Annotated in this window: 55 protein-coding genes and 2 pseudogenes (1 of these 57 cut by a window edge); 33 read left to right on the forward strand and 24 right to left on the reverse strand. The window is 62.8% G+C overall.

The features are described 5' to 3' along the window. Positions 1–607: IS3 family transposase (locus tag ACQ4WS_RS04720; protein ID WP_436474101.1), on the forward strand; the 607-nt coding region annotated here is incomplete at its 5' end. Between the two features lie 98 nt (positions 608–705). On the opposite strand, the gene ACQ4WS_RS04725 is transcribed toward ACQ4WS_RS04720, so the two are convergent. Both ACQ4WS_RS04725 and ACQ4WS_RS04730 read right to left on the reverse strand, forming a co-directional pair. Continuing rightward, positions 706–1,506, reverse strand: a complete 801-nt coding sequence (locus tag ACQ4WS_RS04725; protein WP_436474103.1) for a hypothetical protein — start codon at positions 1,504–1,506, stop codon at positions 706–708. Positions 1,507–1,651: 145 nt separating this feature from the next. Then, a pseudogene (locus ACQ4WS_RS04730) lies at positions 1,652–2,188 on the reverse strand (integrase core domain-containing protein); the annotation flags it as partial. 136 nt (positions 2,189–2,324) lie between these two features. Between ACQ4WS_RS04730 and ACQ4WS_RS04735 the strand changes: the two are divergent. Both ACQ4WS_RS04735 and ACQ4WS_RS04740 read left to right on the forward strand, forming a co-directional pair. Continuing rightward, positions 2,325–2,447, forward strand: coding sequence for a hypothetical protein (locus ACQ4WS_RS04735; RefSeq protein ID WP_436474104.1), 123 nt, complete (start codon positions 2,325–2,327; stop codon positions 2,445–2,447). 308 nt (positions 2,448–2,755) lie between these two features. Continuing rightward, positions 2,756–4,987, forward strand: coding sequence for an NADP-dependent isocitrate dehydrogenase (locus ACQ4WS_RS04740; protein ID WP_436474106.1), 2,232 nt, complete (start codon positions 2,756–2,758; stop codon positions 4,985–4,987). A gap of 93 nt (positions 4,988–5,080) precedes the next feature. Here the strand turns inward: ACQ4WS_RS04740 and ACQ4WS_RS04745 are convergent, their stop codons facing one another. The 6 genes from ACQ4WS_RS04745 to ACQ4WS_RS04770 all read right to left on the reverse strand — a co-directional run bounded on the left by ACQ4WS_RS04745 (position 5,081) and on the right by ACQ4WS_RS04770 (position 10,798). Then, the gene (locus ACQ4WS_RS04745; RefSeq protein ID WP_436474108.1) at positions 5,081–5,524 is read right to left on the reverse strand and encodes a DUF411 domain-containing protein; all 444 of its coding nucleotides are present in this window, start codon (positions 5,522–5,524) and stop codon (positions 5,081–5,083) included. A 53-nt stretch (positions 5,525–5,577) separates the two neighbouring features. Then, positions 5,578–5,700, reverse strand: coding sequence for a hypothetical protein (locus tag ACQ4WS_RS04750; protein WP_436474110.1), 123 nt, complete (start codon positions 5,698–5,700; stop codon positions 5,578–5,580). Between the two features lie 48 nt (positions 5,701–5,748). Then, positions 5,749–7,089, reverse strand: coding sequence for a sensor domain-containing protein (locus ACQ4WS_RS04755; RefSeq protein WP_436474112.1), 1,341 nt, complete (start codon positions 7,087–7,089; stop codon positions 5,749–5,751). 196 nt (positions 7,090–7,285) lie between these two features. Next, positions 7,286–8,404, reverse strand: a complete 1,119-nt coding sequence (locus ACQ4WS_RS04760; RefSeq protein ID WP_436474114.1) for a sulfotransferase family protein — start codon at positions 8,402–8,404, stop codon at positions 7,286–7,288. A 34-nt stretch (positions 8,405–8,438) separates the two neighbouring features. Then, positions 8,439–9,068, reverse strand: a complete 630-nt coding sequence (cysC, locus tag ACQ4WS_RS04765) for an adenylyl-sulfate kinase (RefSeq protein ID WP_436474116.1) — start codon at positions 9,066–9,068, stop codon at positions 8,439–8,441. Positions 9,069–9,091: 23 nt separating this feature from the next. After that, positions 9,092–10,798, reverse strand: coding sequence for a methyl-accepting chemotaxis protein (locus ACQ4WS_RS04770; protein WP_436474118.1), 1,707 nt, complete (start codon positions 10,796–10,798; stop codon positions 9,092–9,094). A 422-nt stretch (positions 10,799–11,220) separates the two neighbouring features. Here ACQ4WS_RS04770 and ACQ4WS_RS04775 point away from each other — a divergent pair, with 422 nt between their 5' ends. Then, positions 11,221–12,846, forward strand: coding sequence for a hypothetical protein (locus ACQ4WS_RS04775; protein WP_436474120.1), 1,626 nt, complete (start codon positions 11,221–11,223; stop codon positions 12,844–12,846). Positions 12,847–12,936: 90 nt separating this feature from the next. Here the strand turns inward: ACQ4WS_RS04775 and ACQ4WS_RS04780 are convergent, their stop codons facing one another. Next, entirely contained in the window at positions 12,937–14,301 is a 1,365-nt protein-coding gene (locus ACQ4WS_RS04780; protein WP_436474122.1) for an amino acid permease, read from the reverse strand. Between the two features lie 189 nt (positions 14,302–14,490). Here ACQ4WS_RS04780 and ACQ4WS_RS04785 point away from each other — a divergent pair, with 189 nt between their 5' ends. Further along, entirely contained in the window at positions 14,491–15,174 is a 684-nt protein-coding gene (locus ACQ4WS_RS04785) for a YoaK family protein (RefSeq protein ID WP_436474124.1), read from the forward strand. Here ACQ4WS_RS04785 and ACQ4WS_RS04790 read toward each other — a convergent pair. After that, positions 15,171–15,623, reverse strand: a complete 453-nt coding sequence (locus ACQ4WS_RS04790) for an acyl-CoA thioesterase (RefSeq protein WP_436474126.1) — start codon at positions 15,621–15,623, stop codon at positions 15,171–15,173. The genes ACQ4WS_RS04785 and ACQ4WS_RS04790 overlap by 4 nt on opposite strands. Positions 15,624–15,768: 145 nt before the next feature. Between ACQ4WS_RS04790 and ACQ4WS_RS04795 the strand changes: the two genes are divergently transcribed. From ACQ4WS_RS04795 to ACQ4WS_RS04805, 3 genes are read left to right on the forward strand one after another with little or no spacing between them, the layout of a single operon-like run. Further along, positions 15,769–16,497, forward strand: coding sequence for a GntR family transcriptional regulator (locus ACQ4WS_RS04795; RefSeq protein WP_436474127.1), 729 nt, complete (start codon positions 15,769–15,771; stop codon positions 16,495–16,497). Beyond that, positions 16,472–17,227 (forward strand): SDR family NAD(P)-dependent oxidoreductase, encoded by a 756-nt coding sequence (locus ACQ4WS_RS04800; protein WP_436474129.1) that lies wholly within the window; start codon positions 16,472–16,474, stop codon positions 17,225–17,227. The genes ACQ4WS_RS04795 and ACQ4WS_RS04800 overlap by 26 nt, the downstream gene beginning before the upstream one ends. Before the next feature lie 34 nt (positions 17,228–17,261). Next, a complete protein-coding gene (locus ACQ4WS_RS04805) occupies positions 17,262–17,954 on the forward strand; it encodes an aspartate/glutamate racemase family protein (RefSeq protein ID WP_436474131.1) in 693 nt (230 codons plus the stop codon). Here ACQ4WS_RS04805 and ACQ4WS_RS04810 read toward each other — a convergent pair. Then, positions 17,951–18,421 (reverse strand): heme-degrading domain-containing protein, encoded by a 471-nt coding sequence (locus ACQ4WS_RS04810; protein ID WP_436474133.1) that lies wholly within the window; start codon positions 18,419–18,421, stop codon positions 17,951–17,953. The two genes, ACQ4WS_RS04805 and ACQ4WS_RS04810, sit on opposite strands and share 4 nt — an antisense overlap. A 94-nt stretch (positions 18,422–18,515) precedes the next feature. Here ACQ4WS_RS04810 and alkB point away from each other — a divergent pair, with 94 nt between their 5' ends. From alkB to ACQ4WS_RS04845, 7 genes are all read left to right on the forward strand, one after another. After that, positions 18,516–19,178, forward strand: a complete 663-nt coding sequence (alkB, locus tag ACQ4WS_RS04815) for a DNA oxidative demethylase AlkB (protein WP_436474135.1) — start codon at positions 18,516–18,518, stop codon at positions 19,176–19,178. Between the two features lie 93 nt (positions 19,179–19,271). Further along, the gene (folE2, locus tag ACQ4WS_RS04820; RefSeq protein WP_436474136.1) at positions 19,272–20,201 is read left to right on the forward strand and encodes a GTP cyclohydrolase FolE2; all 930 of its coding nucleotides are present in this window, start codon (positions 19,272–19,274) and stop codon (positions 20,199–20,201) included. Positions 20,202–20,225: 24 nt separating this feature from the next. Then, positions 20,226–20,393, forward strand: coding sequence for a hypothetical protein (locus ACQ4WS_RS04825; protein WP_436474138.1), 168 nt, complete (start codon positions 20,226–20,228; stop codon positions 20,391–20,393). 101 nt (positions 20,394–20,494) lie between these two features. Next, positions 20,495–21,313: a class D beta-lactamase gene (gene blaOXA, locus ACQ4WS_RS04830; RefSeq protein ID WP_436474140.1), complete on the forward strand. Its 819-nt coding sequence runs from the start codon at positions 20,495–20,497 to the stop codon at positions 21,311–21,313. Continuing rightward, a complete protein-coding gene (locus ACQ4WS_RS04835; protein ID WP_436474142.1) occupies positions 21,313–21,705 on the forward strand; it encodes a hypothetical protein in 393 nt (130 codons plus the stop codon). The genes blaOXA and ACQ4WS_RS04835 overlap by 1 nt, the downstream gene beginning before the upstream one ends. A gap of 73 nt (positions 21,706–21,778) precedes the next feature. Then, positions 21,779–24,232: a penicillin-binding protein 1A gene (locus ACQ4WS_RS04840; protein ID WP_436474144.1), complete on the forward strand. Its 2,454-nt coding sequence runs from the start codon at positions 21,779–21,781 to the stop codon at positions 24,230–24,232. Positions 24,233–24,274: 42 nt separating this feature from the next. Beyond that, entirely contained in the window at positions 24,275–25,816 is a 1,542-nt protein-coding gene (locus tag ACQ4WS_RS04845) for a cryptochrome/photolyase family protein (protein WP_436474146.1), read from the forward strand. Positions 25,817–25,843: 27 nt separating this feature from the next. On the opposite strand, the gene ACQ4WS_RS04850 is transcribed toward ACQ4WS_RS04845, so the two are convergent. The 5 genes from ACQ4WS_RS04850 to ACQ4WS_RS04870 form a co-directional block, all read right to left on the reverse strand. Further along, positions 25,844–26,578 carry a hypothetical protein gene (locus ACQ4WS_RS04850; RefSeq protein ID WP_436474148.1) on the reverse strand — a complete coding sequence of 245 codons (735 nt, stop codon included), beginning with the start codon at positions 26,576–26,578 and terminating at the stop codon, positions 25,844–25,846. Beyond that, positions 26,575–27,141, reverse strand: coding sequence for a hypothetical protein (locus ACQ4WS_RS04855; protein ID WP_436474150.1), 567 nt, complete (start codon positions 27,139–27,141; stop codon positions 26,575–26,577). Before ACQ4WS_RS04855 ends, ACQ4WS_RS04850 begins: the two co-directional genes overlap by 4 nt. Before the next feature lie 65 nt (positions 27,142–27,206). Next, on the reverse strand, positions 27,207–27,494 hold the full coding sequence (locus ACQ4WS_RS04860) for a putative quinol monooxygenase (protein ID WP_436474152.1): 288 nt from the start codon (positions 27,492–27,494) through the stop codon (positions 27,207–27,209). Between the two features lie 70 nt (positions 27,495–27,564). Then, positions 27,565–28,026, reverse strand: a complete 462-nt coding sequence (locus ACQ4WS_RS04865; RefSeq protein ID WP_436474154.1) for a GNAT family N-acetyltransferase — start codon at positions 28,024–28,026, stop codon at positions 27,565–27,567. Positions 28,027–28,133: 107 nt separating this feature from the next. Beyond that, positions 28,134–29,171 (reverse strand): helix-turn-helix transcriptional regulator, encoded by a 1,038-nt coding sequence (locus tag ACQ4WS_RS04870; RefSeq protein ID WP_436474156.1) that lies wholly within the window; start codon positions 29,169–29,171, stop codon positions 28,134–28,136. A gap of 225 nt (positions 29,172–29,396) precedes the next feature. Between ACQ4WS_RS04870 and ACQ4WS_RS04875 the strand changes: the two genes are divergently transcribed. From ACQ4WS_RS04875 to ACQ4WS_RS04930, 12 genes and pseudogenes are all read left to right on the forward strand, one after another. Further along, on the forward strand, positions 29,397–31,406 hold the full coding sequence (locus tag ACQ4WS_RS04875; protein ID WP_436474158.1) for a glycoside hydrolase family 3 protein: 2,010 nt from the start codon (positions 29,397–29,399) through the stop codon (positions 31,404–31,406). A 128-nt stretch (positions 31,407–31,534) separates the two neighbouring features. Beyond that, on the forward strand, positions 31,535–33,343 hold the full coding sequence (locus tag ACQ4WS_RS04880; RefSeq protein WP_436474160.1) for a DUF885 domain-containing protein: 1,809 nt from the start codon (positions 31,535–31,537) through the stop codon (positions 33,341–33,343). Positions 33,344–33,598: 255 nt separating this feature from the next. After that, complete coding sequence (locus ACQ4WS_RS04885; RefSeq protein ID WP_436474162.1) at positions 33,599–34,180, forward strand: ComF family protein; 582 nt, start codon at positions 33,599–33,601, stop codon at positions 34,178–34,180. Positions 34,181–34,184: 4 nt separating this feature from the next. Further along, entirely contained in the window at positions 34,185–34,808 is a 624-nt protein-coding gene (locus ACQ4WS_RS04890; protein ID WP_436474164.1) for a hypothetical protein, read from the forward strand. Positions 34,809–35,022: 214 nt separating this feature from the next. Continuing rightward, positions 35,023–35,187: a hypothetical protein gene (locus ACQ4WS_RS04895; protein WP_436474166.1), complete on the forward strand. Its 165-nt coding sequence runs from the start codon at positions 35,023–35,025 to the stop codon at positions 35,185–35,187. A 179-nt stretch (positions 35,188–35,366) separates the two neighbouring features. Then, complete coding sequence (gene hpaR, locus ACQ4WS_RS04900; RefSeq protein ID WP_436474168.1) at positions 35,367–35,858, forward strand: homoprotocatechuate degradation operon regulator HpaR; 492 nt, start codon at positions 35,367–35,369, stop codon at positions 35,856–35,858. 356 nt (positions 35,859–36,214) lie between these two features. Further along, positions 36,215–37,381: pseudogene (locus ACQ4WS_RS04905) on the forward strand (porin). 28 nt (positions 37,382–37,409) lie between these two features. Further along, positions 37,410–37,934 carry a sugar dehydrogenase complex small subunit gene (locus tag ACQ4WS_RS04910; RefSeq protein ID WP_436474170.1) on the forward strand — a complete coding sequence of 175 codons (525 nt, stop codon included), beginning with the start codon at positions 37,410–37,412 and terminating at the stop codon, positions 37,932–37,934. A gap of 9 nt (positions 37,935–37,943) precedes the next feature. Further along, a complete protein-coding gene (locus ACQ4WS_RS04915; protein ID WP_436474172.1) occupies positions 37,944–39,551 on the forward strand; it encodes a GMC family oxidoreductase in 1,608 nt (535 codons plus the stop codon). Next, positions 39,548–40,963 carry a c-type cytochrome gene (locus ACQ4WS_RS04920; RefSeq protein WP_436474174.1) on the forward strand — a complete coding sequence of 472 codons (1,416 nt, stop codon included), beginning with the start codon at positions 39,548–39,550 and terminating at the stop codon, positions 40,961–40,963. Before ACQ4WS_RS04915 ends, ACQ4WS_RS04920 begins: the two co-directional genes overlap by 4 nt. A 114-nt stretch (positions 40,964–41,077) precedes the next feature. Next, the gene (locus ACQ4WS_RS04925; RefSeq protein WP_436474176.1) at positions 41,078–41,530 is read left to right on the forward strand and encodes an RrF2 family transcriptional regulator; all 453 of its coding nucleotides are present in this window, start codon (positions 41,078–41,080) and stop codon (positions 41,528–41,530) included. After that, positions 41,517–42,506, forward strand: coding sequence for an NAD(P)/FAD-dependent oxidoreductase (locus ACQ4WS_RS04930; RefSeq protein ID WP_436474178.1), 990 nt, complete (start codon positions 41,517–41,519; stop codon positions 42,504–42,506). Before ACQ4WS_RS04925 ends, ACQ4WS_RS04930 begins: the two co-directional genes overlap by 14 nt. Here ACQ4WS_RS04930 and ACQ4WS_RS04935 read toward each other — a convergent pair. After that, a complete protein-coding gene (locus ACQ4WS_RS04935; protein ID WP_436474180.1) occupies positions 42,434–43,201 on the reverse strand; it encodes an SDR family oxidoreductase in 768 nt (255 codons plus the stop codon). The genes ACQ4WS_RS04930 and ACQ4WS_RS04935 overlap by 73 nt on opposite strands. Before the next feature lie 123 nt (positions 43,202–43,324). On the opposite strand from ACQ4WS_RS04935, the gene ACQ4WS_RS04940 reads away from it, so the two are divergent. Together ACQ4WS_RS04940 and ACQ4WS_RS04945 are read left to right on the forward strand one after the other, a co-directional pair. Next, on the forward strand, positions 43,325–44,248 hold the full coding sequence (locus tag ACQ4WS_RS04940; RefSeq protein ID WP_436474182.1) for a LysR family transcriptional regulator: 924 nt from the start codon (positions 43,325–43,327) through the stop codon (positions 44,246–44,248). A 15-nt stretch (positions 44,249–44,263) separates the two neighbouring features. Further along, positions 44,264–45,016, forward strand: coding sequence for a DUF4303 domain-containing protein (locus ACQ4WS_RS04945; RefSeq protein ID WP_436474184.1), 753 nt, complete (start codon positions 44,264–44,266; stop codon positions 45,014–45,016). Between the two features lie 17 nt (positions 45,017–45,033). On the opposite strand, the gene ACQ4WS_RS04950 is transcribed toward ACQ4WS_RS04945, so the two are convergent. From ACQ4WS_RS04950 to ACQ4WS_RS04980, 7 genes are all read right to left on the reverse strand, one after another. Continuing rightward, complete coding sequence (locus ACQ4WS_RS04950) at positions 45,034–46,155, reverse strand: metallophosphoesterase (protein ID WP_436474186.1); 1,122 nt, start codon at positions 46,153–46,155, stop codon at positions 45,034–45,036. Positions 46,156–46,225: 70 nt separating this feature from the next. Next, positions 46,226–47,740 (reverse strand): ATP-binding response regulator, encoded by a 1,515-nt coding sequence (locus ACQ4WS_RS04955; protein WP_436474188.1) that lies wholly within the window; start codon positions 47,738–47,740, stop codon positions 46,226–46,228. Beyond that, the gene (locus ACQ4WS_RS04960) at positions 47,727–49,550 is read right to left on the reverse strand and encodes an ATP-binding protein (RefSeq protein WP_436474190.1); all 1,824 of its coding nucleotides are present in this window, start codon (positions 49,548–49,550) and stop codon (positions 47,727–47,729) included. The genes ACQ4WS_RS04955 and ACQ4WS_RS04960 overlap by 14 nt, the downstream gene beginning before the upstream one ends. After that, positions 49,547–50,644 (reverse strand): ATP-binding SpoIIE family protein phosphatase, encoded by a 1,098-nt coding sequence (locus tag ACQ4WS_RS04965; RefSeq protein WP_436474192.1) that lies wholly within the window; start codon positions 50,642–50,644, stop codon positions 49,547–49,549. The genes ACQ4WS_RS04960 and ACQ4WS_RS04965 overlap by 4 nt, the downstream gene beginning before the upstream one ends. Further along, positions 50,629–51,051 carry an ATP-binding protein gene (locus ACQ4WS_RS04970; RefSeq protein WP_436474194.1) on the reverse strand — a complete coding sequence of 141 codons (423 nt, stop codon included), beginning with the start codon at positions 51,049–51,051 and terminating at the stop codon, positions 50,629–50,631. Before ACQ4WS_RS04970 ends, ACQ4WS_RS04965 begins: the two co-directional genes overlap by 16 nt. Positions 51,052–51,061: 10 nt before the next feature. Further along, on the reverse strand, positions 51,062–51,424 hold the full coding sequence (locus ACQ4WS_RS04975) for an STAS domain-containing protein (RefSeq protein WP_436474196.1): 363 nt from the start codon (positions 51,422–51,424) through the stop codon (positions 51,062–51,064). Positions 51,425–51,431: 7 nt separating this feature from the next. Beyond that, on the reverse strand, positions 51,432–52,325 hold the full coding sequence (locus ACQ4WS_RS04980) for an STAS domain-containing protein (protein WP_436474198.1): 894 nt from the start codon (positions 52,323–52,325) through the stop codon (positions 51,432–51,434). Between the two features lie 227 nt (positions 52,326–52,552). Between ACQ4WS_RS04980 and ACQ4WS_RS04985 the strand changes: the two genes are divergently transcribed. The 4 genes from ACQ4WS_RS04985 to ACQ4WS_RS05000 form a co-directional block, all read left to right on the forward strand. Then, positions 52,553–52,966 carry a hemerythrin domain-containing protein gene (locus ACQ4WS_RS04985; RefSeq protein ID WP_436474200.1) on the forward strand — a complete coding sequence of 138 codons (414 nt, stop codon included), beginning with the start codon at positions 52,553–52,555 and terminating at the stop codon, positions 52,964–52,966. A 33-nt stretch (positions 52,967–52,999) separates the two neighbouring features. After that, the gene (hmpA, locus tag ACQ4WS_RS04990) at positions 53,000–54,181 is read left to right on the forward strand and encodes an NO-inducible flavohemoprotein (protein WP_436474202.1); all 1,182 of its coding nucleotides are present in this window, start codon (positions 53,000–53,002) and stop codon (positions 54,179–54,181) included. A gap of 129 nt (positions 54,182–54,310) precedes the next feature. Further along, entirely contained in the window at positions 54,311–54,619 is a 309-nt protein-coding gene (locus ACQ4WS_RS04995) for a DUF485 domain-containing protein (protein ID WP_436474204.1), read from the forward strand. Then, positions 54,616–55,870, forward strand: partial view of a cation acetate symporter gene (locus tag ACQ4WS_RS05000; RefSeq protein WP_436474206.1) — the 5' portion only. 431 nt of this gene lie beyond the right edge of the window; the window shows 1,255 of its 1,686 coding nt (coding positions 1–1,255); its start codon is at positions 54,616–54,618; its stop codon lies off the right edge, out of view. Before ACQ4WS_RS04995 ends, ACQ4WS_RS05000 begins: the two co-directional genes overlap by 4 nt.

A 55,870-nucleotide genomic window follows, 5' to 3' on the forward strand; every position in this document is an offset into this window, starting at 1 on the left:
CTGGAAGCGCAAGTTCGTCCATACGACGGACAGCAAGCACGACCTGCCAGTGGCCGCCAACGTGCTGAACCGACAGTTCAATCCGAGCGCGCCGAACCTGGCGTACGTCAGCGACATCACGTACATCCGTACCGGTGCCGGCTGGCTGTATCTGGCAACCGTGCTGGACCTTTACGCGCGCAAAGTGGTGGGCTGGGCCATGGCACCAAGCATGCCAGCCAAGCTGGTCTGCGATGCGTTGACGATGGCCATTCAACAGCGCCGGCCGGCAGCTGGACTGATCGTCCATTCCGACCGGGGCAGTCAATATGCCAGCGAGCTTTACCAGGACCTGCTGGCCAGCCACGGCTTCGTCTGCAGCATGAGCCGCAAAGGTAACTGCTGGGACAACGCCGTCGCTGAACGCTTCTTCTTGAACCTCAAGATGGAACGGGTCTGGCAGCGTCAATACGCTAACCACGCCGAGGCCAAAGCCGACATCACCGACTACATCGTCGGCTTCTATAACTGCAAGCGCATCAATTCAGCATTGGGCAATCTGCCGCCCTCTGTCTACGAACAGAAAATGGCAGAACGTGAACCTATCGTTGTGTCCGAAATTACTTGACCACCGCAGTCATCACTGTGCCATCCATTGCGAACGGGCCCTTATGCACAACGTAAGCGCACTGAACGAGAAAAAGCGAAATTCACGAAGCGGTAGCTTCATGATCCCCGAGCTTTCATAGCCGTCAATAGCCCCATACAGCCTGACTGTGCATCGATGAGTGCGTCAAGGCGTTTTGCTCCCGTCGAGTCTTCATCCTTAACAATGCTCTTATATTCTGTAATCGACCTGGAGTACTGCGCAGTTAAGTCGTCAATGTTTTGCTGTGACAGTGTTTTATTTGTGCCCTCTCTATTCGAGAGTTCGCCTATCACAGAATTAGAACCGCCAGCAGAGGATATGCCGATCCCCATCAATACAGTCTTTGCCGGCGCATACGCGATGACCCCGCCTATCAGTGCTACGAAAGCTCCGATTGCATTGAAATAAGCTTGTTTCTTTGTGCTGCTTGAACTTTCTGTTTTTAGCTCGATGAGCTTGCTCCAACAGTCCTTTTGCACTTCGCGGTAAAAGACGATCACTTTTGACTCAACTTCCTGTCTCTCCGCGATGTTTAGCGATACCTTGCCGGCATTTTTAATGACGGTGATAGATAGCTGGTCTCGCGCCACATCGGTTTTCACTGCTTGTGGTGATGGCTTTGAATGGCCTGCATCACTTGTTACGGTACCACTTGCCGGTGTTGCCCCTAACTGCGGTTGAACTGGCGCAGCATTCTGTGTGGCCGAAGCCTCCTGTATATCTAGTAGGGATGGTGTTCCTACAACAGCTTCAGAGGTCTCAGTTGGCCCGCTTAAGATTGTTGGCGGCGACTTTTCCACTTCTTGAGAAAATGCCGCGCCTTGAACCATCGTTGTGGCAAAGTACATGAATGTCGTAGCGGACAAGATGTTTAGCATCTGGGCCTCCAATAAGATGTAGGAATATTCTTACGATGCTAATTAATAAGATTGGTTAGTTTCTATTCAATTATCACTTTTCCCAAATAAGCAACAATTCGTGCGCGGTTGAATTTAGCTGAACGGCCAAGGTCAATGGTGTTGCTTAAATGTCAATATTTATCTGCTTATAAACACGCTTTACAAATAAATCCGGCTTCTTAGCCTGCCATTCTTTGAGCGCCTGAATGGGAGTTTGATGGTTTAAGGCGCGCTGCGGAATGTTGTGGTTGTAGAGTTTCAGATAGCTTTGCAGCGTCGATGCGAGTTCTGCCGCAGACCCGAATCGCGTCTGGCCGACGATCTCGCTGATGCGCCCGTTGAAGCGCTCAACCATGCCGTTCGTTTGTGGATGGCGTGGCGGAATCAGCCGATGCTCAATGCCAAACTGCTTGCAGAGACGATCAAAGATATGATGGCCACTGGGTTCCCTCTTGCGGCTCTGGCTGGTGAAACGATCCGTGAACTGGCTGCCGTTATCAGTGAGCAGTTTGACGATCTTGACGGGGCAGACCTGTTTCACTTTGTTCAGGAAGTCGACGCTGCTGCAGTCACTTTGGTCGGCGTAGATTGCCATGTAGACCCAGCGTGTAGCGCGGTCAATGGCGACAAACAGATAGCGCCGCTGTTGCTCGTCGGGCAGCTAAGCTCTTCGCAAACGGGAGGCGCCATCTCCGAATTCATCGAATGATTGCCATGGCCGGCCATGGCCGCTTGGTTGCTGGCGGCCTGGCTGGCGGGTTCGCGCACGGCCGCGCGGCGCTTTGCCGGGTTCAGGGGTGTTCAGCAATGTGCTGTGGGTCTGCCGGGGCTGGCAAGACGGGGCCTGGGCCTTGATCGTACTGAACGTTTGCCTGGCGCTGACGAATCTGCGCGGCATCGTCAAGAACGAGCGCCCGTGACGTCGCTCGCAGATGAATGTTATCAATATTGAATGCTTTTGCATGGCCGTATACATGCCGGGCCGCTGTCACGCGCCCATCTCAAGGCGGAAAATGGCCGTTCGGGCTGGGTAGTTCCAGATATTTGCTGTCTTATATAAGATTCGTCGCCATCGGATACACAAACAGCGGCAGGACAGTCTAAAATACGTGGTGGGCAAGCACGGCGTCACCGCCGGCACACTAGCCGTCCAAAGCAAGGCTAACCGTCCTGTGTTTGGACTGAAGAAAGTTAACCACCAGGCATCACCGCATACAAGGGAATGAACATGGCAACACAAAAATCCAAAATCATCTACACGCTGACTGACGAGGCGCCGCTGCTCGCGACGTATTCCCTGCTGCCAATTATCAAAAAATTCACCGCGCCGGCTGGCGTGGACGTGGTCGCCAGCGATATCTCGGTGGCGTCGCGTGTACTGGCTGAATTTCCCGAATTCCTGACGGACGCGCAAAAAGTCCCGAACACCCTGGCTGAACTGGGCAAATTGACCCAGAATCCGGACACCAACATCATCAAGCTGCCGAACATCAGCGCTTCCCAAGGTCAATTGATCGCTTGCGTGCGCGAATTGCAAGGCCGTGGCTACAAGTTGCCGGATTACCCGGAAGATGCGAAGACGGACGAAGAAAAGGCCTTGAAGGCCCGCTACGGCAAGTGCATCGGCAGCTCGGTCAACCCGGTCCTGCGTGAAGGCAATTCCGACCGTCGCGCACCGAAGGCTGTCAAAGAGTATGCGCGCAAGCACCCGCATTCGATGGGCGAGTGGAGCCAGTCGTCGCAAACCCACGTCTCGCACATGCATCATGGTGACTTCTACCATGGCGAAAAATCGCTGACCCTGGAAAAAGCGCGCGATGTCAAGATGGAACTGGTCACGGCCTCGGGCAAGACCATCGTGCTGAAACCGAAGGTTTCCCTGCAAGCGGGAGAAATCATCGACAGCATGTTCATGAGCAAGAAAGCGCTGCTGGAGTTCTACGAGAAGGAAATCGACGACGCCTTCAAGACGGGCGTGATGTTCTCGCTGCACGTCAAGGCCACCATGATGAAGGTCTCGCACCCGATCGTTTTCGGTCACTGCGTGCGCATTTTCTACAAGGACGCGTTCGCCAAGCACGCTGCCTTGTTCGACAAGCTGGGCGTGAATGTCAACAATGGCATGAGCAACCTGTACGACAAGATCGAAACCCTGCCAGCGTCGCAAAAAGATGAAGTGCTGAAAGACCTGCACGCCTGCCACGCGAATCGTCCGGAACTGGCCATGGTCGATTCGGCCAAGGGCATCACCAACTTCCATTCGCCGAACGACATCATCGTCGACGCGTCGATGCCCGCCATGATCCGTATCGGCGGCAAGATGTGGGGCGCCGATGGCCGTCCGAAAGACGTCAAGGCAGTCATGCCGGAATCGACTTTCGCGCGCATCTACCAGGAAATGATTGGCTTTTGCAAATGGCATGGCAACTTCGATCCGAAGACCATGGGCACCGTGCCGAACGTGGGCCTGATGGCGCAGCAGGCGGAAGAATACGGTTCGCACGACAAGACCTTTGAAGTGCCGGAAGGCGGCATCGCCAATATCACCGACCTGGAAACGGGCGAAGTGCTGCTGACGCAAACGGTGGAAGAGGGCGATATCTGGCGCATGTGCCAGGTCAAGGACGCGCCGATCCGCGACTGGGTCAAGCTGGCCGTCACGCGCGCGCGCAACTCGGGCATGCCTGCCGTGTTCTGGCTCGATTCCTACCGTCCGCACGAGAACGAAGTCATCAAGAAGGTACAGGTTTACCTGAAGGAGCACGACACCAAGGGCCTGGACATCCAGATCATGTCGCAAACGCGCGCCATGCGTTACACCCTGGAGCGCGCCTTCCGCGGCCTGGACACCATCTCGGTGACCGGCAACATCTTGCGCGATTACCTGACCGATTTGTTCCCGATCCTGGAACTGGGCACGTCCGCCAAGATGCTGTCGATCGTGCCACTGATGGCCGGTGGCGGCATGTACGAAACAGGCGCCGGCGGTTCGGCACCGAAACACGTCAAGCAACTGGTGGAAGAAAACCATTTGCGCTGGGATTCGCTGGGCGAGTTCCTGGCACTGGCCGTGTCGCTGGAAGACATGGGCATCAAAACGGGCAATGCGAAGGCTAAAATCCTCGCGAAAACCCTGGATGAAGCCACCGGCAAACTGCTGGACAACAACAAGTCGCCATCGCCACGCACCGGCGAGCTGGACAACCGTGGCAGTCATTTCTACCTGGCCATGTACTGGGCGCAAGCTCTGGCCACGCAGAAGGACGATGCGGAACTGGCAGCGCACTTCGCGCCATTGGCAAAAGCCCTGGCCGAGAATGAAGAGAAGATCGTTGCCGAGCTGAAAGCAGTGCAAGGCAAGGAAACGGATATCGGCGGTTACTACCTGCCAGATCCAGCGAAGACGGAAGCGGTCATGCGTCCTAGCGCCAGCCTGAATGCCGTGCTGGACAGCATCTGATGCAGTCCTGACAGGCAGTAAGGTCTTTACTGCCTGACAAAAAACAACGCCGCCGGAAGTGATTCCGGCGGCGTTTTTCATTTCCCCTCAGTGTTATTGGTAGTGCTTGTAGACCTCGGTGCTGCCATTGCTCTTGACTAGCAAGACGTCATACGGCTCCTTGCGCGGTCCTTCCATGCCTGGAGAACCCATCGGCATTGCCGGCACGGCCAGGCCTTTCGCCTTGGGTTTCTCGCGCAGCAACTGCTTGATCTCGCTGGCCGGTACATGGCCTTCGATGGCGTAGCCGTTGACGAGGCCCGTATGGCAGGAACCGAGGGCGTCGGGAATGCCGGCCAGCTTGCGGTATTGCGCCGGCATCTCGACATTTTTCGCGCGCACCGTAAAACCGTTCGCTTCCAGATGCTTGATCCATTCGGAACAGCAGCCGCAGGAGGCGCTCTTGTAGACTTCAATGACGGGCAGGGCCGCCATGGCGAACGTGGGCAGGCCCAGCATGGCGGCGAAGGCGCCGCGCAATAAGAAATGTTTGATCATGTGTTGCTTTCAGACGGATAAAGGCTATCGCGGCCACATGGGTGGCCTGCTTGTTAGTTAAGCGGAAAGTGGCCGCGGCGGCGGCGCTGGCCGTCGGGAATGAATCCCGTCAGCAAGGTGGCCGTTGCAATGGTGACCAGCAGCAGGATCAGCCATGTTTTGAAGAGTCTTAGCATCGCTGAAAAGTATAGCATAGGGACTCTGTCGCCAGGAGCAAGCGCCCGCTAGCGCGCGGCGGCGGCCAGCACTTTCGACGCGTACATGGCCCGGTCCGCATGGCGCAGCAGCAACTGCATGGTATCGCCGTCGTCCGGATAGTGGGCCGCGCCGATGCTGACGGCGATCTGCAATTGCTGTCCGTTGCCCAGGTGCAGCGGCGCAGCCAGGGCCGCATGGATCTTTTGCTCGATCAGGCTGACGTCCACCGGCGTGGTATTGCTTTCCAGAAGCACGACGAATTCATCGCCGCCCATCCTGGCCAGGGTGTCGGTTTCGCGCATGCAATCGCGCAGGCGGTTCGCCACCGTTTGCAGCAGCAGATCGCCACAGGCATGGCCGTGGTCGTCGTTGACGCGCTTGAAGTTGTCGAGGTCCAGAAACAGCAGCGACAGCCGGCCTTCCTGGCGGTGCGCGCGCGCGAAGGCCGTTTGCAGGCGGTCGAGGAACAGGCGGCGGTTCGGCAGGCGGGTCAGCTCGTCGTGCATGGCCATGAACTGCATTTGCGTCTGCAACTGCCGGCGCTCGATGGCGGTGGCAAGTTGCTTGGCGACAAATTGCAGCAAATCCTGGTCTTGCTCCGTGCCGATGACGGCATCCTGGCCGCCTTGCCAGGCCAGCGCGCCGATGCTGCCCATGGAGGAGTATAGCGGCACGGCAAGCCAGCACGAGGACAGGGCACCGGCCGCCGTTTGCAGCGCCGCCGGCAAGCCGGCCAGTTGTCCCGCCTGCAGACGCAGGGGGCGCCCGCTGCGCAGGACTTCCTCGCACAGCAGGCTGGCCAGGGACGAGGTTGGCTGGGGCGCGCTGTCGTCGGCATGGCAGGTGATGGGAAGTTGCACGCCATGTTCGTCATGCAGCAGCAAGGTCAGGCTGCGTGCCGGCAAGTGTTCGCCGATGATGTGCTGGATGCGGTGCAGCAAGGCGGGCAAGTCTTGCGTCGCCTGCATGGCTTCGGAGATGGCGTACAGGGCGGCCTGCTTTGCCTGCGCCTGTTTCAGCAAGGTGATGTCGCGCGCCACCGCCACGCGCAGCTGGTCGGCGGCGGACCAGCGGGCCGACCACATGATGTGCGCCAGGCTGCCATCCTTGCGCAGGTAGCGGTTTTCAAAGTGCGTCTGCGCATGGCCATCCATGATGGCTTGCGCGGCGGCCAGGGTGCGCGCACGGTCGGCGGGAGCGACCAGGTCGAGCATGCGCTTGCCGATCATTTCCTGCTGCGTGTAGCCGAAGATGCGTTCGCAGGCGGCGCTGACGAAGACAAAGCGCCCCTCCACGTCGACCATGCACACGGCGTCGAGCAGCAAATCGGTGAAACTGGCGACCGGCGCGCTAATCATATGTTTCATATGCCCACTATTCTAGTGGACATTGCCGATTGATATTGTAATTGTTGTTTTTAGGGAAAAGTGACCATTGAGCGCGGCTTGCCCTGCCGGCAACGGCGGCGGCATGCTCATGCTTGTCACTTCGGAGGAGGCGTCCCGTCAAAAAGTTGCTTTCCAGGCGCAGGAGCGCAGCCTGGAACAGGCGATGTCCAGGCTCTCAATCACTGACGACAAACGCGCCCGGGTCGAGTTGATCCAGCGTAACGATGGTGCCGTTGCCCGGCGCGCCACTGCTCTGACTGAGCCGTACATGCAGCTGGGCCAGATAGTCGGCGCGGCAGCGGCGCAGCACGTAGTCGCGGAAGTTATCCTGTTCCAGGGCGCGCCAGGCGCGTTCGCGTCCTTGCGCCGAGCGCATGCCGGCCAGCTCGATCAGCGCGGGCGTGATGCTGGCGTCGCCGCGGCTCAGGCGTGTGTAGCCGTAGCGATCCATATACGGGCCGGTGAGCGTTTCGATGAGATTGATGTCATCGTCCGACAGTTGCTGCCTGAATTTGTCGATGTTGGCCGCGATCGGCGCATAGCAGTTGGCCGACCAGAGTGACGACAACTGCGCGATTTGCCGCGCCTCCGCCGAAGCGGCCACGTCCAGCATTTGCGGCAGGAAGGCAATGCCGAGAAAGTCACATACCGTTTCCAGCGTCTCTTGTTGCCGCGACAGGAAATCTTCATAGCGTATCGTCAGCACGCGCTGCGGATAGCGTTGCACGACATGCTCGGCTGCCGCAAGGGCGGCCAGCCAGGTCCTGGTATTGAGCAGCGTGTCGAAATCGTGGATGATGGCGCGGTTCATCGACGCCACTTGCGCGCGTGGATCGCGCACGACGTTCAGGAACAGCATGTCCGGATACAACTTCACGATGTCGTCGGCGTAATGCACGCTGTCGAGCGACTTGTCCATGACCACCTGTGCGTGGCGGCGTTCGCCGGCGCGCAACAGCAACTCCCATGCCACGCGGTGGATGCTGCGCGGCTGGCCGCGCAGCGTCTCGAACACTTCCACCGGATCGAAGACGACCCCCGGCCACTTGACCATGCTGGCCGCCGCCAGGCCCACCACATCGACCACCAGGCGAAAGTAGGCGCGGTCGTCGCGCAAGTCGCCGTATAGAGGTAGCAGCGGCATCATATCGACCAGGTGCAGCGGATAGGGTGAATAAAACTGCGGCGACAGGTTCAGGCGCAGGCGCAGGGCATGGCTGCCGCAGCGGCGCAGGGGGATCATCATGACGGGGCGCGGGCGCGCGCCGTCGCCGGGCTGGTGGCTGCTGCTCATCTCATCATTCCTTGAAAAAGGTGGGCGCGCGGCATCAGATGAAGCGCGGGCACAGCTGCTGGAACAGCCGCTCGCAGGCCTGTTCCAGCGACAGCACGCCCGTGTCCAGCATCAGCGCCGGCGCCAGCGGTGCTTCGTAGGGCGCCGAGACGCCCGTAAATGCAGGGATCAGTCCGGCGCGCGCTTTTTTGTACAGTCCCTTGGGGTCGCGTTCCTCGCATAGCGCGCTCGGCGTGCTGATGTAGGCTTCGATAAAATTGTCACTGCCGATGATCTGGCGCGCCATCTCGCGGTCGCTGCGCAGCGGCGAGATGAAGGCGCAGATGACCATCATGCCGGCGTCGTTCATCAGCCTGGCCACGACGGCGCTGCGGCGGATGTTTTCCTGGCGGTCGCGGGGAGAGAAACCCAGGTCGCCATTCAGGTGATGCCGCATATTGTCGCCGTCGAGCACGCAGCTCAGGTGGCCCGCCGCCAGCAGCCGCCTTTCCAGCGCGTACGCCAGCGTCGACTTGCCTGCGCCGCTCAAGCCGGTCAGCCACAGCGTCGCGGCCAGCTGGCCGGCCAGCGGTCCCCGCTGTTCCTTGCTGATATGACCAGCATGCGGGAAGATGTGCGTCGCCATCACGTCGCCCGCCGCGTCTATCTGTTCCAGCTTACCCATGTGCTACTCCCGCCGTCGCCGGCTCAAAACTGCTCCCACTCGATTTCGCTGGGCTTGGCGACGGCCGGACGGGACGGCTTTGCCGTGGCGGACGGGCGTCGTGCCGCCAGCGGCGGCGGACGGCTGACCACGCGCAATCCCGCATTGCGGCCGCTGGCCATATTTCCCACGCGGAAGACGCTGACCACGTCGTTCAGGCTGTTGACCTGTTCCTGCATGGCTTGCGCGGCGGCGGCGGCTTCTTCGACCAGGGCCGCGTTTTGCTGCGTCACATTGTCCATTTGCGTCACGGCCATATTGATTTGCTCGATGCCGGCCGATTGTTCCTGGCTGGCAGACATCATTTCGGACATGATGCCGGTGACGCGCCGCACGCTGGCGACCACCTCGTGCATGGTCGATCCAGCCTGTTCGACCAGGCGGTTGCCGGCCTGGACCTTGTCGACCGAGTCGCCGATCAAGTCCTTGATTTCCCTGGCCGCTGCAGCCGAGCGCTGCGCCAGATTGCGCACCTCGGTGGCCACCACGGCAAAGCCGCGCCCCTGTTCCCCCGCGCGCGCCGCTTCGACCGCCGCGTTCAGCGCCAGGATATTCGTCTGGAAGGCAATGCCGTCGATGACGGCGATGATGTCGACGATCTTGCGCGCCGAGACATCGATGGCCGCCATGGTGTCGACCACTTGCGCCACCACGGCGCCTCCCTTGGTGGCGACATCGGAGGCCGATTCGGCCAGCCCGTTGGCCTGGCGCGCATGGTCGGTGTTGATGCGCACCGTGCTGGTCAGTTCTTCCATGGACGAAGCAGTTTGCTCCAGCGTGCTGGCTTGCTGTTCCGTGCGCGACGACAAGTCCAGGTTGCCCATGGCGATTTGTCCCGCCGCCGTGGCGATGGTCTCGGTGCTGGCGTGAACTTGCTGGACGATTTGCGCCAGGCTATCGCGCATCGATTGCATGGCGAACAGCAGGCTGTGCGTGTCGCCGGCGCGGGTGTGAATGGCGACGGCCAGGTTGCCGCTGGCGATCTGCCCGGCGATCGCCGCCGCTTCGCCGGGCTCGCAACCGAGTTGACGCGTCACCCCGCGCGTGATCAGCACTGCGGCCAACAGGCTGGTGGCCAGCGCCAGCGAACCGATGATCAGCATCACCAGGCGTGCCTGGCTGTAGGCAGCCTCGGCATTGATAGACGCTTCGTTATTCTGCTTTTCTTCGACGGCGATCAAGGTGCGCAGCAATTCCCACCATTGCTTTTGCACCGGGCGGAACTCATAGCGCAACAGCTTGTAGGCATCGTCCTGCTGCTGGTTCAGCGCCAGCGTGGCGGCCTTTTGAATAAAGGGGGCGGCCAGCTCGCTTTGTCTGCGGATCTGTTCAAGCAGGTTTCTTTCTTCGGTAGAGGTGCCTTCCCGGCTGGCGAACATCTTGCCCAGCCTTTGCTGGGCGGCCTCGTACTTCTTTTCCTGCGCCGCGATGCGCGTGACTTCGATCTGGATTTCCTTGTCCTCTTTCAGCAAAATCAGATTGCGCATCGCCAGTGCCCGCTCAGTGACCGTCAAATCCATGGTCTGGGCAAGGCTGGTTTCGACGTTGTTGACCTTGGTGGTTTCATCCATGCGATCCTGGATTTGCCGCATGCTGGTCAGCCCCAGCGTGATGACCAGCAACAGGAAGATGGCGACCAGACCAAAGCCCAGGCCGAGCCGCTTGGCGATGCTTAAGTTCATAAATTTCATACTGCCTCCTTAAGGCCATGCTTGCTGTTCCGAATAAGCAAATGCGGATTCATTACGAAGCACTCAGCGATCATAGTGATTGCCGGTAGAGGGAAAGTCACACATAGTCACTTTCATCATTTGAGCAACAGTATTAATTTACATGCGGCAACAGATCCAATCTGAGTTAAATGGCGCGCCCGCGTTGGCGCTGTTACTGGGACGTAGCGTGATTTATATCAAGAATGAAAAATTTTCATGCCACATTCGCTCATGATTTCACATTTCACGTCGTTATAGCAGCATCTGCCTGGCGCTCGAGATGCATCTATCCTTTCCCTGTGAAAGCGGGGGGATTGCGCGATGGCTGCTCGTTATCAAAAACTGAAAGTTATGCATAGTTTATTCAATCACCCATCCTCGTTTAGCAAGGCATAAGACCCATGACCTCCGTCTCCCCGATCCCGAGCTGGAATCCAGGTCCGTCCCGTGTGTCTGGCGTCACGGCCAGTCGGACGGACGCGCCGACCGTGCCGGCGTCCACGCCATCGACCATCGTTGCCTTTGGGGCGGAAGAAGGGGAGGTGCCGGCCATCTCCTACCTGCTGCCATCGCCCAAGGTGTGGGAAAGCCCGTCGCGCGACGACGTCAGCGACCAGATGACGAAAAATTTTGCCCCATACGCATCGTTTGGCGGGCGCTTCAGTGGCCTTGGTGCGGCCTTGCTGGACCAGCTCAAGGGGGGCGTGCGCAATGTATCGCAAGCGCTGCTGCAGCCGCCGGCGCGCGCGCAGCCTGGCGCTTACGCCGAGGTGGGCGGCATTGCGCCAGCCAGCCTGCATGGCAATGGCCAAGACAAGGTTAGCCTCAGCATCACCACCAAAAGCGGCATCGAGGTCAAGCTGTCGCTCGACAGCCAGGATGACGGCCTGGCCGTGCGCATGACGACCAGCGGCGAACTCAGCGACGCAGAAGTGAAGGCCCTGGGCGACCTGTCGGAAGCGTTCCAGCAAGCCATCGATGGCATGGCGCAGGGCACGCCGAAGATCAAGTTGAGCGGCCTGATGCAATTTGACCAGGAAGTGCTGGCATCGGTGAACCTGCACGCGGAAGTGCTGCTGCGCGGCGAGCCGCAAAGCACGCAAACCCTGGATTTCCAGGCTGACAGCACGCAGCGCAAGGTCAGCTTCACGGGCGCGGCCGGCACGCTGGACGTGAAAGTCGACGCCAGCCAGCTGAACGCCCTGGGCAGCAAGGAGGGGCAGGCGAAGGCCATGAGCAACTACATCAAGCAGATCGACCAGGCTGCCTGGCGCGGCCACGGCGACGCCGCTTTGATGTCCATGTTCAAGGATGCGTTTTCGGCCGTGCACAGCAATGTGCCCGTGTCGCCAGCCAGCGCGGGCCTGCCGGAACAGGGAAAATGGCAACTGGCTGCGGCAGACCGCGCCATGGTGACGGGCTTGCCGGACTTTAGCGCATCGGTCACGCAAACGGCGGCATTCAGCAATCCCATGCGTTCGTCGGAAAAGGATGGATTCCAGTACGAACTGTCACAAAAGACCAGCATTACCGGTGCCAGCCAGAATGAGCGCTCGATTCGCCAGCAGCAGCAATCGAAGCTGAGCGCGAGTTTCCACGAAACGCTGGTCCCGGGCGTGGCCCTGCGCCTGACCGACAAGGTGGAGTCGCAAAACTACACGTATCACCAGATTGAGGATACGGCCAGCAGCGATGCGCAAATAGGCTACAAGGATGGCAAGCTGGTCAAGGCCAGCCTGCAGCAGGCGGCCAGTCAGTCGACCCACATCACGAAATTTATGCTGGGCAAAGTGGAGTCGGATGTCACCACGCCGACCGACCATTCGCTGATGCGCGACCTGGTCTCCGTGCTGGGGCCATACAAGATGGGCGAGCAGGGCATGACTGCCGAGAAAAAGGCGGAGCAGCGCGAGAAATTGCTGCACACGCTGGGCGATGACGTGTTGCTGCAATCGTATGCGGGCCACGCCATCAGCCTGTGGCAAGCCGATGTGTTGCCGGAGGAAGGGGCGGCCGCTTCCGCTTAGCGACAGACCGCGCCCCAAAATGCAAAAAGCCCGTCTTCCTGCGAAGACGGGCTTTTTGCATTGCTTATTGCTTGATATAGCGCAAGGCAGCTATGCCTTGGCCTTGCTTTGCTTGATCCAGTAACCGACGCCCAGCGCGGCGAGCCACACGGGTATCAGATAGACGGAGATGCGCAGGCCCGGCGTCAGATACATGATCACCAGGATGCCGGCCAGAAACACCAGGCACAGGTAGTTGGTGAAAGGGTAGCCCAGGCTCTGGAACAAGGTCGTCTTGCCTTCGATTTTTTTCTGCGCGCGGAAGCGCAAATGGATCCAGCTGATCATGGCCCAGTTGATGATCAGCGCCGATACCACGAGTCCCATCAGCACTTCGAACGCTTCGCCCGGCATGAAGTAATTCACCACCACGCAGGCGCCCGTCGCCAGGGCCGATACACCCAGCGCTACCAGCGGCACGCCGCGGCGGTTCAGGTGCAGCAGCGCGCGCGGCGCATTGCCTTGCTTGGCCAGGCCGAACAGCATGCGCGTGTTGCAGTACACGCCGCTGTTATACACGGACAGGGCGGCCGTCAGCACCACCACGTTCAGGGCCGTGGCCACCAGGTTGCTGTCGAGCGCATGGAAGATCAGCACGAAGGGGCTGCCGCCGGTGACGACGTTTTGCCACGGGTACAGCGACAGCAAAATGCCCAGCGCGCCGATGTAGAAAATCAGGATGCGGTAAATGGCCTGGTTGGTGGCGCGTGGAATCGTCGTGCTCGGGTCGTCCGCCTCGGCCGCCGTGATGCCGACCAGTTCCAGGCCGCCGAACGAGAACATGATGACGGCCATGGCCATCACCAGTCCCTGCCAGCCATTCGGGAAGAAACCGCCGTGCTGCCACAGGTTGGCCACCGACGCCTGCGGGCCCGCGTCGCCGGAGGCGAGCAGGTACGCGCCGAAGACGATCATGCCGATGATGGCGACCACCTTGATGAGGGCGAACCAGAATTCCATTTCGCCAAATGCCTTGACGTTCAACAGGCTGATGGCGTTGATGACGCAAAAGAAGATGAGCGCCGAGACCCAGGTGGGCACGCCCGGCCACCAGTACTGCACGTAGATGCCGACGGCCGTCAGTTCGGCCATGCTGACGAGTACATACAGCACCCAGTAGTTCCAGCCCGACAGGAAGCCGGGCAGGTGGCCGCAGTATTTGTCGGCAAAGTAGCTGAAAGAGCCGGCGACGGGTTCGTCGACCACCATCTCGCCCAGCTGGCGCATGATCAGGAAGGCGATGACGCCGGCGATGCCATAGCCCAGCAGGACAGAGGGGCCGGCCATCTTGATGGTTTGCGCGATACCCAGAAACAGGCCGGTGCCGATGGCGCCGCCCAGGGCGATGAGCTGGATGTGGCGGCTTTTCAGGCCGCGCTTGAGCTCTTGTGGTTCGGTAATCCCGACTGCCGTCATATGTTTTATCCTGTTTTTACGGGGCTGAGGTCGCTGATTCTAAAGCATGCACGGGCAAATCAGGAGCGAAATGCATGTTGCACTGCGGAGGTGCAAGAAAAGCCCTGTATCTTCGCCGAACGGCGCGCAAAACCGCTGCAGGCTGCGCTGGCGGCACGGTATCATGATGGGAAATTTCAAGGAGCGAGTATGAATCTTGCGCAGTGCAGCCGTTTGCAAGGCATCAGCCTGGGCTTTTTGGCCGGCTATGTCGATACCCTGGGCTTTGTCGCCCTGTTTGGCCTGTTCACGGCCCATGTGACGGGCAACTTCGTGCTGATCGGCGCGGCGCTGGCCAACGCCACGCATGCCTCGATCGCCCTCAAGCTGCTGGCGTTTCCCGCGTTTATTCTGGGCGTGGCGGCGGCGCGGCTCTTGAGCGTGGCGGCCGAGCGCCGCAGCGGACCGGCGCTGCGCCTGACGCTGTTGCTGGAGCTGGCGCTGCTGCTCGGTTTTATGGTGTCTGGCCTGCTGGCTGAACCGCTGGAGGCGGAGCCGGGCGCGATGGCCACGACGGCCGGCTTGTTCGGCGCTGCGGCCATGGGTGCGCATAGCGCCATCAGCCGGCTGCTGCTGGCGCACCTGGCGCCCACGTCCATGATGACGGGCAATGTGACGCAATTGGTGATCGATACGGTCGACGTACTGCGCGGCGCGGCCGATGGCGCCACGCGCGAGCGCTGCGTCAAATTCTTCTGGCCCCTGTTGGGTTTTGCCGTGGGCGCCATCCTGGCCGCCTTTGTCTATCTGGCCGTGGGATTTGCCGCGCTGGCCGTGCCGCTGGGCATCTTGCTGGTGCTGATCGCGCTGGAGCCGGCGCGCCTGGCCGCTTAATCCTGCGCCGCTTGGCGCGCCGCGACGATGGCCGGTTCGTACACGGCCAGAAACTCGGGCGGCAGACGGCGCGCGCGGCCGCTGCTCAGTTCGATGCAGATCAATTCCCAGCGTCCGCGCACGACGGTGGCGCCGTCGCTGTCGCGGATCAGCTGGAAGCGCCGTTCCATGCTGGAGCGGCCATCGCTGGCGCATAGCCAGGTGGCCAGGGTCAGCGCTTCACCCATCTTGGTGGGCAGCAGGTAATCGTATTCGCCGCGGCGTATCGCCATGGCCCTGTCAAGGCGCCGGTAATCGTCCAGATTGAGCCCCAGAGCGGCCGAATGGTGCCAGGCAATATGCTCGCACCAGCGCACGTAGACGGCATTGTTCGTATGCTGCAAGCCGTCGATGTCGGCCGCTCCGGGTATGACGGGCAGGGTGTGGGCGTGCGGATAATCCCAGTTCAAGTGCGCTCCTTTCGATACGGTGGCGGCTGATTGTACGTTCTTGCGGCGCGTCCTGTCTCCTGCGCACGCATGGAAAAACGCTTGTTTTTGCTTTGATGTATGATGCATCATAATTTCTATTTCAAACCACTTTCTCAAAACACCCATGAATTCTCCCCTGGACAGCCTGGTGCACGTGAACCTGGGAAAATCCGTATATGCCATGCTGCGCGACGCGCTGGCGGCCGGGCGCTTCCAGCCGAATGACCGGCTGCGCATCCGCGAGCTGGCGCTGCAGCTGGGCACCAGCGTCACGCCCGTGCGCGACGCCATGCTGCAACTGGTGCAGGAAGAGGCGCTGGTACTGCGCTCGCCGCGCGACTTTCGCGTGCCCGTGCTGAGCGTGGCGCGCTACCTGGAAATCCGCGCGCTGCGCCTGGAACTGGAAGGGCTGGGCGCGTTTGAAGCGGCGCAGCGCATCGACGACGCCACCCTGGATGACCTGGAACGCCTGCTGCAGGCGAATCAAGAGGCCATCGCACGGCATGACCTGGCGGCGGCCCTGCAATGCAACCAGGCGTTTCATCTGGGCCTGGCGCAGGCGGCCGGCATGCCGACATTGAAACGTTTCGTCGACCACCTGTGGATGCAGACGGCGCCCCTGATCGCCGCCGGCTACGCCAGCTTTTCGCCCGATATGCGGGTGGGCCACCACCACGCCATCATCAGCGCGCTGCGCCAGCGCGACGGCGCGGCCGCGCGGCACGCCATCGAACAGGACATCCTCGACGGCGGCACGCAGATGCTGGCCTATGTCATGCGCCAGGAACGCATCCACGCCGGCGCAACACAACAAGACAAGGAAGAACATGACGCACATCAAGCACAAGATTGAACAGAAAACGGCCATCGTCACGGGCGCCAGCCGCGGCATCGGCCACGCCGTGGCGGAACGCTTCCGCAGCCTGGGCTGGCGGGTCATCACCGTCTCGCGCAGCCCGATTCCCGGCGGCTGCCCGCGCAGCCAGGAGCACAACACGCATGTGTGCATGGATTTGTCGGACCTGAGCCAGATCGGGCAGATGGTCGAAACGCTGCGCCCCATGCTGGGCGACTCCAAATTGCATGCGCTGGTGAACAATGCGGGCGTGTCGCCGAAGGGGCCGGGCGGCTCGCGCGTCAATTCGCTCACCACCGACATGCAGACGTGGCAGGAAATGTACAACACGAATTTCTTTGCGCCGCTGGCGCTGACGCGCGGCTTTGCGCAGGAATTGTCGAACGCGCATGGCGCCGTCGTGAACCTGTGCTCGATCGCCGGCTACCGCGTGCACCCGTTTGCCGGCTCGGCCTACGCCAGTTCGAAGGCGGCGCTGGCGTCGCTGACGCGCGAAATGGCCAACGACATGGCGCCGCTGAACGTGCGCGTGAACGCCATTGCACCGGGCGAGATCGACACGGCCATCCTGTCGCCCGGCACTTCGCACATCGTCGACACGCAAATCCCATTGCGCCGCCTGGGCACGACGGCCGAAGTGGCCGACCTGGTGGAGTTCTTGTGCAGCGAGCGCGCCTCGTATATCACGGGCGCGGAAATTCCCATCGACGGCGGCCAGCGCATCTGATCCAGACCAACAAACTTTATCAGGAGACTTCAGCATGACCCAACATATCGGCATCGTCGGCTGTTCGGCCGAAGGGGCGGCTCTCTGCTACCGCACGATTTGCGAAGAGGGCGCGCATGCGCTGGGAGCGTATGAACACCCGGAAGTATCGATGCATACGCCGCCGCTGGCGCGCTATGTGGAGTGCCTGAACGGGGGCGACCTGGCCGGCGTGGCCGAGCTGATGCTGGCGTCGGCGCGCAAGCTGGCTGCCGCCGGCGCCGAGTTCCTGATCTGCCCCGACAACACCATTCACCAGGCATTCGAGCTGATGGCGCCCCGTTCGCCGCTGCCCTGGCTGCATATTGCCGACGTGGTGGCCGCCGAAGCGGCGGCGCGTGGTTTTCGTCGCGTAGGCCTGACGGGCACGCGCTGGCTGGTCGACAGCGCCGTGTATCCGGACAAGCTGGCCGCGCGCGGCATCGCTTGCGTGCGGCCTGGCGAGGATGAACGCAGCGAGATCAACCGCATCATCATGGAAGAACTGGTGCCGGGAGTGATCAAACCTGATAGCGTGGCACGCTTCCAGGCCATCATCGCCGGCTTGCGCGAGCAGGGCTGCGACGCCGTCATCCTCGGCTGCACGGAAATCCCGCTGATCATCAGCGACGCCAATTCGCCGCTGCCGACGCTCGATTCGACGCGCTTGCTGGCGCGCGCCGCCTTGCGCCGGGCCCTGGAAACCTAGCGTTCCAGCTGCGCCTGTAGCGCGGCCACCACCAGCGCGTGGTCGTCGGCCTGCGCCAGGCCGGAAACGGTCACCGTGCCGACCAGTCCCACGCCGCGTATCAGCAGGGGGAACGCGCCGCCGTGGCCCGCGTACTCGATGTCATCGAGGTATTTCACGTCTTCGAAGGTGCTGCCGCGGCTTTTATACGAGATGCCCATGTAGTAGGAACTGCGGCAAAAGCGCTGCACCGTGTTGTTCTTGCGGCGTATCCAGTCCGCCTGGTCCGCCGTGGCGCCCGTCATGGCGTGGTGGAACAGGATTTGACCGTTGCGCGTGATGTTGACGGTGACGGCCTTGCCCCGCTTGCGCACTTCTTCGACGATCCACAGGCCCACGGCCAGCGCCGCGTCGTTGTCGAAGCGTTCGAATTGCAGTGATTCTTCCTGTTGCGCCAGGGTGTGCAGCAAATCGGCGTAATGATCCATCGTGGAGGCGGGCGGTAGTGGCTGGAAGCGCTACTGTAGCGCACCAGGGCCCAGTCGCGCGCGCTTTTTCCATGTCTGGCCTACAATAGAGTGCATGAACCTGTCCCTGTTTGCCGATGAAGACCAGGCTCCGGCCGGCCCGGCGCCGCTGGTGCCCGGCTCGTGCGCGTCGGTGCTGCTGCGCGCTTTTGCGCTGGCGTATCTGGACGAGGTGCTGCCGGCGCTGGACGCCATCGTGCAAGCGGCGCCCTTGCGCCACATGGCCACGCCGGGCGGCTTGCGCATGTCCGTTGCCATGAGCAATTGCGGTCCCCTGGGCTGGATCACGGATGGACGCGGCTATCGCTACGCGCGGCGCGATCCGGCCAGCGGCTTTCCGTGGCCGCCCATGCCGCCCGTGTTCCTGCGTCTGGCGCAGCAGGCGGCGCTGGCGGCCGGCTATCCGGGCTTCACGCCCGACGCCTGCTTGCTCAACCGCTATGCGCCCGGCGCGCGCATGGCCCTGCACCAGGACCGCGATGAGTGCGATTTCAACGCGCCCATCGTCTCCGTCTCGCTGGGGCTGCCCGTCACCTTCCTGTTCGGTGGTGCCGAGCGGGCCGACAAGGCGGCGCGCATCGCCCTGCTACATGGCGACGTGGTGGTGTGGGGCGGCGCCGACCGCCTGCGCTTCCACGGCGTGGCGCCCCTGAAGGAGGGCGAACACGCGGTGCTGGGCGCGCAACGCATCAATCTGACGTTTCGCAAGGCCAGCTGAGCAGTCAATATCCCTCCCATTAATGCAAGACACTTGCAAATGCGATGGTTTTTCTCCATGATATGCAACTTGTTTGCATATGGAGCTATCAGCATGAAGCGCGATTCCCTTTCCTCGCCCCTGCCCGACGTGGCGGCCGGGCCCCATCTGGGTCACCCCTTGCCGCTGGAGTGGGTCGGCATGCAGGCCATCGCCTTGCCGCTGTGGCTGGCAGAGGGCGGGCAGGCGCAGCAGGTCCATGCCTGGGCCGACGTGCAAGTCGATTTGCCCGACCCGCACGTCAAGGGCATCCACATGTCGCGCCTGTATTTGCTGCTCGATGCGTTTGCCGCCGCCGGGCCGCTCGATGCGGGCGCGCTGGCCGCCGTGCTGCAGCGCATGGTGGACAGCCACGCCGATTGCGCCAGCACGCAGGCGCGTATGGCGCTGGCGTTTCCCTTGCTGCGGCGCCAGCCGGCTCTGCTGACGGCGGGCTTATCGGGCTGGAAATCGTATCCCGTGCGCCTGCAGGCCAGTATTTCTCCGCAGGGCTTTGCGCTATCCCTGACGGTGGAGATCGGCTATTCGTCGACCTGTCCGTGCTCGGCGGCGCTGGCGCGGCAACTGCTCGCCGACGCCTTCGCGGCGCAATTTGGCGTGGGCGGCATCGATGCCGTCGCCGCGCGCGACTGGCTGCGGGAACATGCCAGCCTGGCCACGCCGCACAGCCAGCGCAGCACGGCGACGGTCACCGTGTCCTTGACGCAGCAGGCGAAGCTGGAGCTGTTTCCCTTGATCGACCTGGTGGAAGCGGCGCTGGCGACGCCGCTGCAGACGGCCGTAAAACGTGCGGACGAACAGGCGTTCGCGCGTTTGAATGGTGCTAATCTGATGTATGTGGAAGACGCGGCCCGCCGCGTGCAGGCGGCGCTGGCGCCACTGGCGTCACATTATGCGCAGGCACGTGTTACCGTACGGCATATGGAAAGCCTGCATCCGCACGATGCCGTGGCGCAGGCGGGCCAGCTTGCTGGACATTTCTAGTCAACCACCGTGGAGGAGGGCAGCATGCCGGAGAAAATCGAGCGGGAAGTCAACGATGACAGCCTGGAAGCGGAAGTGGAACGCGAACGGCGCGAACATGCGCTGATCGACGAGGAAAAGCTGGGCATGGACGAACTGGAAGAGGAACATCTGAAGCGGGAACGCCAGCCGGGCACGCCGGCAGGACGCTAGATTGCGAGGCGCCGGGGTCAAGGCGATGTATCGTCGCTGGCATCGCGCCGCGCTGCCCGGTACAATTTCGCTTTGTCCTTCTCCCCCAACCCCGGAGGCCCATGAAATATCGCGCATTTTTCCCGTTCATCCTCGGCCTGACAGGCGCCGTCCTGACCGCCTCGCAAGCCCAGGCCGCCACCATCTGCACCGCCATGGCCGACGCCAGCACGGGTGCCGTCTTGATGCAAGAGGGTAATTGCATCGACCGCGTCACCCCCGCATCCACGTTCAAGATCGCGCTCAGCCTGATGGGTTACGACGCCGGCTTCCTCAAGGACGAGCACAAGCCCAGCCTGCCATACCGCCAGAGCTACGTGGACTGGGGCGGCGACGCCTGGCGCCAGGATACGGATCCGTCGCGCTGGATGCAGTATTCCGTCGTCTGGTATTCGCAGCAGATCACGCAGGCGCTGGGCGCCGAGCGCTTCCGGAAATATGCGAAGGCTTTGCGTTATGGCAATGCGGACGTCTCGGGCGACCCGGGCAAGGACAACAGCCTGGAACGCTCGTGGATCAGCTCTTCGCTGAAGATATCTCCGCTGGAACAGCTGGGCTTTTTGCGCAAGCTGGTCAATTACCAGCTGCCCGTGACGAAACAGGCAATGGAAGCCACGCAGCGCCTGACCCGCCTGGCGGACGTGGACGGCTGGCAAGTGCACGGCAAGACGGGTGCGGCCTTCCCGCGCAAGGCCGACGGCAGCTTCGACGAAGCGCATGGCTATGGCTGGTTCGTGGGCTGGGCCAGCAAGGGCGAGCGCAGCATCGTGTTTGCGCGCCTGGTGCAGGACGAGCAGAAGGGCCTGCCATCGGCGGGCCTGCGCACGCGCGACGCCATGTTGAAAGAATTGCCGGCCCTGCTGGAGCAGGCGCAGAAGTGATGGCCAGCATCGTCGCCGCCACCTTCATTGCGAGCGAGGGCGACTATCTGGAAGCCGTCATCGAGGTGGGCGGCCTGCGCCTGCATGTGATGGACGAGTTCGGTGGTTGCCAGATGGCCGCCGGCACGCAAGTTCAGCTCGAACTGTCGCCCATGCCCAGCGAGCGTGACGACTGGGACGCCATCTTCCGCGCCAACCCGGGCCAGGAAAAGCGCCTGCTGCGCCTCGATGGCTGGCGCTACCTGGCGCTGGGCGTCGTGACCCAGGTCGATCCCGTCATCTGCGACTGCGGCCTGCTGCAACTGGAAAACCCGTTTACGACGCATGACGCACGCTGCGTGGGCGCGTATGTCGGCGTCACCCTGGCACGCCTGGATGCTTGCCTGGCGTAAATTCCGGCCCGCTTTGTTGCCCGCCCTATATACTTGCTGAAACGGATTTTCCGGCATCAGACAAGGTACAGGCATGGCATCAGGCATGGAGCAGTTTCAGGAAAAAGCACGGCAGGCATACACATGGGCGCGCGCGCAGGCCTTGCGCGTGGCGGATGCAGCGTGGGTGAGGGCGGTGGCGCTGTACCGGCGCGGCCACGCGCACTTGATGACCTTGCCGCCCGTGCGGCGCGCGCTGGTGCTGGGGCTATGGGCGTTCCTGGCCGTGCTGGCGCTGCTGACTGCATACATGCTGCTGCTGATTCCCCTGACACCGAGCATCCACGACTTGCGCCAGGCGCGCGCGGCCGCACCGAGCACCCTGGTCAGCGCCGACGGCAAGGAATTGGCCCGCTTCGACCAGGGCTTGCAGGAACGGGTTACCTTAAAACAGATTTCGCCGAACGTCATCAGCGCGCTGATCTCGACGGAAGACCACCGCTTCTACGACCACCACGGCATCGACTTCACGCGCACGGCGGGCGCCATCTTGCACACTGCGGGAGGCAACCCCCAGGGCGGTTCCACCATCACGCAGCAGCTGGCGCGCAATATGTTCCCAGAGGAAATTGGCCGCTCGCGCAACCTGAACCGCAAGCTGAAGGAGCTGATCACGGCCCTGAAGATCGAGGCCACCTACAGCAAGACGGAAATCCTGGAAGCGTATCTGAATACGGTACCCTTCCTGTACAACACCTACGGTATCGAAATGGCGGCCCGCACTTACTTCGACAAATCCGCCTCGCGCCTCGATATCCTGGAGAGCGCCACCCTGGTCGGCATGCTCAAGGGCACGAATTACTACAATCCGGTCGGCAATCCCGAACGATCCTTGCAGCGCCGCAATGTGGTGCTGGGCCAGATGCGCAAACATGAGGTTATCGACGAGGCGCGCTACAAACAGTTGATCAAACGTCCGCTGCGCCTGCATTTCGAGCGCCAGAGCGAACGGGCGCAATCGGACAGCCATTTCACGGCGTATGTGCGCAAGTGGCTGATCGAGTGGGCCGACGAGAACGACTACAACCTGGAGCGCGATGGCCTGGTGGTGCATACCACGCTCGACCAGGATTTGCAGCAGGCCGCCGAGCGCGCCGTCGAGCGCCAGGCAAATGCCTTGCAGGCGATTGCCGACGTGGAATGGAGCCGCGCGGGCGTGCCGTCGTCTACCTCGACAGGCATGTATGCGGGCATGCAGGGCGGCAGCGTGGCCTTCGATTATTTCTGGAAATCGCATCCGGCCCTGCTCGACGCCTTCGTGCGCGAGTCGGGCGACTACCGCAAGCTGACGGCGGCCGGTGGCACGCCGGACGAGGCGCTGGCGCAACTGAAGGGCGACCGCGCCTTCATGGCGGCCCTGCGCAAGTCGAAGACGCGCCTGGAAGCGGGCTTTACGGCCATGGACCCGGCCACGGGCGCCGTGCGCGCCTGGGTGGGCAGCCGCGACTTTGCGCGCGAACAATTCGACCACGTGTCGCAGGCGGCGCGCCAGCCCGGCTCCACCTTCAAGCCCATCGTGTATGGCGCGGCGCTGGAAAAGGGCCTCAGCCCTGAACACGTCTACCGCGATGCGGTGATGGATGTCAAGGCGGCCGACGGCACGATATGGCGCCCGACGGACATGAGCGGCACCACGGGGCGCGACATGAGCATGCGCGATGGCCTCGTCTACTCGAAAAACACCATCACGGCGCAAGTGATGCAGGATGTCGGCTTGCCGCCGATCATCAAGCTGGCGCGTGCGCTGGGCATCCGCGACAGCAAGCTGGAAAAAGTGCCGTCGCTGGTGCTGGGCACCAGTCCTGTCACCTTGCTGGAAATGGTCAACGCCTACGCCAGCATCGCGGCCCAGGGCGAAGCGCGCCTGCCGTTTGTTGTCACGCACATCAGCGACCGCGAAGGCAAGGTCATCGCCCGCTTCGGCGAAGACAAGCCCCAGCGCGCCATGCAGGCAGCATCGGCCGCCACGCTCACCGACATGATGCGCGGCGTGATCGACCGGGGCACGGGTACGGCCATCCGCAGCCGCTTCGGCATCCGCTCCGACGTGGCCGGCAAGAGCGGCACCACGCAAAACAATGCGGACGGCTGGTTTATCCTGATGCACCCGGAACTGGTGGGCGGCGCCTGGGTGGGTTTCAACGACGCGCGCGTCACCATGCGCAGCAATTACTGGGGCCAGGGCGGCCACAACGCCGTGCTGGTGGTGGGCGACTTCTTCAAGACGGCGCTGGACACGGGAAAACTGTCGCGCGACGCCATCTTCCCCGGTGGCAAGCCACCACCGCCGCTGCGCCACGTGGAGCCGGTCGAAGAGCCGCAGGACGAACCGGTGGAAGAGCCGGGAGATTTGCTGCAGGAGGGCGCCCCGCCGGCGCCGCTGGCCGTACCGGCCGAAGGCGAGGGTGGACAGGAGTCGCATGGCAAGGCGGTGCAGGAACCGGCGCCATCCCCGGCACCGCAGCCCGCGCCGGCGCCACAAGGATAAGCGCCGCCGCCGCGACGAATTCAACCATTACTAAGAATAATCATGACCTTACGCAAGCCCACACTGCGCCTGATACTCGGCGACCAGCTGAATACGCAGCATCGCTGGTTCACCGAAGTCGATGACGCCACCATCTATGTCCTGATGGAAGTGCGGCAAGAAACCGACTATGTGCTGCATCATGCGCAGAAAATCCTGGCGATCTTCGCTGCCATGCGCGAGCTGGCGCGCCAGTTGCGCCAGCTAGGCCACAGCGTGCATTACATCGCCATCGACGACGTGGAAAGCACGCGCTCGATACCGGAGAATATCGAAGCGCTGATTGCCCATTATGACGCTAGCGCCTTCGAGTACCAGGCACCGGACGAATGGCGCCTCGACCAGCAGCTGTACCAGGCGGGAAGACGCTCGACTATCCCCTGGCTGATGGTTGACAGCGACCATTTCTACACGGCCCGCAACGAGGCGGCCGATATTTTCGCCGGACGCAAGCAATGGCTGATGGAGTTTTTCTACCGCCAGATGCGCAGCACGCACCAGGTGCTGATGGAAGACGCGAAAAAACCCGTCGGCGGCCAATGGAACTTCGACCACGATAACCGCAAGCCCTGGCGCGGCACGCCTGCCGAGCCGCAGGATCCCCGCACCGTGCATGACCATTCCCTATTGTGGCAAAGCATCGTCGCCGCAGGCGTGAAAAGCTTCGGCGCGCCGCATGCAGAGCGGCTGGCGTGGGCGCTGAACCGGGAGGAGGCACTGCAGCAGCTCGATGCCTTCATCGAGCGGGCCTTGCCGCATTTTGGGGATTTCCAGGATGCGATGAGCGTCAAGGCCTGGCGCTTGTTTCACTCCCTGCTGTCGTTCGCGCTGAACGTGAAAATGCTCAACCCCCGCGAAGTCGTCGCCAGGGCGCAAGCGGCGTATCACGCCGGCCATGCGCCCTTGGCGGCGGTCGAGGGGTTTATCCGCCAGATACTGGGATGGCGTGAATATGTGCGCGGCGTCTACTGGGCGCAGATGCCCGGCTATGCCGAAAAGAATTTCTTTGGCCATACGCGACCGCTGCCGGCATGGTTTTGGGATGGCAAGACGAAGATGCACTGCCTGTCGCAGGCGATTAGCCAGTCGCTGGAACAGGCGCATGCGCATCACATCCAGCGCCTGATGGTGATCGGCAACTTCGCGCTGTTGGCCGGCCTCGATCCGGCCCGGGTGCATGGCTGGTACCTGGGCATCTATATCGATGCCTTCGAGTGGGTGGAGCTGCCCAACACCGTTGGCATGAGCCAGTTCGCCGATGGCGGGCTGCTGGCCACCAAGCCGTATGTCTCCAGCGCAGCGTATATCGACCGCATGGGCGATTATTGTAAAGGCTGCCATTACGATAAAAAGGCGCGCGTCGGCGAGCGCGCCTGTCCCTTCAATGCCCTGTACTGGGATTTTTTCCATCGCAACGCGGACACATTGGAGCGCAATCCCCGCATAGGCATGGCGTATCGCCAGCTGGAGAAAATGGACGCGGCGACGATCGCGGCTTTCCGGCATCAGGCGGCAACGATGCTGGACAGGCTCGATGCCCTGTAACGCCGGGCAATATGATCCGGGACACCCTTAGACGGTATTGCGCCGCAAGCCCGCTTCCCGCACGAATACTTGCAGCGCGGGCATGGTTTGCCGGTGCAGCGCTTTGAGTTCCGCTTGCAGCTTGGGCGTGATGGTCAGGCTGCCGTCCGCTTGCTGGCGCACGGGCAGGCCCAGCGCTTGCGCCATTTCCACCGGGTAATTCGTGAAGTCGCCATACGGGCGCTTGCCGTCGACGGACGGGGTGGGCCAGTACCCTTCTGCCAGGTAGTCTTCCGCACCCATGCCCAGCATTTCCAGCGTCATCCACGACTGTTGCCGCAGCAGCGTCAGATGCCGGGCAGTCAAGGTGAACGGCGCCTTGCCGTCGGCATAGCTGCCCGGTTTCAGGTCGGCCATCTGCACGAAGTGGGGTAGCAACAGCGCCGCTTCCATCAGGCGCTGTGCGGCCAGCACCGCATCCTTGCTGGCGATGGCTTGCATGGCCAGTTGCAGGGTATCGCCTTTGCCCAGCGGGTACGCCGGATTGAGCATGGGTGCGCCGCTTTCCACGGGCGACCAGCCAATGTTGAAACGCCGTATCAGTGCCAGATGGTGCACATTGAGCACCTTGGGCAGCGGCGCATCGAGGGTGGCAAGGATGCGCTGGTGCACGGCGTGGGGCAGGCCGCCGTCGGCCGCGCGCGCGAGCACGGGCGAGCACAGCAGGGCGCCAGCGAGGCGCAGCAGCTGGCGGCGGAGGGGCTGGATCAGGGGCGGCATCATGGCATCGTCAAGTCCTGGCGCTGGAATTCGATGCGGTTTTCCTGGTAGGCCCACTTGGTGTAGGGACCGAACACGCGCCGGTTTTCCTTGCTGTCGGCATTCGACAGCTCACGCTTCATGCGCCGCACGAGTGCGGGGTCCGTCAGCGGTGCGGTGGTGGCGGCGAATACATCATGCCGCACGCTCTGTTTGGCGTCGGCGCCGCGCGAGATGATGGTGAGCTTGCGTGAGGCGGGATCGAAGTACAGGCGCATGGCGAAGGTATTCATGTCCTGCAGATACAGGCCGTCGTCGCGTTGCTGGGCATAGAAGTAATCGCCGCAGACGGCCTTCGGCTCGCGTTTCCATTCGCAGGACAGGGCGATCAGCAGATGCCGCTCATCGAGTTGCTTGACCGAAATGCGTCCTTTGGAGTAACCCCAGGTACTGGCCGGCACGGTCGCCGACGAGGCAAGATTGTATTCGCCTACCAGCTTGGTCAGGGGAGCTTGCGCCGAGGCGCCGGCGCAGAGTGTCAAGGCGGCTGCCGCCACGGCGCCGCGTAGCTTGGAAAATGGTGTCATGATGGCCATAAAAAAATTTGCCATATTATAGATGGCAACTTTCCAATATGGCCACGCGCTTGCCCTTATTTCAGCTTGCTCAATTCCGCCACGTCGATCTTGACGGTCTTGTCGCCCACGGCGGCGACCAGCGTCTTGAAGTGGGGCGTCGCATAATGCGCCGTCAGCGCGGCCTGGTCGGTCCATTCTTCCAGCATGATGAAGCGGGTGGGAATCTTGTTGTCGAGGTGCAGCTCGTAGCGCAGGCAGGCGCTTTCCGCGCGGCTGGGCGGTACGACGGCTTCCAGGGCGGCGCGCACGGCGTCGATATGTTGGGCTTGGGCATCGATGGTGACGACGACGATCAGGGTCATGGTGATCCTTGTAAAGTGGTGGGGCGGGTCAGCTTAGCGTAGTTTGCCCATTCTTGCCCGCCATGCCCGGTCAGGCTGCGCCGAGCTGGATCACGGCCAGCATGTCATTGCCATCGGCATCCATGCCTTTTTCCACGAAACCCATACTGGCATAGAACTGTTTCGCATTGGCATTACCGGGCTTGTAGCAAATTTCAATGCTGCGCGCGTCCGGGCGGGCGCGAATTTCCGCCAGCGCCAGGGCGAGGGCGGCGCGGCCATGGCCTTGCCCCTGGCGCCGGTGATCGATCATGAAGCGCCAGATCTGGTAGTGGCCGGGCGGATCTTCGGCGTCGGGCGAAACGAACATCAGGAAACCGATGACTTCCTCGTCGCCATACACGGCGCGCGTATGCATGGTGGCGGGGTAAAAGCTGGCCTCCGCGATGGAATAGTCGTTGCTGGCCAGATAGTCGCGCTGCTGTGGCAGCAGGGGTAATTCGCTGATGGTGTCGAAATTGTCGGCGGTGACAGGGCGCAGGCTGATGAGCATGTTCGAAGGTAGTAAAAGGCGGGATTTGGCATTATGCGTAAAAATTATTAAATAGTCAATGTCATTCCATCACCCGATTTCCGCCGCCGCATGCTGCCTCTGCCTGTCTAGAGGCCGGCCGCATCGCTCCGGTAGCGCGCCGGCGGCAGCGCGAACTGGGTCTTGAAGAAACGGGTGAACGCGCTTTGCGAGGAAAAGCCCAGGTGCTCGCTGATTTCCACCACGCTCATGCTCGTTTCGCGCAGCAAACGGCGCGATTCGCGGCTCTTGGCGCGCAGTTCCAGCGCGCGGAACGAGGTCTGCTCCTGCTGCAACTGGCGCTGCAAAGTCCAGCGGTTCATCGCCAGGCCGTCGCACAGGGCCGGCAGCAGCGAGGCGCTGTCGGCATCTTCTGCACCTTGCCGGCCCAGCAAATCGATGATGGCTTGCTCCACACGGGCCGAAAACAGTTGCGCGCCTTGCAATTGCTGCAATTGCCCCTGCGCTTGCCGCAGCGCGTGCGGCGCCAGCATGGCGTTGAACTGGGCGAAAGGCCGGTCCAGCGCGGGCGCCTCAAACGTCAGCGTGTTGCGCGCCTGGCCGAAGGTGGTGGCGGCGCCGAAGCACTCGGCAATGGCCGGCGCGAACCACGGCGCCATGCCCCGGAAGCCGGCATGGAAGGCGGTGGGCGCGCCATCGTCGTAGGCGCGCGCCACCAGCGACAGCATGCGGAAGTTGGCCAGCGCCTGCATGGCACCGCCCGCCGGACAGAACTCGGACAGGTATTCGATCTCGATGCGCAGGCCATTTTCACTCATCAGCATGAAGTCGAATTTGCCGATCAGGCCCCGCAAATGCAGCAGCTCGTGCAGCGCGCTGCGCAGGGTGGGGCGGTTGAAGCAGACGTGGGCGATGCCCGAGTAATGCGCGAACCAGTGCGTCACGTCGAAGTCGAGAATGGCCCGGTGCTGCGGCAGCTGCTGGGCGTAGGCCGTCATGCGGCGGTGCCGCTCGGCGTTGATGCGCCCGCCCGGCTCGTGCAACTGCGTCGGCGTGATGCCGGTGTGGCGGAAAAAGTCGGCGGGGTCGTGGCCATCGGCCTGCATGGCGCGCGCGCATTGCTGCGCGATCCGGTTCGAAACCGTGCGCGTGTCGGGTTTGTGCAAGGCTGTCTCCTGCTTATTCTGCGTATTCTGCTTGTTGTAGTAATTTTTCACAAATATTAGCACTTTGTAGGAGATTGTTGGTCGTCTGGCCTCCTCACCAAAAATTGTTCTCGCGGGTATAAAACGCGTGCTGCGCGGTCAAGAAACTCACGCATTCTCACGCTATATTCATTTCGGGCTGGCCCTGATGCCACCCAGATACCTACAAAAACAGTCTTGGAGATAATGATGAATTGCACTTTGAAACCGATGGCCCGCGTGGTCGCCGGCTGCGTCGCCACGCTTGCCCTGGCCGCCTGCGGCAACGACACCGTCAGCGAGGCATACACGCAACCGGTGTTTGGCGCCACCAGCTACGCCCAGGTGAAGGTTGACGGCTATACCTTCAAGGACATGAACCGCAACGACAAGATCGACCCGTACGAAGACTGGCGCCTGCCGGCCGAGGCGCGCGCCGACGACCTGCTGTCGCGCATGAGCCTCGATGAAAAAGCGGGCCTGATGATGCACGGCACGGCGCCTACCGTGGCCGACCCCACCGGCATCGGCCAGGGTGGCGCGTATGACTTGACGGCGCTGCAAGACCTGATCGTCAAGCAGTACGTCAACACTTTCATTACCCGCATGGCGGGCGATACGGCCAACATGGCGTCCCAGTACAACAAGGTGCAAGCCCTGAGCGAAACCTCGCGCCACGGCATTCCCGTGTCCATCAGCACGGACCCGCGCCACCATTTCCAGTACACGGTGGGCGCCAGCGCCGGTACCAAGGGTTTTTCCCAGTGGCCGGAAACCCTGGGCCTGGCCGCCATCGGCGACGATGCGCTGGTGCGCCGCTTCGGCGACATCGCGCGCCAGGAATACCTGGCCGTCGGCATCACGCAAGCCCTGTCGCCACAGGCGGACCTGGCCACCGAGCCGCGCTGGTCGCGCATCAACGGCACCTTTGGCGAAGATGCCGACCTGGCCAAGCGCATGGTGCAGCACTATATCGAGGGCTTCCAGGATGGCAACACGGGCTTGCACGATGGCAGCGTGGTGGCTGTCGTCAAGCACTGGGTCGGCTACGGCGCCACGAAAGAGGGCTTCGACGGCCACAATTACTATGGCCGCTACATGACCTATCCAGGCAACAACTTTGCCTACCACGTGAAACCGTTCGAGGGTGCCTTCACGGCCAAGGCGGCCTCCGTCATGCCCACCTACGCTCTGCCGGACGGCAATATCACCATAGCCGGCATCACCCTGGAACAAGTGGCTGCTGGCTTCAGCAAGACCATGCTGACGGATCTGCTGCGCGGCAAATACGGCTTCGAGGGCGTGATCTTGTCCGATTGGGGCATCACCTCCGACTGCGACGCCAACTGCCGCAACGGCACCGCGCCTGGCGTGGCGCCTTCCTTCATCGGCTTTGGCACGCCGTGGGGCATGGAAGACGCCACCAAGGCCGAGCGCTACGTGAAGGCCGTGACGGCGGGCATGGACCAGTTTGGCGGCGTGACGGAAGCGCCCTACCTGACGCAAGCCGTGCAGCGGGGCCAGTTGACGGAAGCGCGCATCGACGCCTCGGCGCGGCGCATCCTGATCCAGAAATTCAAGCAAGGCCTGTTCGAGCATCCATTCGTCGATGCGGCCAAGGCGGCCACCACGGTGGGCAAGGCCGACTTCATCGAGGCGGGCCTGGACGCCCAGCGCCGCTCGCTGGTCTTGCTGGAAAACAAGGACAAGGTCTTGCCGCTGGCGGCTAGCGTCAAGAAGGTCTATCTGTACGGCATCGACGCGGCCGTGGCGAAGCAGTATGGCTACACGGTGGTGGCCACGCCACAGGAAGCGGACGTGGCCCTGCTGCGTGTGGCCGCGCCGTATGAAATCCTGCATCCGAACTACATCTTCGGCAGCATGCAGCACGAAGGACGCCTGAACTATGTCGATGGCGACGCTGACTACGAGGCGATCAAGAACGCGGCGAAGCATGCGCCGAAGACGGTGGTGACGGTCTACCTGGACCGCCCGGCCATCCTCGGCAACGTGCAGGACAAGGCCAGCGCCATCCTCGCCAACTTCGGCGTGAGCGACGGCGCGCTGTTCGATGTACTGACGGGCAAGGCCAAGCCGCAAGGCAAGCTGCCGTTCGAGCTGCCATCGTCGATGGCCGAAGTGCAGGTACAGAAATCGGACGTGCCGTATGACACGGCCCATCCGTTGTACAAGTTCGGCTACGGCCTGGGTTACTGATAGGGAGCGGGAAGGGCCGCCCGGCGCGGCCTGTTCCTGCACGCCTGTTCCTGCCCGATTGACAGCACCCTGGCGCTCGCCGATACTGGCCGTTTTGTTCGCCGATTCTGCCAGGAAGGAAACCCACGATGTCCGTCATTCCGAAATTGCACCAGACCGTGCTTGCCGCCGCGCTTGCAGCCGCGCTGTCCATGCCTGCCATTGCCGCCGTCCCTGCAACTGCCAGCGCTTCATCAGCCTGGGTTGACGCCAGCAATCGTAACGCGGCCATCGTGCTGGCGGCGCAGGCGCAGTTCTCGCCCGAAAACGCTTCCGACACGGGCCTGGCCCAGTACGACGGCCTGGCCGCCGACCTGGGCCCCAATATTGTCGAACGCCAGGTGGCGGCCATGCAGCAGGCGCGCGCGCAATTGCAGCAAAAACTGGAACTGGAACGCGACGAACGCATCCGCCAGGACCTGGAAATTCTGATCGGCGCCGTCGACCAGGAGATCGCCGGCGCCCGGCTCGACGCCAGGTACACCTTGCCGTGGGTCGATGTGCCGCAAATGGTTTTTGGCAGCATGCAAAGCCTGCTGCAGGAACAGCGCCCGGCCGCGCGCCGCGCCAAGGCGCTGGAACGCCTGCAGCGCTACGTGGGCCAGTTCCCGGGCAGTACGCCGATCACGCAGCAGGCGAAGGCGCGCTTCACGGAAAAAATCGGCCAGCCTGGCCTGGCGGGACCCGTGCGCCTGCAGGTGGAACAGTCGCTGGAAAACGTGCCGACGTACATCGCCGGCATCCGCAAGCTGTTTGCCGACATGAAAATCACGGGCGCCGAACCTGCGCTGGCCGCCATGGAACAGCAGTTGAACGCGTATGCGGCGTGGGAAAAGCAAGTAGTGCTGCCCCTGTCGCGCACGGATTTCCGCATGGCGCCCGAGTTGTATGCGTTTCGCCTGAAACAGGTGGGCATCGACATCGCGCCGCACGTATTGGTCGAACGGGCGCAGGTGGCTTACCTGGAAACGCGCGCGGCCATGCAGGCGCTGGCGCCCGTGGTGGCGGCCAAACTGGCCTTGAAGGGCGTCGACGGCACGGATTACCGCCAGGTGATGCGCGCGCTGAAAAGCGCATCCATTCCCAACGAGCAGCTCGAAGCGCATTACAAGGGCGTCAATACGCAGCTAGAAGAACGTATCGCCCGGCAGCGCGTGGTCGATATTCCCGCGCGCGCCATGACCATGCGTCTGGCGTCCGCCGCCGAATCGGCAGCCCAGCCGGCGCCGCACATGCGTCCTCCGCCGCTGATCGGCAATGCGGGAGAACACGGCCAGTTCGTCCTCCCCGTCAGCAATCCGGCTGCCAGCGGCAAGGGGGAAGCGTATGACGATTTCAATTTCGCGGGCGCGGCATGGACCCTGAGCGCGCACGAGGGCCGCCCCGGCCACGAGCTGCAGTTCAGCGCCATGGTGGAGCGGGGCGTGTCGCAGGCGCGCAGCCTGTATGCGTTCAACAGCGTCAACGTGGAAGGCTGGGCCCTGTACGCGGAAGCGGAGATGATTCCCTACGAGCCGGCCGAGGGCCAGTTCATCGCGCTGCAGTTCCGCATGCTGCGCGCGGCGCGCGCCATGCTCGACCCGATGCTGAATCTGGGACAAGTCACGCGCGAGGAGGCGGGACGCATCCTGACGGATGAGGTGATGTTGTCGGCGCCGATGGCGCGCCAGGAGCTGGACCGCTACACCTTCAACATGCCGGGGCAGGCGGGCAGCTATTTCTATGGCTATACGCGCATCCTGCAGCTGCGCGCGGAAACGGAGCTGGCGCTGGGCGCGAAATTCGACCGCCTGGCCTTCAACAACTTCCTGCTGGGCCAGGGTTTGCTGCCGCCGGATTTGCTGGCCAAGGCCGTGCGCGAACACTTCATCCCGGAGCAGAGAAAAGCCAGGGGCTGACGGCAGCGCATGCCATACTGGCATCCTTGAGTGGTGACGTGAGTGGCGGGCATATGGTGTGGGATCATTTGTGGTTTGCTGGCCGGCATGCTATGCGCAAAATAGTCCCGGTATTACAGTGCTTATTTCAGGCGATAAGTGATGTTAACTTCATTTAAGAAACTTGCTGACAGGAATAAATAATTAACACTAAAACCTAGATTATTGATAAATTAATGGTATGGCGAATTTATTAATTTATATTGGGATGTGTATATGCGCGTAGTGTTGAAGCAAATATGGGGGAGTTGGAACAAGGGCTATGCGCTCGATAAGCATACCACCAGCAGTACGCCTATTGGTCATAACGAACACGGCTACATGCAATTTCACACGGAGCGGCCGCCCGCCGGCGAAGCATTGTATCAACTTAAGTACAAGCACGACTTTGACCAAGTCGAAGAACTTGCCGAGGCCGTAGTAAAAAACATCGTGCCGAATTTACCGAAATTTAGCATGGTCATACCAATGCCAGCAAGTAATATACGCGAGCGCCAGCCTGTTACAGAGATAGCTAACACAATTGCTTATAAACTGGATATGCCCATGTTTGACGATTTGTTGCGCAAAAACCCGAATGGCACGTCGCTGAAAAATCTGAAAACTAAAGAAGAGAAGGTTGCCGCGTTGGCCGGGACAATGACAATCAACCCTCAGATAGCTTCTAAGGGCAAGTGGAATGCACTATTGGTAGATGATTTGTACGATAGCGGAGCAACTTTGGATGAAGCGTGCCGTGTACTCAGCACATATGAGAAAATAGGTGAAATTTATGTGGCAACAATGACTTGGAAGTGACGCTATGACAACTGTATTCATCGCTGGATCAATCACCATCAAAAAGCTGGATACCTTGGTGCAAATAAGCCTGATGAACATCATTGAGCTTGGCCACGCTGTGATCGTGGGTGACGCAGATGGTGCTGATACAGCCATCCAGCAGTTCCTGCAGGAGAGCGGAACTACGAATGTGACAGTTTATTATGTTGGAAGCAAGCCCCGCAACAATCTCGGTGGCTGGCCCGTTAACAACATTGACACATATCACAAGCCGGGCTCTCGGGCGTACTTTACTGCAAAAGATTTAGAAATGGCCAAAGATGCGGATGTGGGGTTGATGGTCTGGGATGGTAAAAGCACCGGAACATTAAGCAATGTTATTGAATTGCTTATGCGAAAATGTAATTCCAAGGTCTTTATCAACAAGAAGAAGATATTCCACAAGGTGGTTTCGGCATCTGACTTAGAGGCCTTGGTAGCGTTTATGGACGATTCAGCACGCCTCAAGGCCGATACAAAAATAGGGCTGTTTGACAGGATTGCATCGCTAAAATCGCGGGAGTTGCAGGTTGAAATTCTTGCAGCCAAGGCTCGCGCCAAGGCCGCTCCAGTGGTACTCGACCAAGTGGTCGGCGAGCACCATTGAATGCTTCACCGATCAACTGATCAACTGTTCACATCCATCACTTTCCCGTCTTACTGGCAGCGATAGCTGCATTGGCAGAGGCGATGCTGTCGTCAACAGTCATGCCGCCATGAGTTCCGATGATCGGCGCGCTTGCCTGCTGGACCTCGTATACGCTCGACAATGCCCGCTTCATCGAGCGCCATGCGCATGTCAGTGCCATGGAGTGGGCCGTATGTATGGCCTGGCCAGCGGCGTCATAGCACTGGTCGTTGGGGCCGTGGCGCTGGGTGCTTCCGTGTTCGGCAACTACCTGTTGCTCCTGGCGTCGCGCCTGGTGCCGGTGACCCTGTCGGGCCAGTTGATTTTGTCCGAGACCCTGTTCGCGCTGCTGTATTGATTCCTGTATGCGCAGCGCATGCCGCGTCCGCTGAAGTGGGGTACCATGTTCTTGTTTGCGGCGGGCGTCTTGTGGTCTCTGCATGCGCATGCGCGGGAAGAATCTGTCGGCGGGGAAGAGCGGGCGTAGCTAAAAATACATCGTTGCCAGCCTGCAGTTTCCACTGGGCGGGCCGTATAATGACGCTCATTGTGCTGGCCACCCTGGAGTTCCACTTGCAGCTACCCATCCGTTATCCGAACATGCCGCAACTGCTGCTGAAGGCCCGCGACAGCCTGCTGCAGCATTTCCGCCCCATTCTCAATCACTTCGGCGTGACGGAGCAGCAGTGGCGCATCATGCGCGCTTTGAATGAAAGCCCGACCCTTGAACCGCGCGAGCTGTGCAATATCTGCCAGATTTCCAGTCCCAGCATGAGCGGCATCCTGGCGCGCATGGAAGAAATCGGCTTGGTCGGGCGCAGCAAGTTCGAAGGCGACCAGCGCCGCCGCAAGGTGCACCTGTCGGAAGCGGGCGCCAGTTTGCTGATGCAGATGGGTAAGCTGATCGACCTGCAATATGCCCACCTGGAAGCGGCTTACGGCAAGCAAGTATTCGAAGACATGCGCCGCACCCTGGAAGCTTTTATTGCCCTGGAAACCCTGCCCGTGGCGCCGGCCATCCTGCGCTGACCGTCCCGCTTTCCGTCTGCCTGATTACCCACCGGGCGCGTGTTTTTCAACACGCGCCGCCGCTGCTTTCCCCATGTCCGTTCCGCGCATTGCAGCCGCCTGCCGGGCGTGTGCCCGCGCGCCTGCGGGTTTTGCTATAAGACACAAGAAAGTTTTGCTATAAGACTACGCCTTACAGTCAATCACTGACATGTGAGTAAATATGCGTATAATTTGCTGCACTTGATCCAGGTCAAGAAGAACAGCGGACGCCCCCCACGTTGGATGGGGCGGCAACGCGACGCCACAGTCAGTATTTCGCCATCACGGCGGCAATACTTGTCGGGCGCACAATAAAACAGGAAAGTCAGGAAAAAATGAACACACCATGCATGCGCGCTGCGGCGCTGGCCGTCTCCACGCTCATCGGCGCAAACGTTTGCGCCCAAAGCAATGTCACCATCTACGGCGTGGTAGACGCGGCCACCGCGTACGCGAGCAATCAGGGCGGCAAGTCGAGTACCTACATGCGCAGCGGCAACTTGTCTGCCAGCAAGATCGGTTTCCAGGGCGTGGAAGACCTGGGCGGCGATCTGAAAGCGCTGTTCCTGCTGGAAAACGGCTTTGAAAGCGATACGGGCGCGCAAAGTTCGGCCAGCGCCCTGTTCAACCGCCAGGCTTACGTGGGCTTGCAATCGACAACCTACGGCACCCTGACGGCCGGGCGTCAGTAAACGCCGTACTACCTGCTGGTGGGTTCCTTGGCGTCAAGCAACGTCTTGACGGGCGCGACCGGTGCTCATCCGGGCGATATCGACGGCCTCGATACGACCGTGCGCATCAGCAATTCCCTCACCTACAGCATGCCCGCATGGCGCGGCCTGCAAGCCAGCGCGCAATACGGCTTCGGCGAAGCGGCCGACGGCAATGCCGCCGGCAGCAGCTTCAGCGCCGCCGTCAAGTACAGCACCTCGCCGGCGCAATTCGCGCTCGGCTATCTGAAACTGAAAAATGGACAGAATGGCGCCGGCTGGAGCGACAACGCATCTGGCAGTTTCGGCATCTCGGCCCTCAACCGTGGCTACGCCTCGGCGGAAAGCATAGAGTTCATCGCCGCCAGCGCGCGCTACACCATGGGCAAGTGGATGGTGGGCGCGAATGCCAGCAACGTGCAATACCAGGCGGGCAGCCGCTCGGCCTTCCGCGACACGGCCATCTTCAACACGGCCGGCCTGATCTCGAGCTACCAGCTGACGCCGCAATGGTTCCTGGCCGCCGGCTACAGCGACACCTTTGCCAGCCACGCCAATGGCGTGTCGGACCGCGCGCGCTACCGCCAGCTGTCGTTCGAGCAGACGTATGCGCTGTCGAAGCGCACGGCGATCTACCTGATCGAAGCGCGTCAGCTGGCGCGCGGCCAGACCCTGGGCCAGGATGGTGCCATCGTCAAGGCCGTCGCTTCGGTCGGCGATGCACAAAACGGCACGCCATCGTCGAACGGCGGGCAGACGGTGGTGATGGTCGGTCTCAAGCACTCTTTCTGAACGGTTGCTGAACTCACGGGAGCTTCAATTGGACGCTACACATCACAAGGAGGGCCGTGGCCCTCTCAATCCCGGCCGCCGCATGGTGCTGGCCGGTTTGCTGTCGGCATCAGCCGCGGCACTGATTCCCTGGGCGCTGGCCGAACCGGTCGCCAATGCGGAGCAGGGCGCTTTCCTGGGCGTGTCGGCCATGCTGGTGGGGCGGCAAGTGCTTGACCCCGTGCTGGCCAGGCGCCTGTATGACGCGCTGGTGGCGCAGGATGTCGCCTTTCCCGCCAAGGTGCGCGCGCTGCTGGCCCTGATCAATGCGCAGGGCTTGCAGGCGGCCGGCCTGCAGGAAGCGCTCGACGCGCTCGACCCGGCCCAGTCGCCGCTGGCGGCCTTGCCGCGCCAGATCGCCAGCGTCTGGTATCTGGGCATCGTCGGCACGGGCGAGGCGGCCGTTTGCGTCGCCTACGAGCAGGCTTTGAACGCGGCCGTCGTGGCCGACGTGCTGAAGCCTCCCACGTATTCCTACGGCGCTTACGGCAGCTGGGCCAGAAAACCAATTTAAGGAGCCATCATGGCAGAAGAACTCTCCGCCGATTACCTCGTGATCGGCTCCGGCATCATCGGCTCCCTGGCCGCGCGCAAGCTGGCGCTGGCCGGCGCCTCGGTGCTGATCCTGGAAGCGGGGCCGCGCGTGTCGCGCGGCGAAATCGTCGCCCGCTTCCGCAACACGACGCGCCGCAGCGACTGGATGTCGCCGTATCCCTCAGTGGCCACGGCGCCGCACCCGATCTACCAGCCGAAGGATAACGGCTACCTGGTGCAGGCCGGCCCGTACCCGTATCCGGCCGAATACATCCGCCAGTTCGGCGGCACCTCGTGGCACTGGGCCGCGCAGGCGTGGCGCAATGTGCCGAACGATTTCCGCATCCATACCCTGTACGGCGTGGGCGTCGACTGGCCCATCAGCTACGACGACCTGGAGCCGTTCTACCAGGAAGCGGAAGCCATCATGGGCGTTTCCGGGGCCGACAACACGGGTTCGCCGCGCAAGCAGCCATTTCCGATGGAGTCCGTGACGGAGCCCTATGCCATGCGCCGCATCCGCGAACGCCTCGACCCGTCGTTCAAGGTGGTTGGCAACACGGTGGCGCGCAACAGCGTCAGCTACGCTGGCCGCCCGGCCTGCTGCGGCAACAACAGCTGCCAGCCGATTTGCCCCATCGACGCGCAATACCACGGCGGCATCGCCGCGCAGCAGGCGGAAGACGCGGGCGTCAAGATCGTCTGCAATGCCAACGTCTACAAGCTGGAACACGATGCGCAGGGCCGCATCACGGCTGCCCTGTACTATGACGTGGATAAAAAAAGCCACAGGGTCACGGCCAAGACCTTCGTCCTGGCCGCCAACGGCATCGAAAGCCCCCGTTTGCTGCTCGTTTCCGCCACGGACAAATACCCGAACGGCCTGGCCAACAGCAGCGACATGGTGGGCCGCAATCTTATGGACCACCCGAGCACCTCGATCACCTTCGACGCCGATGAAGACCTGTGGCTGGGCCGGGGCCCGCAAAGCCCCAATTCCATCAACAGCATGCGCGACGGCGACTTCCGCGGCCAGCATTCGCCATACCGCCTGGACTTCACGAACATTTCGCGCGTGGATGGCGCCACCAGGGAATTGATCGGCAAGGGCGTCTTTGGCGAAGCATTCGAACAGCAGTTGCGTTTCCGTTCGGCGCGCGAAATGAGCTTGAAAAACGTGCTGGAAGTGCTGCCGAACCCGGAAAACCGCATCGCCCTCAGCAGCGAAAAGGATGCCATGGGCATCCCCAAGCCGCAGGCGCACTATGCGATCGACGAATACACCCGGCGCGGCCACGAGCGTTCGAAGCAGGATTTCGAGCAGATCGCCAAACTGATGGGCGGCACCAATCTGCGCCACAGCAAGGAAGGCGTGTTCGCCAACAACCAGCATATCTGCGGCACCTTGTCGATGGGTTCCGATCCGGCCAAGGCCGTGTGCGACCAGTGGGGCCGCACCTTCGATCACGCTAACCTGTTCCTGTGCAGCACCGGCGTGCTGCCCACATCCGGCACCTGCAATTCGACGGAAAACGGCCTGGCTGTGGCACTGCGCACCGTCAAGCACATCCTCGACGAACAGGGAGGAGCTGCATGATGGGGACCTTCCGACTGGCGGCCGGCGCCGCCTTGCTATCCCTCTCGGCCTTGCCGGTGCTGGCGGCGCAAGCTCCTGGCGCCGATGTACAGGCGATCGAGCGTGGCCGCTACCTGGCCACGGCCGGCGACTGCATCGCCTGCCACAGCGTGCCTGGCGGTAAGCCGATGGCGGGCGGCCTGGCCCTGGCCACGCCACTGGGGGCCATCGTTGCCACCAACATCACGCCATCGACAACGCATGGCATCGGCAATTACACGCTGGCGCAGTTTTCCGCCGCCGTGCGCCACGGCGTGCGGGCCGACGGTGCGCACCTGTATCCGGCCATGCCCTACACGGCCTACGCCAAGGTGACGGATGACGACACGGCCGCCCTGTACGCCTATTTCATGCATGGCGTGGCGGCGGTCGATACGGCGCCGGCGCAAAAGACGGACTTGCCATTTCCGTTCAATATCCGCCTGTCGATGGCGGGCTGGAATTGGCTGTTCCTCGACAAAAAGCCCTTCGTGGCCGATGCGGCCAAGAGCATGGAGTGGAACCGCGGCGCCTATCTGGCGCAAGGGCTGGCCCACTGCAGCACTTGCCACACGCCGCGCAATGCGCTGATGGCCGAGCAGCTGTCGAAAGAACTGGGCGGGGCCGACCTGGGCACCTGGTACGCGCCGAACATCACCTCGGACGTCAACAGCGGCATCGGCAGCTGGAGCCAGCAGGAGCTGGCCGGCTACTTGCGCACGGGCCGCGCGGCCAACAAGGCGCAGGCGGCCGGACCGATGGCCGAAGCGATCGACCATAGCCTGCAGCACCTGAGCGATGCGGATTTGCACGCCATCGCGCACTACATCAAGAGCGTGCGCGCCATCCGTGACAAGGCGGACGTGAAACCGGTGACGCAATGGGGCCAGCCGGGTGACGAGTTGAATGCCATCCGCGGCGTGCCGCTGCCGCAAAACCTGAACAAGATGTCGGGTGCGCAGCTGTACGATGCGCAGTGCGCCAGCTGTCACCAGGCCAGGGGCGAGGGCAGTTTCGACGGCGGCTTGCCGCCGTTGCTCCACAACTCGGTGACGGGCCGCAGCAACAGTAACAACCTGGTGATGGCGATACTCGATGGCGTGGAGCGGCAGGATGGTGGCAGTGGTCAAGCTGCGGGCCACGCTGTCAGCCATGTCATGCCCGCCTTCCGCCAGACTCTGTCGGACGAACAGATCGTCACCCTCGGTAATTATGTGCAGAAGATGTACGGCAATCCCGCAATCAAGGTGACGGCGGAACAGGTGACGACCTTGCGCAACGGTGGGGTGCCGTCGAACCTGATCGGCCTGGCCCGCGCGGGCATCATCGTCGGCGTGCTGGTGCTGCTGGCCTTGCTGCTGTGGTGGCGGGGACGGCGGCGCAAGGCGGTGTAAGCCTGAAAGCATGGCAAAGGCTGGGGGCCGGACCTGACAGGGTCTGGCCCCTTTTTTTGCCCCAGTATTGCAACTCGGTTGCATGTGCTGGAATTATGTACTATCATTAGTTACATGAGACGCGACAGCAAACTATCATCGATCCTCCATGTGCTGCTGCACATGGCCCACGCGGGACGCCCGATGACGTCCGAGGAACTTTCCGGCTACCTGGACACCAACCCCGTGCTGGTGCGGCGCGTGATGGCCGGCTTGCGCGAACGCGGCTACGTGGCGTCGGTCAAGGGCCATGGCGGCGGCTGGCGCATCGTCTGCGACTTGCACCGCGTGACCCTGCAAGACATCTACGTGGCCGTGGGTTCGCCCACCATTTTCGCCATGGGCAACCGCGTCGACCAGCCGGGCTGCCTGGTCGAACAAGTGGTCAACCAGTCGCTGGCCGGCGCCTTCGACGAAGCCGAGGCGCTGCTGATCCAGCGCTTTGGCGCCGTCACCCTGGCTGACCTGGCCGAACGTTTCAGCCAACAATACGCCATCCACAAAGGAGCACCCCATGCACATTCCTGAACCGCACAGCGCCACGTTTGACGCCATCATCATCGGCGGCAGCTACGCCGGCCTGTCCGCCGCCACGCAACTGGCGCGCGCCCGCCGCCGCGTGCTGGTGATTGACGGCGGCCAGCGCCGCAACCGCTACGCCAGCCATTCCCACGGCTTCCTGACCCGCGACGGCAGCGAGACGGCCGCCATTGCGGCCAAGGGCAAGAAGCAACTGATGGCGTATGCCACCGTCACCTGGCTGGACGGCACGGTCGCGCAGGCGGCAGCCTGCGGCGATGGCGATGGCTTCAATGTGACCCTGGCGGACGGCAGTGTCGTGCACGGCCGCCGCCTGGTGCTGGCCACCGGCGTGATCGACGAACTGCCGCCCGTCGATGGCCTGGCCGCGCGCTGGGGCAGCAGCGTCTTTCACTGCCCGTATTGCCACGGCTATGAGCTGGAGCAGGGCGCCATCGGCGTGCTGGCCACCGGCCCCCTGTCCATGCACCATGCCCTGATGCTGCCCGACTGGGGCACGGTCACCTTTTTTCTCAATGACGCCTTTGAGCCCGATGCGGCGCAGCTGGCACAACTGGATGCGCGCGGCGTGACGGTGGTGCGCACGCTCGTGGCGCAGATCGACGGGGTGGCCGATGTGGTCTTGGCGGACGGCAGCCGTCATGCGATGGCCGGCCTGTTCGTGGCGACCCGCACCCGCCTGGCCAGTTCCCTGGCTGACGAATTGGGCTGCTTGCTGGAAGAGGGCGCCATGGGCCCGTTCGTGCGTACCGACGAACAAAAGGCCAGCAGCGTGCCCGGCGTCTATTGCTGCGGCGACGCTGGGCGCATGGCCGGCAGCGTGGCGTTCGCGGTGGCTGATGGCGCCATGGCGGGCGTGGCAGCACACCGCTCGCTGATGTTCGGACTGGATCAGGCGGCAAAACCGCCATCGATCTTCAGCCCGGCGCCCGTGACGAAGGCCGCTTCTGCGCTGGCCAAATAGGCCACCATGCCGGCGATTTCATCGGCCGTGCCGTGGCGGGGCAGGGCCATCAGGCCGTGCATCAGGTCGGCGAAATCGCCCGTCGGCGGGTTCATGTCGGTGGCGACGGGACCTGGTTCCACGTTGTTGATGGTGATGCCGCGCGGGCCCAGGTCGCGTGACAGGCCTTGCGTCAGGCCGCTCAGCGCCGATTTGCTCATGGCGTAGGCGGCCGCGCCGCCGAACGGCATGCGGTGCGCATTCGTGCTGCCGATATTGATGATGCGCCCGCCCGTCTGCATGTGCGCCACGGCCGCCTTGATGGCGACGAACACGGCGCGCACATTGACGTTCAAGGTCTTGTCGAAGTCTGCCAGCGAAAAATCATCGATAGCGCCGGGCAGGAACACGCCTGCGTTGTTGACGAGGATATCGATCTTGCCGAATTGCGCCGCCACCTTGTCGATGGTGGCCGTCAGGGCGCTGGCGTCGGCCGCATCGGCCTGCACGCCCTGGGCCTTGCCGCCGCTGCCCTCCACCGTGGCGGCTAGCGCCTGCGCTTCGGCGGTGGAGCTTTGATAGGTGAAGACGACGCAGGCGCCCTGGCTGGCAAGGCGGCGCACGATGGCGGCGCCGATGCCGCGCGAGCCGCCCGTCACAAACGCGATATTGTCTTGCAGTGGCAACGGGGTGCGGCTGGTGGCTTGGGTTTGCATGATGTGCTTTCGGTGTGAGGAATCGAGAAGCTCAGTATCTGCCTTGCATTGTCTGTGCGGTAGCCATGAATCGCTACAATTACTTTCAACCATTAGTATCAAATGAGCGAGTAGAATAGGCGCATGGACGCCCTCAATCACCTGCAATCGTTTGTGCTGTCTGCCGAGCTGGGCAGCTTTTCTGCGGCCGCGCGCCGTCTGGGGCTGACGCCAGCCGCTGTCAGCAAAAATGTTGCGCGACTGGAAGCGAGCCTGGGACTGCGGCTGTTCCAGCGCAGCACGCGCCGCCTGACTCTGACGGAAGGGGGCGAGCGCTTCCTGCAGCAGATAGCCGGCGCCCTGTCCACTTTGCGCGAGGCCATCGCCGGCGTGGCAGAAGAGGGCGGCCAGCCGGCCGGTATCCTGAAAATCAGCATGGCGCCATCGTTCGGGCGCAGCTACGTGGTGCCCCTGCTGGGCGACTTCATCGCCCGCTACCCTGGCGTCATCCCGGACTGCCATTTCGATAACCGGCAAGTGGACTTGATCGGCGAAGGTTTTGATGTCGCCATCGGCGGCGGCATCGAGCTGACGCCCGGTGTGGTAGCGCGCGAACTGGGCCACGTCCACGTCGTCGCCACGGCGTCGCCCGCCTTCATGCAGGGCAAGGCCATGCCCGTACATCCGTCAGACCTGGCGCACTTCGACGGCGTGGCGCGCCGTTCGGCCGGCAGCGGCAGATTACGCAGCTGGATACTGCGCGACGGGCAGGGCGGCGAAGGCGTGGCCGAATGCCGGCCGCGCGCCATCTTCGACGACCCCGACGCGATGGCGCAGGCGGCCGTCATGGGCGTTGGCGTGGCGCTGCTGCCCATGGCGCACGCGCTCGACCACTTGCGCAGCGGCGCCCTGGTCCGCTTGCTGCCCGGATGGCATGCCGATTCCGGCCCCCTGTCCGTGTACTATGCCAGCAAGAGGCTCTTGCCCGCGAAGACGCGCGTGTTCGTCGATTTCCTGCTGGAGCAGTTCCGCCAGCGCGATTTCGCCGCGCAGATGCGGCCCGATTAGCCAATGAAAAATCTTATGCCTGACAACTACAGCCTGTTTTACATCTTTGACGGCGGTCAAGAGGCCCGCTTCCAGGAAGCGCGCGTGTTCGGCAGCACTGTCTGGACGGCCGCCGGCGCGGCCATGACCTGGGGCGAGGAAACGCGCAAGGACTACGCCAGCGAGGCCGAAGCGCATGCTGCCTATGCCGCCCGGTGCCAGGCAGCGCAGGCCGATGGCTATACGCTGGCGCGCGAAAGCACCATCGACCCGGCCGTATTTGATTTCGCGCTGCTGCAAACCCTGGTGGCGCACGCCGCGCGACGGGCTTTTGACGGCGTACGCCGTGCCCACCCCGAGCACCACATCAACGCTTTCGCGCTGGTGAGCGATGAGAGCGCCATGACCATGGGCCTGGTGGCCAACAGCCGCGAAGCGCTGGCCGCCTCGGAATATGGCGAAGAGATGCTGTGGAACCCGGCCGAATGGGCGTTTGACGAAGGTGGGGCGTATTTCGACAGCGCCTACCGTTTGCTCTTGCAGGCGCACCGCGACTTGCCGTTCGACGTCGATTTCGTCACTTTCCGCGCCAGCGTGTTCGACGCTTGCATCGCAGCGCTGGCGCAGCTCGACGCCGAAGGGGTATTCGGCACGGGAGCGCGGCGCGAGGAGTTCGTGCTGCTGTTCGATGTCAGCGACAGCGAGCCAGTGGAAGGCGCGATGGCGCGCTTGAATCCGCCGGCGGTGGTGGCGCGCTTCGAGGCGTGGATGGCCAGCTGGGCGGACTGATGAGTGACGAGTGATGCTTACGCCGCCACCAGCCTGAGTCGCGTAATCTCCGCCGGCGCGCCGATGCGTTTCGGCGGACCCCAGTACCCGGTGCCGCGGCTGACGTAAATCCACAGGCGGCCGCGCCGGTGCAATCCCGCCACGTACGGCTGCTGCAGCGGCACGAACAGATTCCATGGCCAGAACTGGCCCCCGTGCGTGTGGCCCGACAGTTGCAGGTCGTAGCCGGCCGCTTCGGCCTCGGGCGCGCTGCGCGGCTGGTGCGCCAGCAGGATGTGGGGGATATCGGCTGGCGCGCCGGCGATGGCCGCTTGCGGGTCGCTTTTCTGGGCCGGATCGAAGGCGACGGCATTAAAGTCGGTGACGCCGGCCAGCGCCAGGCGTGCGCCGTCGTGCTCGAGCACCGTGTGCTCGTTCATCAACACACGCAAGCCCAGGCGGCGAAATTCCGCCACCCAGGGTGCGGCGCCCGAATAGTATTCGTGGTTGCCCGTCACGAGAAACACGCCGTGGCGCGCGCGCAGTTCGCCCAGCGGCGCCGTGTGGCTGCCCAGTTGCGCCACCGTGCCGTCGACCACGTCGCCCGTGATGGCGATGATGTCCGCCTGCAGGCCGTTGGCGCGCGCGACGATGGCCTCCACGTAGGCGCGCTTGATGGTGGCGCCCACGTGGATGTCGCTCAGTTGCACGATGGTATAGCCCTGCAAGGCGGCCGGCAGGCCGACGATGGGCACGTCAACCTCGCGCACGCGCGCCACGCGGCGGGCGTTGAAGAAGCCAAGGATGGTAGCCAGCAGCGCCAGGAGCAGGACAATTACGGCGGAGGCCTGCGCGTGCGGGCGTGCTGCCGGCAGCAGCAGGGTGAGTTCGCGCAGCACGGTGAGCACGAACAGCGAAGAAAAAAAGCCCATGCATAGCGCACCGGCCCAGCTCAAACGGTCGGCCAGGCGCGCATCGCCCGTGACGGCGCGGGCGAAGATGGTCATCGGCATCAGCATGGTCGAGGCCAGCAAGACGGCGCCGCCCAGCAGCCAGCCGGCCAGGCCGATGGGGAGCGACGGCAGCAGCAGCCAGCCCAGGACGGTGTGCAGGGCGCCCAGTATCATGGTGATGCGCAGCAGCGGCGTGCGGCTTGTCATGTCATGCTTCCAGAGGTGAGGCGGCCGCCGATTATAGCCGACGCCCGGGCAACAGGCTGCCGGCCTTCGCTCATGGGGCGATATGCAACCCCAGCATGGCCAGCTTGCCGAAATCGACGGGCTTGGCGAAGTGCTCGTTGAAGCCGGCTTGCAACGCCGCCTGGCGGTCGTGTTCCTGGCCATAGCCGGTCAGCGCGACGAGCAGGAATTGCTGCGGCATCGGCAACTGGCGCATTTTGACGGCCACCTCGTAGCCGCTCATGTCGGGCAAGCCTATGTCGAGAAAGACAATGTCGGGCCTGAATTCCAGCGTGCGCTCGGTGGCTTGCGCACCCGTGTAGGCCGTGCGCACCGTGTGGCCGTACATTTCCAGCAATTCGGCCAGGGTGTCGGCCGCATCGCAGTTGTCGTCGACGACGAGGATGCGCAGGCTGCTACCGGTGGCAGCCTGCGGCGCTGGCGCGGCCGGCAACGGTACGTTGGCGTCGAGCGGCAGGATGACTTCGAAGGTGCTGCCCAGCCCCACGCCGGGGCTGCGCACGCTGACCTGGCCGCCGTGCAAGGTCACCAGTTTGCGTACCAGGGACAGGCCGATGCCCAGGCCGTCCTGCACCCGGTCTGGCGAGTGGCCGCTTTGCTCGAACAGGCCGAAGATGCTGTCGATGCTGGCGGCGGCGATGCCGATGCCGTTGTCGCTCAGGCTTATGTGCACGTTGTCGCCCTCGCGCACGGCGGTAATGGCGATGCGCCCGCCCGGCGCCGTGAACTTGGCCGCGTTGAGCAGCAGGTTGGCGACGATTTGCGACAGGCGTACGGCGTCGCCGCAGACCCACAGTTCTTCCTGGGGCAGGTTCACGTCGAGTGCATGGCCGCGCGCTTCGACGCTGTGCGAGCTCGTTTCCAGCGCGCTGCGTATGACGCTGGCCAGGCTTACGCTTTCCCATTGCAGCGAGATTTTGCCCTGTGAAATGCGCGACACGTCGAGCAGATCGTCCACCAGCCGCACCAGGTGGTCCGTGTGGCGGCCAATGGTGCGGCGCGCATTGTCCTGCACGGCCGGCACGACGGGGTCGAGCTTGCACAGCAGGGCCAGCGCCGTGCGGATGGGACCCAGCGGGTTGCGCAATTCGTGCGCGAGAGTGGCCAGGAATTCATCCTTGCGGCGGTCCACGTCGCGCAGCGCGCGCTCTACCCGTCCCAGGCGCAGCAGCGCCTTGACGTTGGCGATCAGTTCATCGGCCTCGATGGGCTCGACCAGGTAATTGTCGGCGCCGCCGTCCAGGGCGCGGATCTTGTCGGCCGTGCCGATGCAGGAGGCCGACGTCTGCAGCACCAGGATGGTGTTCGTCTCGGCGCCGCCCTTCAGTTGGCGGCACACTTCCAGACCGTTGATGTCGGGCAGTTTGACGTCGAGCAGGATCAGGTTGGGGCGGTCCTGCCGGGCGCGCAGCAGCGCGTCGCCCCCGTTCGACGCTTCGATGACCTTGAAGCCGGCGCGTTTGAGGATGCGCGACTTGGCGTAGCGTGCGCCGTCGCTGTCATCGACGTTGAGGATCAGAGCATCGCTGTTGTTATCCGGTAGCATGCGCATTGTCCCAGGTGGTTGTGCCTTGCGGCGGAACCGGCTCTTGCCGGTGGTGTGGATTGCCGATCAGTGCGCGCAGGGTCGCCAGCAGTTGCTGGCGCGGCAGCGGCTTGACGTAGTAGGCATCGGCGCCCAGGGCCAGGCCTTTGCGCACGTCGTCGATCTCGGTGGCGACGATGACGGGCACCTGGCGCCGCAGCGGGTCGTTTTTCAGCTCCGCCAGCCAGTGCCAGGCCGTTTCGCCGTGCAGCAGGATGTCGAGGATGACGGCGGCGGGGCGCTGCTGTTCCCAGCGTTCCTGCGCCTCGCGCACGCTGCGCGCGGGAACCACGCGAAATTCGCTGCCGGCCAAGAATTTTTCATACAGCAGGCGGATGGGCGGATTGTCTTCCACCACCAGCACGGGTATGCGCTGGTCGTTGCCATTGTCGTTGGCCGGCGCACAAGGTGGCAGGCTGCCTTCGGGCGCATGGTAGCTGGCTGGCAGGACCACGGAAAACAGCGATCCCTGGCCCGGCGTGCTTTCCACCGACACCGTGCCATTGAGCAGGGTGGCCAGGTTGCGGCACAGGGGCAGCCCCAGGCCCGTGCCCTTGACCTTGCGCTGCATGTGGTTTTCCACCTGGCTGAATTCCTCGAAGATCAGCTGCACGTCGTCGGCGGCGATGCCCAGACCCGTGTCGGAGACGGAGAAGCGGATGGCGTCCTGCTCCGGCAAGGGCGTGGCGCTGACGATGATGGCCCCGGCTTCGGTGAACTTCAGGGCATTGGAAATGAAGTTGCGCAGGATTTGCGACAGCTTGCCTTCATCCGTGTGGATGTGCAGCGCCGGATCGGGGTCTAGGAAGGTGAGCGTGAGCGAATCGGACACCAGCAGCGGGCGCAGCATGCCGCGCAGGGCGCTGAACAGGTCGGCTACTTGAAAACTGTTGGCATGCACGTCGACCTTGCCCGCCTCGATCTTGGCCAGGTCCAGCAAGTCGTTCACCAGGTCGCTCAGGCTGACGGCGCTTTGCAGGATGAACAGCACCTGCTTTTCCTGTTCCTCGGACAGCTCGCCGTCGATGCGGTCGAGCAGCAGCTTGGACAGGGCGCGGATGGAGCTCAGCGGCGTGCGAAATTCATGGCTCATGTTCGACAGGAAGCGCGATTTCATCTGGTCGGCGCGGCGCAGGTGGTCGGCTTTTTCGTCCAGTTCCGCGAACAGCGCCACCACGCCCCGGTTGGTGTCTTCCAGTTCGCGCGTCAGCTGCAGCAGGTCGTCCTGGCGCGTTTTGAGTTCGGCCAGGGTGCTCAGCAGTTCGCGGTTCTGCTGCTGCACTTCGGATAGCGTGATATCCGGCGGCAGCGCTTGCAGGCTGCCGGACAGCGCGCCTATCATGCTCCCGTCGAGCAGGGGCGCATCGCGCGGGAACAGCTTGTGCAAGGTGATGTGCGTGCCGTCGCCCGGCGTGCTGCGGATGTGGCAGCGGTCCATCAGGCGCTGGGCGCCCAGGATGCCCAGGCCCAGCCCCGTCGGCGAGCGGTAGGTGCCGGCCAGTATTTTGTCGAGCTGCGCGATGCCGGGCCCCTGGTCTTCGATGCGGATGCTGAGTACCTGCGGCGCCGTCTGGCCATCGATGGCGAAATGCACCTTGCCGCTGCCGGCGTAGTTGCAGGCGTTGCGCGCCAGTTCCGACACGGCCGTGGCGATGCGCACCTGGTCCTGCACGCCAAAGCCGCACAGGGCGGCGATCTGCCGCGCGCGCTGGCGCGCCCCCACCACATCGAGTTCGCTGCCGATATGCGCCGTCAATATGCGTTGTGTCATGGCGTGTCGTTCCTTTCCGCACCGGCATGCCGGTGCTCCTCATGTTCGCGCAGCACCACCACCGTGACGTCGTCGCGCCCGCGCGCAAAATCGCGGTATAGCACGGCGGCGACAAGGCTGGGGTGGCAATGCGCCAGGCCCGGATAGCGTTCCAGGTCCCAGCGCGTGTGCAGACCGTCCGAGTGCATGATCAAGGTGGCGCCCGGTTGCCATGGATAGCAAAATTCCTGCACCTTGCGCAGATTGCTGCCGACGATGCCGTTATGCGACAGCAAATGCCGGCGCTGCTGCGCATCGAAGGCGCAGGCGGCGATATTGCCCACGCCCGCATAGCGCAATTCGCGGCGCGCGCTGTCGATATGCGCCACGGCCAGCGCCGCGCCGCGCGTGGCGCGCAGGGCGCCGTGGGCCAGTGCGATGAAGGGGGCGGGCAGGGGCGGCAGGCCGGGCGTGTCGTGTTCAAGCAGGGCGCTGGCGCATTCCGACGCGCGCGCCGCCAGGGGGCCGTGGCCCAGGCCATCGGCCAGCATCAGGCTCAGTTCATGGCCTTCGCAGACCACGTTCCAGGCGTCGCCGCACACCTGTTCCGAGGGCAGCGGCAGGCACACGGCGCCGATCCGCCAGTTCGGGCTGGCCGGGATGGCGCTGCTGGCGTGCTGTCCCCATATGACCATCATCAGCACCGTGCCCTTGCCAGGCGCCGTGTACAGGTCGAATTCCTGGCTCAAGCGGCGTATCGCGCCCAGGCCCACGCCGTAGGTGCCCGTGGTGGAATGGCCATCCTGCATGTGCTGGCGCACATTCGCCATGCCGGGGCCGTTGTCGATGGCCAGCACTTCGATGCCGCTGGTGCCGCCGCGCAGGACCTTGCGCAGCAGGATTTCGCCGCGCTGCGCGTGCTTGACGATGTTCGTGGCCGCTTCGCTGATGATGATGGCCAGCTGGCCCGTGCGCACGTCGTCGAAGCCGATGCGGCGCGCCAGTTCATTGCCCGCGCGGCGGGCCGCGGCGATCTCGCTCGGTTCGCCGATGGGAAAAGTTCTTTGCCTGAGAATGTCAGGCTGCGGTTCCTGGTAGTTCAAAACAGCTTCCATTTCGCGATGGTGACGGTGGTGCCCGCGCCGGGCACCGTGTCGATGTGAAATGCGTCGGCCAGGCGCTTGGCGCCACCCAGCCCCAGTCCCAGTCCGCCGCCGCTGGTATGGCCATCGGTCAGCGCCAGGGGGATATCTTCGATGCCCGGTCCTGTGTCGACAAAGCGCAGTTCCAGTCCCTGGCGCGCGCCATCGCAGATGCGCGCGATGCGCGCTTCGCCCCCGCCGCCGTAGCGCAGGGTGTTGCGCGCCAGTTCGCTGGCCGCCGTGATGATCTTGGTCTGTTCGATCAGGCCAAAACCCATGGCGACCATGCTGTCGCGCACCTGCTTGCGCAACCGCACGACGTCTTCGTCGCTGTGCAGGGGCAGGATCTGCGCGGGGTCCTGTGTCTGCGCGCCTAGCACGGCGCCCCCGTCATGCGCATGCGCCGCCCTGTTCCAGCAGTTTGATGCCCCGCTCCACGTTGAGCGCCGTGCTCACGCCTTCCAGGGTCAGCCCCAGTTCCACCAGGGTGATGGCGACGGCCGGCTGCATGCCGACGACGACCGTGCGCGCGTCGAGGATTGTCGCCATCGCCGCCGTGTTGCTGATCATGCGGCCGATGAAGGAGTCGACGATGTCGAGCGCGGAAATGTCGATCAGCACGCCCGTGGCGCGGTCGGTCACGATGCGGGTGGTCAGGTCGTCCTGCAAGGTCATCGCCAGGCGGTCATGCATGTCCACCTGTATCGTCACCAGCAGCAGCCGGCCCATGCGTAAAATGGGGATTCTTTCCATAGGCGCCTCAGTGTTGTTGCTGCTGATAGGTGATGCTGGAACCCGTGCGTTTCAGGGCCACGACGAAGGCGTCGGCCAGGGTGGCCTTGGTCATCACGTCTTCCAGGTTGACGCCCAGGTGCACGATGGTTTGCGCAATCTGCGGGCGGATGCCGCTGATGATGCAGTCGGCGCCCATCAGACGCGCGGCGGCGATGGTTTTCAATAGATGCTGCGCCACCAGGGTGTCGACCGTGGGCACGCCCGTGATGTCGATGATGGCGATCAGGGCGCCCGTGTCGACGATCTTTTGCAGCAGGCTTTCCATTACCACCTGCGTGCGCGCGCTGTCGAGGGTGCCGATCAGGGGCAGGGCCAGCACGTTTTGCCACAGTTGCACCACGGGCGTCGACAGTTCCAGCAATTCCTGCTGCTGGCGCAATATCACCTGTTCGCGCGCCTTCTGGTAGATGGCGATGGTCAGCAGGCCCAGTTCGTCGAACAGCTTGCTGGTGCTGACGATGGCGTCGCCCAGCTCCTGCGGCTGCGCCGTGATTTCCTGGCGCAGGTAGGCGAACAGCGGTTCCTTGAGGGCGAACATGAAGCTGGCCGTGTCTATAGGAGAATAGCCCTGGCGCACGCGCGACTGCGATATTTCAGCGATCAACTGGCGCGTGTCGTCCCAGGCGCCGCCTTCGATGTCGAACGATTCGCCGCTTTCCAGTGCGCCCGCCAGCAGCGGCAGGAATTGCGCTGCCTGCTGGCGCAACTCGTTTTCCGCGATCTTGTCGCGCCGCACCAGGCGGGCGATCAGGCCGGCCATCCAGCCGTCCAGCAGTTGCGCGTGGTGCGCGTTGATGATGGCGGCCAGTTGCTGCGCCTGGCCTGTGCCCGTCTTGACCGTGTCCGTCTTGATTCTCATGCTCATCCTTGGCTGGAGTGGAGGGTGCGGCGCTGCCGCAAACGGGCCCGCGCTGTGATGAATAAATTATAGGCAAGCGTGTCCGTAGCCTGTGTTCTGTGCCGCACATAGTGGCGCATGTTGTTCCAGATTTTCTCAGGAAACACCCATGCATTTAAAGATGCATGTAATTTGTATGTTTAAACGAATTCCGCTACACTGGCAACACTCAACAAGAGAAACACGCCATGAATATCGACAAATTCAAACAGCAGCACCTGGCCATCCTGGCCGCCATCGATGCCTTGCGCCAACTAGCGCGCGGCGGTGTGGCCGCACAGGCGCAGGCCATTGCCGAACAGATTGTCGCCATGAGCGGCTTGATCAAGCTGCACCTGGCCGTCGAGCAGCGCTACCTGTATCCGGCCGCGCAAGCGTCCGGCGTGGCCAAGGTGGCCCAGCTGGGGCGCCAGTACGACAACGAGATGCACGGCATTGACGGCGCCTACCTGGATTTTGCCGGCCGCTGGAATACGCCCGTGCGCCTGGCCGCCGAACCGGAAGCTTTCCGCAGCGAAGCCAATACCGTACTGCACGCGCTGTTCCAGCGCATGCGGCGCGAAGATACCGAGTTATATCCAGCCGTTGAAACGCTGGCCTGAGACCGCTTACCTATATAGACACAGGAGTTTTACATGCTGACCCAAGAACAACGCGCCATCATCACGGCCACCGTCCCCATCCTCGAACAGGGCGGCGAAGCGCTGACGCGCCACTTCTACAAGAATCTGTTCCGCGACCATCCCGAAGTGCTGCCGTACTTTAACCAGGCGCACCAGCACAGCGGCGACCAGCAGCGCGCGCTGGCCAATGGCGTGCTGATGTATGCCAAACATATTGATAAACTCGATGCGCTGGGCGACCTGGTGGCCACCATCGTCAACAAGCACGTGGCCTTGCAGATCCGCGCCGAGCACTATCGGCTGGTGGGCGCCAGCCTGCTGCAAGCCATCCGCGAAGTGCTGGGTGAAGAGGTCGCCAGCGACGCCGTCATCGATGCCTGGGGCGCGGCCTACGGCCAGCTGGCCGACATCCTGGCCGGCGAAGAAGGGCGCATCTACAAGGCGCAAGCGGCCGCGCCCGGTGGCTGGAGCGGCGCGCGTGATTTTTTAGTGCGCAGCAAGACGGTGGAAAGTGGCGAGATCACGTCCTTCCTGATGGCGCCCGCCGATGGCCAGCCGGTGCTCGACTTTGCGCCAGGTCAATATATCGGCGTGCTGGCCACGGTCGATGGCGTGCCCATGCGCCGCCAGTATTCCTTGTCCGCCGCCAGCAATGGCCAGACCTACCGCATCAGCGTCAAGCGCGAAGAGGGCGGCAAGGTGTCCAATTTCTTTCACGACCACGTGCAGGCGGGCGACACCGTGCAGCTGACACCGCCCTCGGGCGACTTCGTGCTGACCGACAGCGACAAGCCGCTGGTGCTAATCAGCGGCGGCGTGGGCATCACGCCCACCCTGGCGATGCTCACGGCGGCCCTGCGCGGCAAGCGTACCGTGCATTTCATCCATGCGGCGCGCAACCAGGGCGTGCATGCGTTCCGCGCGCAGATCGATGCACTGGCCGCGCAGCACCCGCAGTTGCAGCGTTATTACTGCTACGCGGAACACGCCGGCGAACAAGATGCGCCGGACGCCGTCGGCTTGCTGAATAAAGAGCAGCTCGGTCACTGGTTGCCGGCCTCGCGCGATGTCGACGCCTATTTTCTGGGACCGCAGCCGTTCATGCGGGCCGTCAAGCAATACTTGCGCGAGCTTGGCGTGCCGGAACAGCAGACGCACCATGAGTTCTTCGGTCCGGCTGCCGCATTGAATTGAATTTCTGCCTGCATTGTGTTGTGCCCGCGAGAAAAAATCGCTGCCGTAAGGGGCGGGTAAGTCTCGCGCCGTATTGTGAATGCAAGCTCGAAAAGAAAAGAGCACGCTCACATAACAGGAGGCAACACAATGCATGACGATCTGGTTCAAAAAATCAAGGGCGACCCCAATTATCATCGACTGCTCAAGGTGCGCTCGCGCTTCGGCTGGGCGCTGACGGGCCTGATGATGCTGGTGTACTACGGCTACATCCTCCTCATCGCCTTCAACAAGGAATTTCTGGCCACTAAAACGGGCGCCGGCGTCATGACCTGGGGCATGCCGATTGGCCTGTTCGTCATCGTGTTTACCGTGCTGGTCACCGGCATTTATGTACGCCGCGCCAACAAGCAATTCGACGACCTGACCAGCGCCATCCAGGTACGGGTGCAAGCATGAACCGCACTCCATCGACGCAACGCACATTTTCCTCCCTGGCAGCCCTGGCCTTGCTGGCGAGCGCCAGCAACAGCGTGCTGGCGGCCGGCGCCGACCTGGGCCAGGCAGTCAAGCAACCGACCAACTGGACGGCGATCATCATGTTCGCCGCTTTCGTCATTTTTACATTGTTCGTCACCAAGTGGGCGGCCGCGAAGACCAAGTCGGCCTCCGATTTCTACACGGCCGGCGGCGGCATCACGGGCTTCCAGAACGGCCTGGCCATCGCGGGCGACTATATGTCGGCCGCCTCCTTCCTCGGCATTTCCGCCGCCGTCTTTTTGAACGGCTACGATGGGCTGATCTACGCCATCGGCTTCCTCGTCGGCTGGCCCATCATCACCTTCCTGATGGCAGAGCGCTTGCGCAACCTGGGCCGCTACACTTTTGCCGACGTGGCCGCCTACCGCTTCAAGCAGGCGCCGATCCGCATTTTCTCGGCTTCCGGCACCCTCGTCGTGGTGGCGTTCTACCTGATCGCGCAGATGGTGGGCGCGGGCCAGCTGATCAAGCTGCTGTTCGGCCTGGAGTACTGGATCGCCGTCGTCCTGGTCGGTACATTGATGATGATTTACGTGCTGTTTGGCGGCATGACAGCCACCACCTGGGTGCAGATCATCAAGGCCGTGATGCTGCTGGGCGGCGCCACCTTCATGGCCGTTGCCGTGCTGGCGCAATTCAACTTCAGCCCGGAAGCGTTGTTCGCCAAGTCGGTGGACGTGCACGCCGCCAAGGAAGCCATCATGGGGCCAGGCTCCTTCATCAAGGACCCGATCTCGGCCATCTCGTTCGGCATGGCGCTGATGTTCGGTACGGCTGGTTTGCCGCACATCCTGATGCGTTTCTTCACGGTGCCAAGCGCCAAGGAAGCGCGCAAATCCGTGTTCTGGGCCACCACCTGGATCGCTTACTTCTACATCCTGACCTTCATCATCGGCTTTGGCGCCATCGTGCTGGTGAGCACCAATCCCGAGTTCAAGGATGCTGCCGGCAAGCTGCTGGGCGGTAACAACATGGCGGCCGTGCATCTGGCCAAGGCCGTGGGCGGCAACGTCTTCCTGGGCTTCATGTCGGCGGTCGCGTTTGCCACCATCCTGGCCGTCGTAGCGGGCTTGACCCTGTCGGGCGCGTCGGCCGTGTCGCACGATCTGTATGCCACCGTCATCAAGAAGGGCAAGGCCACGGGCGCCAACGAATTGAAAGTGTCGCGCG

Source organism: Janthinobacterium leeuwenhoeki (assembly GCF_051380795.1).
GTDB lineage: Bacteria > Pseudomonadota > Gammaproteobacteria > Burkholderiales > Burkholderiaceae_D > Janthinobacterium.

Bases quoted from the DNA above. Each gene is read 5' to 3' on its own strand.
- ACQ4WS_RS04875 (WP_436474158.1), top strand. From the start codon at position 29,397: ATGATGAATTGCACTTTGAAACCGATGGCCCGCGTGGTCGCCGGCTGC.
- ACQ4WS_RS04925 (WP_436474176.1), top strand. From the start codon at position 41,078: ATGAGACGCGACAGCAAACTATCATCGATCCTCCATGTGCTGCTGCAC.
- ACQ4WS_RS04805 (WP_436474131.1), top strand. From the start codon at position 17,262: ATGACCCAACATATCGGCATCGTCGGCTGTTCGGCCGAAGGGGCGGCT.
- ACQ4WS_RS04945 (WP_436474184.1), top strand. From the start codon at position 44,264: ATGCCTGACAACTACAGCCTGTTTTACATCTTTGACGGCGGTCAAGAG.
- ACQ4WS_RS04995 (WP_436474204.1), top strand. From the start codon at position 54,311: ATGCATGACGATCTGGTTCAAAAAATCAAGGGCGACCCCAATTATCAT.
- ACQ4WS_RS04980 (WP_436474198.1), bottom strand. From the start codon at position 52,325: ATGAGAATCAAGACGGACACGGTCAAGACGGGCACAGGCCAGGCGCAG.
- ACQ4WS_RS04840 (WP_436474144.1), top strand. From the start codon at position 21,779: ATGGCATCAGGCATGGAGCAGTTTCAGGAAAAAGCACGGCAGGCATAC.
- ACQ4WS_RS04895 (WP_436474166.1), top strand. From the start codon at position 35,023: ATGTATGGCCTGGCCAGCGGCGTCATAGCACTGGTCGTTGGGGCCGTG.
- ACQ4WS_RS04800 (WP_436474129.1), top strand. From the start codon at position 16,472: ATGACGCACATCAAGCACAAGATTGAACAGAAAACGGCCATCGTCACG.
- ACQ4WS_RS04975 (WP_436474196.1), bottom strand. From the start codon at position 51,424: ATGGAAAGAATCCCCATTTTACGCATGGGCCGGCTGCTGCTGGTGACG.
- ACQ4WS_RS04835 (WP_436474142.1), top strand. From the start codon at position 21,313: ATGGCCAGCATCGTCGCCGCCACCTTCATTGCGAGCGAGGGCGACTAT.
- hpaR (WP_436474168.1), top strand. From the start codon at position 35,367: ATGACGCTCATTGTGCTGGCCACCCTGGAGTTCCACTTGCAGCTACCC.
- ACQ4WS_RS04915 (WP_436474172.1), top strand. From the start codon at position 37,944: ATGGCAGAAGAACTCTCCGCCGATTACCTCGTGATCGGCTCCGGCATC.
- ACQ4WS_RS04770 (WP_436474118.1), bottom strand. From the start codon at position 10,798: ATGAAATTTATGAACTTAAGCATCGCCAAGCGGCTCGGCCTGGGCTTT.
- ACQ4WS_RS04745 (WP_436474108.1), bottom strand. From the start codon at position 5,524: ATGATCAAACATTTCTTATTGCGCGGCGCCTTCGCCGCCATGCTGGGC.
- ACQ4WS_RS04750 (WP_436474110.1), bottom strand. From the start codon at position 5,700: ATGCTAAGACTCTTCAAAACATGGCTGATCCTGCTGCTGGTCACCATT.
- ACQ4WS_RS04935 (WP_436474180.1), bottom strand. From the start codon at position 43,201: ATGCAAACCCAAGCCACCAGCCGCACCCCGTTGCCACTGCAAGACAAT.
- ACQ4WS_RS04860 (WP_436474152.1), bottom strand. From the start codon at position 27,494: ATGACCCTGATCGTCGTCGTCACCATCGATGCCCAAGCCCAACATATC.
- ACQ4WS_RS04740 (WP_436474106.1), top strand. From the start codon at position 2,756: ATGGCAACACAAAAATCCAAAATCATCTACACGCTGACTGACGAGGCG.
- ACQ4WS_RS04780 (WP_436474122.1), bottom strand. From the start codon at position 14,301: ATGACGGCAGTCGGGATTACCGAACCACAAGAGCTCAAGCGCGGCCTG.
- ACQ4WS_RS04755 (WP_436474112.1), bottom strand. From the start codon at position 7,089: ATGAAACATATGATTAGCGCGCCGGTCGCCAGTTTCACCGATTTGCTG.
- ACQ4WS_RS04855 (WP_436474150.1), bottom strand. From the start codon at position 27,141: ATGACACCATTTTCCAAGCTACGCGGCGCCGTGGCGGCAGCCGCCTTG.
- cysC (WP_436474116.1), bottom strand. From the start codon at position 9,068: ATGGGTAAGCTGGAACAGATAGACGCGGCGGGCGACGTGATGGCGACG.
- ACQ4WS_RS04985 (WP_436474200.1), top strand. From the start codon at position 52,553: ATGAATATCGACAAATTCAAACAGCAGCACCTGGCCATCCTGGCCGCC.
- ACQ4WS_RS04810 (WP_436474133.1), bottom strand. From the start codon at position 18,421: ATGGATCATTACGCCGATTTGCTGCACACCCTGGCGCAACAGGAAGAA.
- ACQ4WS_RS04950 (WP_436474186.1), bottom strand. From the start codon at position 46,155: ATGACAAGCCGCACGCCGCTGCTGCGCATCACCATGATACTGGGCGCC.
- ACQ4WS_RS04725 (WP_436474103.1), bottom strand. From the start codon at position 1,506: ATGCTAAACATCTTGTCCGCTACGACATTCATGTACTTTGCCACAACG.
- blaOXA (WP_436474140.1), top strand. From the start codon at position 20,495: ATGAAATATCGCGCATTTTTCCCGTTCATCCTCGGCCTGACAGGCGCC.
- ACQ4WS_RS04760 (WP_436474114.1), bottom strand. From the start codon at position 8,404: ATGAGCAGCAGCCACCAGCCCGGCGACGGCGCGCGCCCGCGCCCCGTC.
- ACQ4WS_RS04795 (WP_436474127.1), top strand. From the start codon at position 15,769: ATGAATTCTCCCCTGGACAGCCTGGTGCACGTGAACCTGGGAAAATCC.
- ACQ4WS_RS04920 (WP_436474174.1), top strand. From the start codon at position 39,548: ATGATGGGGACCTTCCGACTGGCGGCCGGCGCCGCCTTGCTATCCCTC.
- ACQ4WS_RS04785 (WP_436474124.1), top strand. From the start codon at position 14,491: ATGAATCTTGCGCAGTGCAGCCGTTTGCAAGGCATCAGCCTGGGCTTT.
- ACQ4WS_RS04850 (WP_436474148.1), bottom strand. From the start codon at position 26,578: ATGATGCCGCCCCTGATCCAGCCCCTCCGCCGCCAGCTGCTGCGCCTC.
- hmpA (WP_436474202.1), top strand. From the start codon at position 53,000: ATGCTGACCCAAGAACAACGCGCCATCATCACGGCCACCGTCCCCATC.
- alkB (WP_436474135.1), top strand. From the start codon at position 18,516: ATGAACCTGTCCCTGTTTGCCGATGAAGACCAGGCTCCGGCCGGCCCG.
- ACQ4WS_RS04775 (WP_436474120.1), top strand. From the start codon at position 11,221: ATGACCTCCGTCTCCCCGATCCCGAGCTGGAATCCAGGTCCGTCCCGT.
- ACQ4WS_RS04825 (WP_436474138.1), top strand. From the start codon at position 20,226: ATGCCGGAGAAAATCGAGCGGGAAGTCAACGATGACAGCCTGGAAGCG.
- ACQ4WS_RS04960 (WP_436474190.1), bottom strand. From the start codon at position 49,550: ATGACACAACGCATATTGACGGCGCATATCGGCAGCGAACTCGATGTG.
- folE2 (WP_436474136.1), top strand. From the start codon at position 19,272: ATGAAGCGCGATTCCCTTTCCTCGCCCCTGCCCGACGTGGCGGCCGGG.
- ACQ4WS_RS04880 (WP_436474160.1), top strand. From the start codon at position 31,535: ATGTCCGTCATTCCGAAATTGCACCAGACCGTGCTTGCCGCCGCGCTT.
- ACQ4WS_RS04930 (WP_436474178.1), top strand. From the start codon at position 41,517: ATGCACATTCCTGAACCGCACAGCGCCACGTTTGACGCCATCATCATC.
- ACQ4WS_RS04940 (WP_436474182.1), top strand. From the start codon at position 43,325: ATGGACGCCCTCAATCACCTGCAATCGTTTGTGCTGTCTGCCGAGCTG.
- ACQ4WS_RS04885 (WP_436474162.1), top strand. From the start codon at position 33,599: ATGCGCGTAGTGTTGAAGCAAATATGGGGGAGTTGGAACAAGGGCTAT.
- ACQ4WS_RS04890 (WP_436474164.1), top strand. From the start codon at position 34,185: ATGACAACTGTATTCATCGCTGGATCAATCACCATCAAAAAGCTGGAT.
- ACQ4WS_RS04845 (WP_436474146.1), top strand. From the start codon at position 24,275: ATGACCTTACGCAAGCCCACACTGCGCCTGATACTCGGCGACCAGCTG.
- ACQ4WS_RS04965 (WP_436474192.1), bottom strand. From the start codon at position 50,644: ATGGAAGCTGTTTTGAACTACCAGGAACCGCAGCCTGACATTCTCAGG.
- ACQ4WS_RS04865 (WP_436474154.1), bottom strand. From the start codon at position 28,026: ATGCTCATCAGCCTGCGCCCTGTCACCGCCGACAATTTCGACACCATC.
- ACQ4WS_RS04955 (WP_436474188.1), bottom strand. From the start codon at position 47,740: ATGCTACCGGATAACAACAGCGATGCTCTGATCCTCAACGTCGATGAC.